At 72.3% G+C, this 55,367-nt stretch carries 50 protein-coding genes and 1 pseudogene (2 of these 51 only partly in view); 12 read left to right on the plus strand and 39 right to left on the minus strand.

Features of this window, described 5'->3' with window-relative positions; all coding sequences use genetic code 11:
* Positions 1 to 291: the beginning of a DUF1648 domain-containing protein gene (locus ACWY4P_RS14430; protein ID WP_456210948.1), read on the minus strand. The gene continues 696 nt to the left of window position 1, outside the view; only the first 291 of its 987 coding nucleotides appear in the window; its start codon is at positions 289 to 291; its stop codon lies beyond the left edge, outside the window.
* A 154-nt stretch (positions 292 to 445) separates the two neighbouring features.
* Between ACWY4P_RS14430 and ACWY4P_RS14435 the strand changes: the two genes are divergently transcribed.
* The 3 genes and pseudogenes from ACWY4P_RS14435 to ACWY4P_RS14445 all read left to right on the plus strand — a co-directional run bounded on the left by ACWY4P_RS14435 (position 446) and on the right by ACWY4P_RS14445 (position 4,121).
* Complete coding sequence (locus ACWY4P_RS14435) at positions 446 to 1,975, plus strand: UDP-N-acetylglucosamine 1-carboxyvinyltransferase (protein ID WP_456210949.1); 1,530 nt, start codon at positions 446 to 448, stop codon at positions 1,973 to 1,975.
* 106 nt (positions 1,976 to 2,081) lie between these two features.
* Positions 2,082 to 2,432 (plus strand): annotated as a pseudogene (locus ACWY4P_RS14440) (transposase); the annotation flags it as partial.
* Between the two features lie 1,023 nt (positions 2,433 to 3,455).
* Complete coding sequence (locus ACWY4P_RS14445; RefSeq protein ID WP_456210950.1) at positions 3,456 to 4,121, plus strand: AfsR/SARP family transcriptional regulator; 666 nt, start codon at positions 3,456 to 3,458, stop codon at positions 4,119 to 4,121.
* Here the strand turns inward: ACWY4P_RS14445 and ACWY4P_RS14450 are convergent.
* The 8 genes from ACWY4P_RS14450 to ACWY4P_RS14485 all read right to left on the minus strand — a co-directional run bounded on the left by ACWY4P_RS14450 (position 4,085) and on the right by ACWY4P_RS14485 (position 11,548).
* The gene (locus ACWY4P_RS14450; RefSeq protein ID WP_456210951.1) at positions 4,085 to 5,329 is read right to left on the minus strand and encodes an MFS transporter; all 1,245 of its coding nucleotides are present in this window, start codon (positions 5,327 to 5,329) and stop codon (positions 4,085 to 4,087) included. The genes ACWY4P_RS14445 and ACWY4P_RS14450 overlap by 37 nt on opposite strands.
* Before the next feature lie 3 nt (positions 5,330 to 5,332).
* On the minus strand, positions 5,333 to 5,908 hold the full coding sequence (locus ACWY4P_RS14455; protein WP_456210952.1) for a nitroreductase family protein: 576 nt from the start codon (positions 5,906 to 5,908) through the stop codon (positions 5,333 to 5,335).
* A 15-nt stretch (positions 5,909 to 5,923) separates the two neighbouring features.
* The gene (locus ACWY4P_RS14460) at positions 5,924 to 6,775 is read right to left on the minus strand and encodes an SAM-dependent methyltransferase (RefSeq protein ID WP_456210953.1); all 852 of its coding nucleotides are present in this window, start codon (positions 6,773 to 6,775) and stop codon (positions 5,924 to 5,926) included.
* Positions 6,765 to 7,751 (minus strand): agmatinase, encoded by a 987-nt coding sequence (gene speB / locus ACWY4P_RS14465; protein WP_456210954.1) that lies wholly within the window; start codon positions 7,749 to 7,751, stop codon positions 6,765 to 6,767. Before speB ends, ACWY4P_RS14460 begins: the two co-directional genes overlap by 11 nt.
* The gene (locus ACWY4P_RS14470; RefSeq protein ID WP_456210955.1) at positions 7,748 to 9,181 is read right to left on the minus strand and encodes a hypothetical protein; all 1,434 of its coding nucleotides are present in this window, start codon (positions 9,179 to 9,181) and stop codon (positions 7,748 to 7,750) included. Before ACWY4P_RS14470 ends, speB begins: the two co-directional genes overlap by 4 nt.
* Positions 9,178 to 9,855: a DUF3865 domain-containing protein gene (locus ACWY4P_RS14475; protein WP_456210956.1), complete on the minus strand. Its 678-nt coding sequence runs from the start codon at positions 9,853 to 9,855 to the stop codon at positions 9,178 to 9,180. Before ACWY4P_RS14475 ends, ACWY4P_RS14470 begins: the two co-directional genes overlap by 4 nt.
* A gap of 149 nt (positions 9,856 to 10,004) precedes the next feature.
* The gene (locus tag ACWY4P_RS14480; protein ID WP_456210957.1) at positions 10,005 to 10,427 is read right to left on the minus strand and encodes a RidA family protein; all 423 of its coding nucleotides are present in this window, start codon (positions 10,425 to 10,427) and stop codon (positions 10,005 to 10,007) included.
* On the minus strand, positions 10,424 to 11,548 hold the full coding sequence (locus tag ACWY4P_RS14485) for an acyl-CoA dehydrogenase family protein (RefSeq protein WP_456210958.1): 1,125 nt from the start codon (positions 11,546 to 11,548) through the stop codon (positions 10,424 to 10,426). The genes ACWY4P_RS14480 and ACWY4P_RS14485 overlap by 4 nt, the downstream gene beginning before the upstream one ends.
* Positions 11,549 to 11,674: 126 nt before the next feature.
* Between ACWY4P_RS14485 and ACWY4P_RS14490 the strand changes: the two genes are divergently transcribed.
* Together ACWY4P_RS14490 and ACWY4P_RS14495 are read left to right on the plus strand one after the other, a co-directional pair.
* A complete protein-coding gene (locus tag ACWY4P_RS14490; RefSeq protein ID WP_456210959.1) occupies positions 11,675 to 13,387 on the plus strand; it encodes an AMP-binding protein in 1,713 nt (570 codons plus the stop codon).
* A gap of 4 nt (positions 13,388 to 13,391) precedes the next feature.
* Positions 13,392 to 14,267, plus strand: coding sequence for a PaaX family transcriptional regulator (locus tag ACWY4P_RS14495; RefSeq protein ID WP_456210960.1), 876 nt, complete (start codon positions 13,392 to 13,394; stop codon positions 14,265 to 14,267).
* A gap of 37 nt (positions 14,268 to 14,304) precedes the next feature.
* On the opposite strand, the gene ACWY4P_RS14500 is transcribed toward ACWY4P_RS14495, so the two are convergent.
* The 3 genes from ACWY4P_RS14500 to ACWY4P_RS14510 are packed head-to-tail and all read right to left on the minus strand — an operon-like array spanning position 14,305 to position 18,058.
* Positions 14,305 to 14,853: a DinB family protein gene (locus tag ACWY4P_RS14500; RefSeq protein WP_456210961.1), complete on the minus strand. Its 549-nt coding sequence runs from the start codon at positions 14,851 to 14,853 to the stop codon at positions 14,305 to 14,307.
* An 8-nt stretch (positions 14,854 to 14,861) separates the two neighbouring features.
* Entirely contained in the window at positions 14,862 to 17,234 is a 2,373-nt protein-coding gene (locus ACWY4P_RS14505; protein WP_456210962.1) for a bifunctional salicylyl-CoA 5-hydroxylase/oxidoreductase, read from the minus strand.
* Positions 17,231 to 18,058 carry an enoyl-CoA hydratase family protein gene (locus tag ACWY4P_RS14510; protein ID WP_456210963.1) on the minus strand — a complete coding sequence of 276 codons (828 nt, stop codon included), beginning with the start codon at positions 18,056 to 18,058 and terminating at the stop codon, positions 17,231 to 17,233. The genes ACWY4P_RS14505 and ACWY4P_RS14510 overlap by 4 nt, the downstream gene beginning before the upstream one ends.
* Before the next feature lie 310 nt (positions 18,059 to 18,368).
* Here ACWY4P_RS14510 and ACWY4P_RS14515 point away from each other — a divergent pair, with 310 nt between their 5' ends.
* Positions 18,369 to 18,881: an ATP-binding protein gene (locus tag ACWY4P_RS14515; RefSeq protein ID WP_456210964.1), complete on the plus strand. Its 513-nt coding sequence runs from the start codon at positions 18,369 to 18,371 to the stop codon at positions 18,879 to 18,881.
* Here the strand turns inward: ACWY4P_RS14515 and argF are convergent.
* The 6 genes from argF to ACWY4P_RS14545 all read right to left on the minus strand — a co-directional run bounded on the left by argF (position 18,856) and on the right by ACWY4P_RS14545 (position 27,098).
* Positions 18,856 to 19,872, minus strand: a complete 1,017-nt coding sequence (gene argF, locus ACWY4P_RS14520) for an ornithine carbamoyltransferase (RefSeq protein WP_456210965.1) — start codon at positions 19,870 to 19,872, stop codon at positions 18,856 to 18,858. The genes ACWY4P_RS14515 and argF overlap by 26 nt on opposite strands.
* A gap of 132 nt (positions 19,873 to 20,004) precedes the next feature.
* Entirely contained in the window at positions 20,005 to 21,228 is a 1,224-nt protein-coding gene (locus ACWY4P_RS14525; RefSeq protein ID WP_456210966.1) for an arginine deiminase, read from the minus strand.
* Between the two features lie 69 nt (positions 21,229 to 21,297).
* Positions 21,298 to 22,176 (minus strand): hypothetical protein, encoded by an 879-nt coding sequence (locus ACWY4P_RS14530; protein ID WP_456210967.1) that lies wholly within the window; start codon positions 22,174 to 22,176, stop codon positions 21,298 to 21,300.
* A 14-nt stretch (positions 22,177 to 22,190) separates the two neighbouring features.
* A complete protein-coding gene (locus ACWY4P_RS14535) occupies positions 22,191 to 24,323 on the minus strand; it encodes a hypothetical protein (protein ID WP_456210968.1) in 2,133 nt (710 codons plus the stop codon).
* 343 nt (positions 24,324 to 24,666) lie between these two features.
* Positions 24,667 to 25,359: a Crp/Fnr family transcriptional regulator gene (locus ACWY4P_RS14540; RefSeq protein ID WP_456210969.1), complete on the minus strand. Its 693-nt coding sequence runs from the start codon at positions 25,357 to 25,359 to the stop codon at positions 24,667 to 24,669.
* Positions 25,360 to 25,553: 194 nt separating this feature from the next.
* Positions 25,554 to 27,098 (minus strand): MFS transporter, encoded by a 1,545-nt coding sequence (locus ACWY4P_RS14545; RefSeq protein ID WP_456210970.1) that lies wholly within the window; start codon positions 27,096 to 27,098, stop codon positions 25,554 to 25,556.
* A gap of 72 nt (positions 27,099 to 27,170) precedes the next feature.
* Between ACWY4P_RS14545 and ACWY4P_RS14550 the strand changes: the two genes are divergently transcribed.
* The gene (locus ACWY4P_RS14550; RefSeq protein WP_456210971.1) at positions 27,171 to 28,148 is read left to right on the plus strand and encodes a GlxA family transcriptional regulator; all 978 of its coding nucleotides are present in this window, start codon (positions 27,171 to 27,173) and stop codon (positions 28,146 to 28,148) included.
* 19 nt (positions 28,149 to 28,167) lie between these two features.
* Here ACWY4P_RS14550 and ACWY4P_RS14555 read toward each other — a convergent pair whose 3' ends face one another.
* The 7 genes from ACWY4P_RS14555 to ACWY4P_RS14585 form a co-directional block, all read right to left on the minus strand.
* A complete protein-coding gene (locus tag ACWY4P_RS14555) occupies positions 28,168 to 30,870 on the minus strand; it encodes a polynucleotide kinase-phosphatase (protein ID WP_456210972.1) in 2,703 nt (900 codons plus the stop codon).
* Positions 30,867 to 32,441 (minus strand): 3' terminal RNA ribose 2'-O-methyltransferase Hen1, encoded by a 1,575-nt coding sequence (locus ACWY4P_RS14560; protein ID WP_456210973.1) that lies wholly within the window; start codon positions 32,439 to 32,441, stop codon positions 30,867 to 30,869. Before ACWY4P_RS14560 ends, ACWY4P_RS14555 begins: the two co-directional genes overlap by 4 nt.
* A 70-nt stretch (positions 32,442 to 32,511) precedes the next feature.
* A complete protein-coding gene (gene mmuM, locus ACWY4P_RS14565; protein ID WP_456210974.1) occupies positions 32,512 to 33,438 on the minus strand; it encodes a homocysteine S-methyltransferase in 927 nt (308 codons plus the stop codon).
* Between the two features lie 26 nt (positions 33,439 to 33,464).
* Positions 33,465 to 34,388, minus strand: a complete 924-nt coding sequence (locus tag ACWY4P_RS14570) for an LLM class F420-dependent oxidoreductase (RefSeq protein WP_456210975.1) — start codon at positions 34,386 to 34,388, stop codon at positions 33,465 to 33,467.
* An 18-nt stretch (positions 34,389 to 34,406) separates the two neighbouring features.
* Entirely contained in the window at positions 34,407 to 34,880 is a 474-nt protein-coding gene (locus ACWY4P_RS14575; protein ID WP_456210976.1) for a DUF6099 family protein, read from the minus strand.
* A gap of 160 nt (positions 34,881 to 35,040) precedes the next feature.
* Entirely contained in the window at positions 35,041 to 35,412 is a 372-nt protein-coding gene (locus ACWY4P_RS14580) for a nucleotide pyrophosphohydrolase (RefSeq protein ID WP_456210977.1), read from the minus strand.
* Entirely contained in the window at positions 35,378 to 36,547 is a 1,170-nt protein-coding gene (locus ACWY4P_RS14585) for an AAA family ATPase (protein WP_456210978.1), read from the minus strand. The genes ACWY4P_RS14580 and ACWY4P_RS14585 overlap by 35 nt, the downstream gene beginning before the upstream one ends.
* 124 nt (positions 36,548 to 36,671) lie before the next feature.
* On the opposite strand from ACWY4P_RS14585, the gene ACWY4P_RS14590 reads away from it, so the two are divergent.
* Positions 36,672 to 37,208: a hypothetical protein gene (locus tag ACWY4P_RS14590; protein ID WP_456210979.1), complete on the plus strand. Its 537-nt coding sequence runs from the start codon at positions 36,672 to 36,674 to the stop codon at positions 37,206 to 37,208.
* Here ACWY4P_RS14590 and ACWY4P_RS14595 read toward each other — a convergent pair.
* Positions 37,199 to 37,660: an ATP-binding protein gene (locus ACWY4P_RS14595; protein ID WP_456210980.1), complete on the minus strand. Its 462-nt coding sequence runs from the start codon at positions 37,658 to 37,660 to the stop codon at positions 37,199 to 37,201. The two genes, ACWY4P_RS14590 and ACWY4P_RS14595, sit on opposite strands and share 10 nt — an antisense overlap.
* 161 nt (positions 37,661 to 37,821) lie before the next feature.
* On the opposite strand from ACWY4P_RS14595, the gene ACWY4P_RS14600 reads away from it, so the two are divergent.
* The 3 genes from ACWY4P_RS14600 to ACWY4P_RS14610 all read left to right on the plus strand — a co-directional run bounded on the left by ACWY4P_RS14600 (position 37,822) and on the right by ACWY4P_RS14610 (position 40,788).
* Positions 37,822 to 38,697 carry a helix-turn-helix domain-containing protein gene (locus ACWY4P_RS14600; RefSeq protein ID WP_456212922.1) on the plus strand — a complete coding sequence of 292 codons (876 nt, stop codon included), beginning with the start codon at positions 37,822 to 37,824 and terminating at the stop codon, positions 38,695 to 38,697.
* Positions 38,694 to 38,879, plus strand: coding sequence for a DUF397 domain-containing protein (locus ACWY4P_RS14605; RefSeq protein ID WP_456210981.1), 186 nt, complete (start codon positions 38,694 to 38,696; stop codon positions 38,877 to 38,879). Before ACWY4P_RS14600 ends, ACWY4P_RS14605 begins: the two co-directional genes overlap by 4 nt.
* A 262-nt stretch (positions 38,880 to 39,141) precedes the next feature.
* Entirely contained in the window at positions 39,142 to 40,788 is a 1,647-nt protein-coding gene (locus ACWY4P_RS14610; RefSeq protein ID WP_456210982.1) for an MFS transporter, read from the plus strand.
* A 33-nt stretch (positions 40,789 to 40,821) separates the two neighbouring features.
* Here ACWY4P_RS14610 and ACWY4P_RS14615 read toward each other — a convergent pair whose 3' ends face one another.
* From ACWY4P_RS14615 to ACWY4P_RS14645, 7 genes are all read right to left on the minus strand, one after another.
* Entirely contained in the window at positions 40,822 to 41,265 is a 444-nt protein-coding gene (locus ACWY4P_RS14615; RefSeq protein WP_456210983.1) for an SsgA family sporulation/cell division regulator, read from the minus strand.
* Between the two features lie 185 nt (positions 41,266 to 41,450).
* Positions 41,451 to 42,287: an alpha/beta fold hydrolase gene (locus ACWY4P_RS14620; protein WP_456210984.1), complete on the minus strand. Its 837-nt coding sequence runs from the start codon at positions 42,285 to 42,287 to the stop codon at positions 41,451 to 41,453.
* Between the two features lie 134 nt (positions 42,288 to 42,421).
* Positions 42,422 to 43,213: an amino acid ABC transporter ATP-binding protein gene (locus ACWY4P_RS14625; RefSeq protein WP_456212923.1), complete on the minus strand. Its 792-nt coding sequence runs from the start codon at positions 43,211 to 43,213 to the stop codon at positions 42,422 to 42,424.
* 5 nt (positions 43,214 to 43,218) lie between these two features.
* The gene (locus tag ACWY4P_RS14630; protein ID WP_456210985.1) at positions 43,219 to 44,232 is read right to left on the minus strand and encodes an amino acid ABC transporter permease; all 1,014 of its coding nucleotides are present in this window, start codon (positions 44,230 to 44,232) and stop codon (positions 43,219 to 43,221) included.
* A 53-nt stretch (positions 44,233 to 44,285) separates the two neighbouring features.
* Positions 44,286 to 45,218, minus strand: a complete 933-nt coding sequence (locus ACWY4P_RS14635; protein ID WP_456210986.1) for an ABC transporter substrate-binding protein — start codon at positions 45,216 to 45,218, stop codon at positions 44,286 to 44,288.
* 1 nt (position 45,219) lies between these two features.
* Positions 45,220 to 46,038, minus strand: coding sequence for a nitrilase-related carbon-nitrogen hydrolase (locus ACWY4P_RS14640; RefSeq protein WP_456210987.1), 819 nt, complete (start codon positions 46,036 to 46,038; stop codon positions 45,220 to 45,222).
* Positions 46,039 to 46,091: 53 nt separating this feature from the next.
* Positions 46,092 to 47,063 carry a hypothetical protein gene (locus ACWY4P_RS14645; RefSeq protein WP_456210988.1) on the minus strand — a complete coding sequence of 324 codons (972 nt, stop codon included), beginning with the start codon at positions 47,061 to 47,063 and terminating at the stop codon, positions 46,092 to 46,094.
* Positions 47,064 to 47,250: 187 nt separating this feature from the next.
* Here ACWY4P_RS14645 and ACWY4P_RS14650 point away from each other — a divergent pair, with 187 nt between their 5' ends.
* Positions 47,251 to 48,660, plus strand: a complete 1,410-nt coding sequence (locus tag ACWY4P_RS14650; protein ID WP_456210989.1) for an aminotransferase class I/II-fold pyridoxal phosphate-dependent enzyme — start codon at positions 47,251 to 47,253, stop codon at positions 48,658 to 48,660.
* A gap of 37 nt (positions 48,661 to 48,697) precedes the next feature.
* Here the strand turns inward: ACWY4P_RS14650 and ACWY4P_RS14655 are convergent, their stop codons facing one another.
* The 6 genes from ACWY4P_RS14655 to ACWY4P_RS14680 all read right to left on the minus strand — a co-directional run.
* Entirely contained in the window at positions 48,698 to 49,981 is a 1,284-nt protein-coding gene (locus ACWY4P_RS14655) for an NAD(P)/FAD-dependent oxidoreductase (protein ID WP_456210990.1), read from the minus strand.
* Between the two features lie 95 nt (positions 49,982 to 50,076).
* Positions 50,077 to 50,742, minus strand: a complete 666-nt coding sequence (locus ACWY4P_RS14660) for a haloacid dehalogenase type II (RefSeq protein ID WP_456210991.1) — start codon at positions 50,740 to 50,742, stop codon at positions 50,077 to 50,079.
* A gap of 55 nt (positions 50,743 to 50,797) precedes the next feature.
* Positions 50,798 to 51,748 carry an aldo/keto reductase gene (locus ACWY4P_RS14665; RefSeq protein ID WP_456210992.1) on the minus strand — a complete coding sequence of 317 codons (951 nt, stop codon included), beginning with the start codon at positions 51,746 to 51,748 and terminating at the stop codon, positions 50,798 to 50,800.
* Positions 51,745 to 53,205, minus strand: coding sequence for an aldehyde dehydrogenase family protein (locus ACWY4P_RS14670; RefSeq protein ID WP_456210993.1), 1,461 nt, complete (start codon positions 53,203 to 53,205; stop codon positions 51,745 to 51,747). Before ACWY4P_RS14670 ends, ACWY4P_RS14665 begins: the two co-directional genes overlap by 4 nt.
* The gene (locus ACWY4P_RS14675; RefSeq protein ID WP_456210994.1) at positions 53,202 to 54,155 is read right to left on the minus strand and encodes a succinylglutamate desuccinylase/aspartoacylase family protein; all 954 of its coding nucleotides are present in this window, start codon (positions 54,153 to 54,155) and stop codon (positions 53,202 to 53,204) included. Before ACWY4P_RS14675 ends, ACWY4P_RS14670 begins: the two co-directional genes overlap by 4 nt.
* Before the next feature lie 39 nt (positions 54,156 to 54,194).
* Positions 54,195 to 55,367, minus strand: partial view of an aminotransferase class III-fold pyridoxal phosphate-dependent enzyme gene (locus ACWY4P_RS14680; RefSeq protein WP_456210995.1) — the 3' portion only. The gene runs 228 nt beyond the window's last position; the window shows 1,173 of its 1,401 coding nt (coding positions 229-1,401); the start codon falls outside the window, past its right edge — the gene reads right to left on this strand; it ends in the stop codon at positions 54,195 to 54,197.

The raw sequence follows: 55,367 nt of genomic DNA on the forward strand, positions 1-55,367 counted from the left end.
CACCGACTCCCCGTACGCGAGCGCGACCATCAGGCGCAGCGAGCCGAGGCCCCGGCCCGAGCGGTGGGCGAGGACGGCGAAGACCGCCCCCTGGACCGCGAGAACGGCGATGGCCACCCAGACGAACGAGGTCGCGCTGGAGAATCCGTCGGCCTTCCCGCTCGCCGGGAAGTGGGTGGCGAGCGGGTCCGGGAGCCGGTCGCGCAGGGCCGCGTAGGTCGTGATGACCGCGGCGCAGGCGAGAACGAAGGGGAGCGCGACCACCAGGGTGCGGCGCGGGGAGTGCTGCACGGCTACCTCCTGTGAGCTGCCGTATGGTCGCGCACATATTAGTTGTTCGCATACTAGTAGAACAATGCCCCGGCCCGAGGTCGGGTGCCTCACCCCTCACCCGATCGCCACTCCCGTCGCGCCCACATCTCATATCTGAGATAACCTCTGCCGTATGACTGACGACTACCTCTCCCGTATCGGTAAGCTCATCCGCGACGCACGTCAGCATCGTGGCTGGACCCAAGCGCAGCTCGCGGAGGCGCTCGGCACCAGCCAGAGCGCGGTCAATCGCATTGAACGAGGCAACCAGAACATCAGTCTTGAGATGATTGCCAGGATCGGCGAGGCCCTCGACAGCGAGATCGTCTCGCTCGGATACGCGGGGCCGATGCATCTGCGGGTCGTCGGCGGCCGTCGCCTCTCGGGCGCCATCGACGTCAAGACGAGCAAGAACGCGTGCGTCGCGCTGCTGTGCGCCACGCTGCTCAACTCGGGCCGTACGACCCTGAGGAGGGTCGCCCGGATCGAGGAGGTCTACCGCATCCTGGAGGTGCTGGGCAGCATCGGCGTCCGCACCCGCTGGATCAACGACGGGGCCGATCTGGAGATCGTGCCGCCCGCCGAACTGGACCTGGACTCCATGGACACCGAGGCCGCCCGCCGGACCCGCAGCGTCATCATGTTCCTCGGCCCGCTGCTGCACCGCATGCGGCAGTTCAAGATCCCCTACGCGGGCGGCTGCGACCTCGGCACCCGCACCGTGCAGCCGCACATGACGGCGCTGCGCCCCTTCGGGCTCGAAGTGACCGCCACGGACGGGATGTACCACGCGCGGGTGGACCGCGAGGTGGCCCCCACCCGCGCGATCGTGCTGACCGAGCGCGGCGACACGGTCACCGAGAACGCGCTGCTGGCCGCGGCCCGGCACGACGGCGTCACCGTGATCCGCAACGCCTCCCCCAACTACATGGTCCAGGATCTGTGCTTCTTCCTGGAGGAGTTGGGGGTCAAGGTCGAAGGAATAGGGACCACCACACTCACCGTGCACGGCCTCGCCCACATCGACCGGGACGTGGACTTCGCCCCGTCCGAGGACCCGGTCGAGGCGATGAGCCTGCTGGCCGCCGCGGTGGTGACGGAGTCGGAGCTGACGATCCGACGGGTGCCGGTGGAGTTCCTGGAGATCGAGCTGGCCGTACTGGAGGAGATGGGCCTGGACCACGAGCGCAGCGCCGAGTACGCGGCGGACAACGGCCGTACGCGGCTGATCGACCTGACCGTGCGGCCCTCCAAGCTCCAGGCCCCCATCGACAAGATCCACCCGATGCCGTTCCCCGGCGTCAACATCGACAACGTGCCCTTCTTCGCGGCCATCGCCGCGTCCGCGCAGGGCTCCACGCTGATCCACGACTGGGTCTACGACAACCGGGCCATCTACCTGACCGAGTTGAACCGGCTCGGCGCCCACGTCAAGCTCCTCGACCCGCACCGGGTGCTGGTCGAGGGCCCGACCCGGTGGCGGGCGGCCGAGATGATGTGCCCGCCGGCGCTGCGCCCCGCGGTGGTGGTGCTGCTGGCGATGATGGCGGCGCCGGGGACGTCGGTGCTGCGCAACGTATACGTGATCAACCGTGGTTACGAGGACCTGGCGGAGCGGCTGAACTCGATCGGCGCACAGATCGAGATCTTCCGCGACATCTGACCGGGGAATGCCGCCGCACCCCGCTGGACCAGCAGTAATGCCGGCCAGGGAGGAGTGCGGCGGCACCCGCGGGACTGTGGTCCGCTCCAGCGGGCATGCTGCCCCTGTGGCGAGCGATCTTGTCGAACGGTTGGTGCCGGACAGGCTGTGGGCACTGTTCCAGCGCGTGGTGCCACCCGCTCCCGTGCGTCCCCAGGGCGGCGGGCGCCGTCGGCACGGTGACCGGGAGGTGCTGGCCGCGATCGTGTTCGTCACCACGTCGGGCTGCACCTGGAACCAACTGCCGCCCGTGTTCGGCCCCTCGGGCGTCACCGCCTTCCGGCGCTTCACCGAGTGGTCCGAAGCCCGCGTGTGGGCCGAACTGCGCCGCCGGCTTCCCGAGGAGCCCAGCTGCGGGGACGAGTTGGACTGGGTGCGGCGGGCGATCGACCGGGTCAGCGTCCGGGCGCTCGGCGGGGGCCACTGACCGTCGCCGGCCAGGGGGATCTCGATGTCCGGCAGATGACCGTTCGGCGAATCGCACGGCACGAGCGGCGCGAGGGACGACCGGGTTCGCGTCATTTCCGGGGCCCGCGCCGGAGTCCGACGGCGCCCCGCGGGCCGGGCCGCGCCGCCATGGCCCGGCCAGGTCCCGATGACCGCATCCTGCCCGGCGGGGCTCCGCCGGGCGCACCGGTTCCGCTGCCCAGGACGGCGGGACCGCGATCCGACACCCTCGCGGCGGTACGCTCCGCTCCGCTTGCCGCCCGTTTCATTTGGTATTCGGTATTCGGGCGGCTTGTCGCGGGAAACGGGCCCGGGCGCGATGCCCGGAACCGCCGGCGCGGGACACCCGGATGGCCAGAATCACCGTGTCCGGATGCCATTCCGGCCACCGCGCGCGGAAAACAGCCGAGCGGGACATGGGTCCTGTGGACTTGCCCGCGTCACCATCTCAAATGAAATGGCCACGCGAGCAGGGCGGGCGAGAGCGGGGCTTCGGGGGAAATCCCGGACCGTGGTGGCCGTTCTCCGGTCGCCCCGCCCTTGAACAGCGGCGATGGCGCCTCGCGCGCCGGTGTTTCACTGGCTCATTAGCTGCGCTGCCCGTGTTACGCCGCCGCACCCTGGGTAGGCCGCGGGAACCGGCGCCTTCTTCGATCCGAGTCGGCACCCCGCGTGCACCCCGTGCCCCCGTGCACCGCCGTCATCGGCGAAAGTGCTGGTACACGCCCATCTCCCGTCTTCGTACGCCGTAACGGCACGACAATACGAACACCAAGGGAATGTGATGAAGAGCGATGACGTATGGACTCGCGCGGCGGGTCGGAATAAGCAGCCACAGGACATCCACCAGCAGAACGACAGCGCCTCCAGCGCTTCGGTGGCCGTTTCCGTATTCGGCAGAATGACCGTGCGGCTCTTGAAGGGCCTTCCGAAGCCTCCCGGGCCGCCGCGTCAGCGGGCCGTCCTGGCGCTCCTGTTGGTCAATCAGGGAAAGGTGATCCCGACCGGGTCCATCATCGAGAACATCTGGCACACCGGTCCGCCGGACCACGCGGTGCCGACTCTCCAGTCCTACATATCGCGCTTACGCAAGCTCCTCTCCGGGCAGCCGCTGCGGGGTGGAGCGACGATCGATGTGACCTACCGGTTTCCCGGATACGTGCTGCGGTCGGACCCCCGGCACGTGGACATCCTCAGGTTCGGGCACGTCGTCAACAGCGGGCTGAGCGCACACCGCGGCGGCGACCACGGCGCGGCGTTCACGCGGCTGACCGACGCGCTGCGGCTGTGGACCGCGCCGCCGTTCGAGGACTTGACCGGCTACGCGTTCGCCGCCCGGGAGGCGGCCTGGCTGGAGCAGCTGCGGCTGACCGCCGTCGAGGGCCGGGCCGCGGCGGCGTTCGCGCTGGGCCGCAGCCAGGAGATCCTTCCGGAGCTGGAGCGGGAGGCGGACTGCCACCCCACGCGCGAGCGGCTGGTGTACGAGCTGATGCGTGCCCAGTACCGTGGCGGCCGCCAGGCCGACGCGCTCCGCCTCTTCCACCGCACCCGTACCCGTATGGCCGAGGAGCTCGGGGCGGACGTCAGCCCCCCACTGCGCCGGATCCACCAGGAGATCCTCCGTCACGAACCCTCGCTGTCGGCGTGCTGGTCCCGCTGACCCCTGCGCGCGGTCAGCGCCAGCAGGGAGGAGACGGCGGCCAGCACGCTGATCGTCAGAAGCGCCACCGGCAGCCCGACCAGCTCGGTGAGGAAGCCGATGGCGGGCGGCCCCGCGAGCAGGCCGAGATAGCCGAGGGTGGAGGCGACCGCGATGCCGGTGGGTCCGGCCAGAGCTCCGGCCCGCGCCATCGCGATGGGGAAGGACGTCGCCAGCCCGCCGCCCGTCACGGTGAACCCCACCAGCGCCAGCCACGGGTTCGGGGCCAGCGCACCGAGCAGCATCCCGGCCGCGGCGGTCAGCCCGCCGCACACGAGAACCCGGGTCACGCCCAGGCGCTCGATCAGCCGGGTACCGCCGAGCCGGACGAGGAACGTCGCGAGGGCGAAGGGCGTGAACGCGACGGCGGCGAGGGCGGGTCCGGTTCCCAGACTCTGGGTGAAGTGCAGTGCTCCCCAGTCGGCGAGGGCCCCCTCCCCGTACGCCACGCACAGGGCGATCAGACCGAACACGAGGAGCCGCCGGTCCATCCGGCGCGGGTGGCGCCCGCGCCGGCGCCGTCCGTCCGGCGCCGGTGCGGGCGGCAGGCCGGGTCCCGCGCGCGGGATCAGATGCCGGCCCGCCCACCCGGCCACGGCCAGTCCGATCAGACCGAGCAGCAGCAGGTGGAGGACGGGAGACAGCCGCGCGGCCAGCAGCCCGCCCAGGCCGGACCCCAGCAGACAGCCGACGCTGTAGGCGGCGTGGAACCGCGGCAGGATCGGCCGGCCCACCAGGGTCGCGACGTCGACGGCCGTGGCGTTCATCCCGACGTCCAGCGCGCCGCAGGCGACCCCGAACAGCAGCAGGGCCAGGCCGAGCGACAGCGGGGTGCGGGCGCAGGCCGGCAGCACCACCGTCCCGGACAGCAGCACCGCACCGCCGAGGGCGACCCGGCGGCTGCCCTCGCGGCGGCACAGCCGCTCGGTGAAGGCCATCGTGCCGACCGCCCCGACGGGCACCGCGAGCAGAGCGAGACCGAGCTGGCCGGGGGTGGCGCCGACCTGTTGTTTGACGGCGGGGATGCGGGTCACCCAGCCGGTGAAGACGAATCCGTTCAGGATGAACATCGCCGCGGTGGCGGCCCTGAGCGAGCGCACCCGCTCGCTCAGGGCCGGCCCCGCCGCGCGACGCTCACCTCGCCGCGGTGACGCGGTGTCCGGTCGCATGACTCATGCGGTGATCGAGTTCCTCTCCCGTTCTGCGACGGCCGACAGCGTGGTCAGCCGTTCCTGGATGTCGGCGAGTCCTCGGCGTTCCTGCTGCTGGACCTGCGGCGTGCCCACGTAGAGCCAGCCCAGCAGCTCCTCCGTCGCGGACAGCCCGAGCATGGTACGGACCGCCGGGTTCTGCACCGCCTGCCCGGTCCGCCAGATGCTGCCGAAGCCACGCGAATGCAGGAGCAGGATCAGGGTCTGCGTCATCGCGCTGGTGGCCGCGAGCTGCTCCCACCGCGGGACGCGGTGCCCGGTTCTGGGACAGAAGACCAGCGTGGCGAGCAGCGGAGCCCGCAGAGCCTTCTGCACCGACCGCTCACGCTGCCGGCCGGGCAACTCGCCCGCGAAGGACTCGCCGAGTCTGCGGCGCGCGGCGCCGCGAATGGTGATCCACCTCCAAGGGCGCAGATGGCCGTGGTCGGGGGAGGTCGCGGCCACGCGCAGGAGGTAAAGGAACTCCTCCTCGCTCGGTGCCGGGACCGTGAGCAGCCGGTGGCTGCGCCGGGTCAGCACTGCGGTGACGACATCCACGGGACGCCCCGGCGGTCAGAGGTCCTGGGCGATGAAGACGCCCCAGGCGATGGACATGTCCCGCTGCGCGGTGATGCGGTCGGCGACGGAGCCGCGCCAGTCCCGCAGCATCCCTTCGGCGACGCCCTCGGCCCGCAGCTCGTCGAACTTGTCGTCGATCTGCCGCAGCATCCGCTCGAAGAACGGGATCAGGTGGTGGCTGAGATCCCAGGAGGCCAGCAGGTTCAGACCGGCGCCGTCCACCAGCCGCCGGTAGTCCCGCGGCGAGGCCAGCTCCCCCACCGCGTTGCGTTCGCTGAAGCTCCTCGCCTGTTCGGCGGTGGCGTGGTCGGCGCGCATCACGTCGGAGAAGGCCAGCACGCCGCCGGGCCGCAGGCACCGGCGTATCTCCTTGAAGAGCGCTTCGCGGTCCAGGACGTGGCAGAAGACGTCCTGGCTCCAGACCACGTCGAACCGGCCGGACCACTCCGCGGGCAGTCCCTTCTCGAAGTTGCCGGCGGTCACCGCCACGCGGTCGGCGATGCCCAGTTCGCCCGCCCGCCGCAGGTTCACCTCGTTCTGCGCCTCGCTGAGGTTGAAGCACTGCGCCTGGCAGCCGTAGCGCTCGACCAGGCGGTGCGTCGCCCCGCCGAAGCCCGCACCCAGATCCATCACCTGAGTGTCCGCGGTCAGCGGGCGCGCCCAGTGCGCCAGGTCGGCAAGCAGGTCGATGCTCTTGCGCGCGGCCTCGGGCAGGGACTCCGTACCGTCCTGGAAGACCCCGTAGTGGATGTCGTACCCGCCGTCGCTGAGCACGGACCGGTAGAAGGCCACCGATGAGGGGACGTCGTACTGTTCCAGGAGCTGGGCTTCCAGGTCATTCTTCACGGGTGCCTCCCGGAGAGTCCGCGAGCAGACAGAGAATCTCGAACAACAGGGTCGCGCCGGCCAGTGCGGTCACCCCGGCGGAATCCCACGGCGGCGCCACCTCGACGACATCGCCGCCGATGACGTCGATTCCGCTCAGGCCGCGCAGCAGCTGCTGGGCCTCCCGGGTGGTCAGCCCGCCGACCTCCGGCGTCCCGGTGCCCGGGGCGTAGACGGGATCCAGGGCGTCGATGTCGAACGTGACGTAGACCGGGCCGTCTCCGACCACGCGACGGGCCTCCGCGACGACGCCGTCCACGCCCAGGCCGGTGAGTTCCTCCATGGTCACCACGCGCATTCCGTGGTCCAGCGAGAAGCCGATGGCCTCCATCGAGTACTGCGATCCGCGGATCCCGATCTGCACACAGCGCCGGGGGTCCAGCAGGCCGTCCTCGACCGCCCGGCGGAACGGGGCGCCGTGGTGGAACCGGCAGCCCATCAGGTCGTCCCAGGTGTCGGCGTGGGCGTCGATGTGCACCATTCCCACGGGTTCGTCGGCGCCGAGCACCCCGAGTATCGGGTAGGTGATCGAATGGTCGCCGCCGACGGTCAGCGGGCGCACGCCGGCCTCGTGGACCGTCCGGTAGTAGCGCCGGATGTCCTCCAGCGCCTCCGGCAGTTCGAAGGCGTGCTCCAGCAGCACGTCCCCGACATCGCCGAGGCGCAGCCGCTCGTGCGGGTTCAGCCGGGTGACGTGGTGGACGGGCTTGATCAGGCTGGACTGGTTCCGGACCTCGCGGGGACCGTGCCGCGCGCCCGGCCGGTTGGTCACGCCGCCGTCGTACGGAACGCCGATGAGCGCCACGTCGAGCCCGTCGAGGCTCTCCACGCGGGGGACCCGCAGGAGGGTGGGAAATCCCGTGTAGCGGGGAATCCCCAGGGCGTCGTACTCGGCGCCGGTGACCGGGTTCCGCTCCTGATATCTGGAATCCGTCATGCCCGCACCGCCCTGTGGTCGGACACTGGATTCTCTGCCATCCTCTTCTCCTGTTCCCGCAGTATGTCCGCCAGACCCCGGGGAATAGCGCGGTAGCTCCAATCCAGACTGTTGTATCTCGACCAGAGATCCGCGAATTCGCCCGGTGTCAGACGGCAGCCACGGACGTAGTCCTCGACCGCTCCATGGGACTCCCCCGCTCTGACGCACAGTTCGAACGCCAGCCGGGTCTCATCGATCTCCCCCACGCATTCGAAGGGCTTGTGCCCTTCAAGGCCCAGCAGTTGCCGGTAGAACCGGCGCAGCTGTGGCCGCGTGAACGGCGACTCGTCGCCGAACACCTCGCGCACTTCCGGGTTCCCGGGAAGATATGCGCGGTAGGAGAGCCATACATAGGCGCACTTGGGGCATGATCTGCACCACGGCGGGTCGATGTTGCACGAGTGCACAGAGGCGATGTCCCCCGGCCCGGCCAACTCGGCCAGGGCCCGGTAGATGAAGACGTCGGAACACGGCTTCAGCAGGCTGTAGGCGGAGAAGTTCGCCACCAGCTCCTCGCGGATGTATTCCGTGAAGAGGCTCTCGCACTCGACGGTCTTGCTCCACGCGTGATTGACGCTCTCCCCGTCGACGACGAGGTTCGCGCTGTCGGCGCTCCGCTCGTTCCCGAACACGAGTTGTGTGTAGCCGCCGTCCAGCATGATGGGCAGGGCGTCGAAGAACCCATGGGCCATGGGCGTGTCCTCGTCATTGCGGATCTGGGAGACGCTGTGGCCCGGGATGCCGTGCAGTCGCGCGCTCGGCGAGTTCAGGAACGTCTCCACCACGTACTGGGGATGATTGACGGCCGGCGGTGCCGCGAGCCGGTGGAGAAAGCGTTCATTGTGCTCGACGCGCCGTACCGGGTCCGCGTCGGTGTGGAAGTTGATGGAGAAGGTGTCGAACGGAACGCCGCCGCGGTCCAGCAGCTTCGCCATGACGAGGCTGTCCTTCCCACCGCCGTTCCCCATCAGCAGATCCGTGGTGCCCGGAACGATCGCGGCGGGCGGAACGGATTGCCGCCCGGCATCGTCCGCCACCACCTGCGCACCCGGATAGTCGAGGTTTCCGCTCTCGAACCGCCACTGCCCCAGCGTGCCCTGGGTGCTGCGGGCCCACAGCCGGGCAACGCGCGGGTTCCAGTGACGTCCGTAGGCGCCCAGGAGCAGGTGCGTCGGCTTCAGACTCTGGATCTTCTGCCCGTGGAACACATAGATGTGGAAAAGGACTTTGTCCAGCAGTTCCTTTCCGTACACCGATTCCAGCCGGTCGAAATCCACGGTGGGATACCACAGAGTGGAGGTGTACACGACCCGGTCGAATCGGTACAGCAGCGTGAGACTGTGCTTCGAGCGGCTCATGCCCTCCAGAGCGAGCTCGATCCTGGTCATCGGAGCGAGGTGGCCAGCCCGCCCCACCAGGTCCGCATCGCCTGGACCGCCCCGTCGAATCCACGCTGGATACCGGCCCGGTCGAGCCCGTATTCGTCCGCCCGGTGGATGAAGGCGGCGATACCGTCCCGGTGTTCCTGCTCGACGCCGTTCAGGTGCAGGTCGAAGAATTCCACTACGGTGGTGTCCACCGGGGTGCCGCGCCGATTTCCGTACTGTTCGACGATGTCCCGTACGAGTTCCAGCTCGGCGATCGCCGCCGCCTCGGTGGCGTAGAACGCCCCGCAGGCCACGCTCTCGTCACCGGAACCGGCCAGCGTCAGCACGTCGTCCACGAAGCGGACGGTGACCTCGGACGGGACGTGCTCGTCGACGCGGAAGTCGAACGACCGGCGCAGCCCCTCGGAGTAGATGTCGAAGTGATTCGGCTGGTCGCTGCCGCCGCTCTCCTCCAGGTAGTTCCGCTTCAGCTCCTCCGACAGCGCCGGCACGGCACTCGCAGATTTCTCCGCCGTGCTCAGGAATTTCGGGTTCTCGCGGGAGAAGACGGAGTGCTCGTGAATCAGGAACCGCAGTTCCTCCGGCGTGCGCTCGTCCAGTTTCAGAGCACTCTTCACCTCCTCCCACAGAGAGGTGATGTCCTGATCCAGTTGGGCGACCGTACGAGTTTCCATGCCACTTCCTCCTCTTTGGAGAAGTCCCTGGACACGGAAGTCTGGCACCGGCCGCTTGCAGAACCCTTGACGTTCTCCTTGAGCCGCTGCTCCCGTCCGGGAAAAACACCAGGGGCGCAAACCCCCAATTCAGCCGCAGGCGGCAAGCGCTACGGCAGCGCCGCGATGCCGTCCAGCTCGACCAGCGCCGCCTCGTCCCACAGCCGGACGACGCCGATGACCGCCATCGCGGGGTAGTCGCGGCCCGCCAGCTCCCGCCAGACGCGCCCGAGTTCGGGGGCGGACGCGCGGTAGGCCGCGACGTCGGTGGTGTGCACGGTGAGCCGGGCCAGGTCCGCGGGGGTGCCGCCGACCGCGGCCAGGGCGGTGAGGAGGTTGGCCAGGGCGCGCCGGAACTGGGCCGGGAGCGTGGCACCGACGACCGCGCCCGCGCCGTCCAGCGCGGTCTGGCCGGCCAGGAAGACCAGGCGTCCGCCGGTGGCCGTGACGGCGTGGCTGAAGCCGGTGGGCGGGGAGAGCTCGGGCGGGTTGGTACGCCGCAGGGGCGGCTGGGGCTCGGGCAGCTCAGTCATCGGTACAGCTCCTTCGCGATGATGCCGCGCTGGACCTCGGTCGCGCCCTCGTAGATCCGGGGCGCGCGGACCTCGCGGTACAGGTGTTCCAGGAGGTGGCCGCGGCGCAGCGCCCGCGCGCCGTGGATCTGTACGGCGGCGTCCACGACGTACTGGGCGGTCTCGGTGGCCAGGAGCTTGGCCATCGCCGAGCTCCCCGCGATGCCCGGCGCGCCCTCGTCGTACGCGGTGGCGGCCGCGTAGACCAGGAGGCGGGCGGCCTCGGTGCGGGTGGCCATCTCGGCGAGCTGGTGGGAGACGGCCTGAAGGTCCTTCAACGGCCCGCCGAAGGCGGTGCGCTCCCCGGCGTGGGCCACGGACGCGTCGAGCGCGGCCTGGGCCATGCCGACGGCGAAGGCGCCGACGCTCGGCCGCAGCAGGTTGAGGGTGCGCATGGCGACGCCGAATCCCTTGTCGGGCACGCCCAGGACGTCCTCGGGGGTGACCGGGACGCCGTCGAAGGCGAGGCTGCCGATGGGGTGCGGGCTGAGCATCTCGAGCCGCTCACCGGTGAGCCCGGGCCGGTCGGCGGGGACGAGGAAGGCGGTGATGCCGCGCGAGCCCGCGCCCTGGGTGGTGCGGGCGAAGACGACGGTGAAGTCGGCCTCCGGAGCGTTGGAGATCCAGCACTTTTCGCCCTCCAGCCGCCAGCCGCCGGCCCCGTCGGGGTCGGCCCGCAGGCCGAGCGCGGCGGCGTCGGAGCCGGCCTGCGGCTCGCTGAGCGCGAAGGCGGCGACCGCGCGGCCCGCCCGGACCTCGGGCATCCAGCGCGCGTACTGCTCGGGGCTGCCGGAGAGCACGATCGGGTAGGCGCCCAGGCCCTGGAGGGCGAGCGCGGTCTCGGCCTCCGTGCACTCCCGGGCGAGCGATTCGCGCAGCAGGCACAGGTCGAGGGCGCTCACCGGCCCGTCGTCGGGGAACAGCCGACGCAGCAGGCCGAGTTCGCCGAGGGCCGCGGTCAGCGGCCGGTTGACCCGGCCGGGCGGGCCGCCCTCGGCGAGCGGGCGCAGCAGGTCGCGGGCGAGGGAACGCACTTCGGCGCACCAGCGCCGCTGCTTCGGATCGAGTGCGAACGACGGCACCGGCCACCCTCCCGTGGGAGCAGTTATCGCGATCTGTTGACTGTCGTCACCATCACGTTACGCTGACAAGGCGACTTCAGGCAGGCACGTGCAGGCACAGGGGCAGGCATAGGGGGCGCGTCCTCGATGGAGCTCAGGCCTTCGGCGCACATCGACACCTTCGCCCGGGACCATCTGCCGTCCTCCGGGCAGTGGCCCGCCTTTCTCCTCGACCTGCCCGGGCCGCCCTACCCCGACCGCCTCAACTGCGGCGCCGAGCTGCTGGATCGCACCGTCGAGCGGTACGGCGCGGACCGGATCGCGGTGCGCGCCGCCACGGGCGAGGTGTGGACGTACGGCGAACTGCGCGCCCACGTCGACCGGATCGCGCACACCCTCACCGGCACGCTCGGCGTGGTGCCCGGCAACCGGGTGCTGCTGCGCGGCGCCACCTCGCCGTGGCTGGCCGCCTGCTGGCTGGCGGTGATGAAGGCGGGGGCGGTCGCCGTGACCGTGCTGGCCGCCCACCGGGCCCGGGAGTTGGCGACGATCTGCGAACTGGCCCGGATCCGGCACGCGCTGTGCGACATCCGGTGCGCGGACGACCTGGCGAAGGCCGGGGTGCCGGGGCTGCGGACGACGTACTACGGCGGGGACGGCCCCGCGGACCTGCTGCGGCTCGCGGCCACCGCACCCGCGTCGTACGAGGCGGTGGCGACCTCCGCCGACGACGTGGCGCTGATCGCCTTCACCTCGGGGACGACCGGGCGGCCCAAGGGCTGTATGCACTTCCACCGCGATGTGCTGGCCATCGCCGACACCTTCTCGGCGCAGGTGCTGCGGCCGCGCCCCGAGGACGTGTTCGCGGGCAGCCCTCCGCTGGGCTTCACCTTCGGCCTCGGCGGCCTGGTCGTCTTCCCGCTGCGCGCGGGCGCCTCCGCGCTGCTGGCGGACTGGGGCGGCCCGGAGCGGCTGCTGGCCGATATCGCGCGCCACCGGATCTCCGTGCTGTTCACCGCGCCGACCGCCTACCGGGCGATGCTGGCGCGGCTGGACGGCGGAGCGCCGGACGGCGGCCCGTACGACATCTCCTCGCTGCGCCGCTGCGTGTCGGCCGGCGAGCACCTGCCCGCCGGCACCTGGCACGCGTGGCACCGGGCGACCGGGCTGCGGATCATCAACGGCATCGGGGCGACCGAACTGCTGCACATCTTCATCTCCGCCGCCGACGACGCGATCCGGCCGGGCACGACCGGGGTCCCGGTGCCGGGGTTCGAGGCGCGGGTGGTGGAGTTCGATACGGACGCCGGGCTGCGGCCGGTCCCGGACGGACGGCCCGGGCTGCTGGCGGTGCGCGGGCCGACGGGCTGCCGCTATCTGGCGGACGAGCGGCAGCGCGAGTACGTACGCGACGGCTGGAACCTCACCGGAGACACCTACATCCGCGACCCGGACGGCTACTTCCGGTATGTGGCGCGCGCCGACGACATGATCATCTCGGCCGGGTACAACATCGCGGGCCCCGAGGTCGAGGACGCGCTGCTGCGCCACCCGGACGTGGTGGAGGCCGCGGTGACCGGGCGGCCGGACGAGCGGCGGGGCACGGTCGTGGTCGCGCATGTGGTGCTGCGGGCGGGCGTCGCGCGTACGGAGGGCTGCGATCGACATGCGGCTGCCGCCGCGTGGGCCACCGCGCTGCGGGAGTTCGTCGCCGCGGAGCTGGCCCCGTACAAGTGCCCGCGCGAGTTCGTCTTCCTGGACGCCCTGCCCCGCACCCCCACCGGCAAGCTCCAGCGCTATCTGTTGCGGGACGGGACAGCGCAGGGCGGTAAGTGGGGTGCGGGCGGCGCCTTAGAGTGAGCGCGTGACCGGCCAGCACACGCCCCGCTCCTTGATCGTCACCTTCTACGGCGCCTACGGCCGCGGCGGCGCCGACCGCCCCGCCGGGCCCGTCCCCATCGCCGCGCTGATCCGGCTGCTGGGCGCGGTGGGCGTGGACGCGCCCTCCGTACGCTCCGCCGTCTCCCGCCTCAAACGGCGCGGGCTGCTGGTCGCCGACCGCACGGACGCCGGGGCCGCCGGATACGCGCTGTCCCAGGACGCGCGCCGACTGCTCGACCACGGCGACCGCCGCATCTACGGCCGCCCCGGCACAGGCGATGGCACAGGCGATGGCACGGGCGAGAGCCCGGGCGGCGGCCCGGGGGGCTGGCTGCTCGCCGTCTTCTCCGTTCCGGAACAGGAGCGCCACAAACGCCACCTGCTGCGCTCGCGGCTGGCCCGGCTCGGGTTCGGCACCGCCGCGCCCGGGGTGTGGATCGCCCCCGACCACCTCTACGACGAGACCCGGCACACCCTGGCCCGCCTCGAACTCTCCCCGTACGTCGACCTCTTCCGCGGCGCCCACGCGGACTTCGAGCCGACGGAGCAGGCGGTGCGCCGCTGGTGGGACCTGGAACAACTGGCGAAGCTGCACCGCGCCTTCCTGGACGCCCAGGAACCGGCGCTGGAGCGCTGGGCGGGCGGTGGCACCCCGGACCAGGACGCCTACCGCGACTACGTCCTCGCCCTGGACTCCTGGCGCGTCCTCCCCTACGCCGACCCCGGGTTGCCGCCCGCGCTGCTGCCGCGGGACTGGCCCGGCGTCCGGGCGGCGGAGGTCTTCGCGGCGCTGCACGACCGGCTGTACGACGCGGGCGCCGCGTACGTACGGGAGGTGCTGTCGGCCACGCGCGCCTGACACCTGGCGCCTGACGTCCGGCGTCCGACGCCGGGCGTCACACGCCGATCGCGCCGTCGATCCGCTCCCGCAGCAGGTCGGCATGGCCGTTGTGCCGGGCGTACTCCTCGATCATGTGGATGAGGACCCAGCGCAGCGAAACCGCCCCGAGCCACCCGTCGTCGCGCGTAATGTCCAGGTCAGGTGCCTCGGCGACGAAGCGCTCGGCGAACGCCACCTCCGCGCGCCAGGCCTGCCACGCCTCGGCGACGACCGCGGGATCGGGCACCGCGCCGTCGAAGTCCCGGTCGGGCTCGGCCTCGGTGGAGAAGAGGAGCGGCACGTCCTGCCCGGCCAGCACCCGCCGGAACCAGCGGCGCTCCACATCGGCGAGATGCCGGACCAGGCCGAGCAGCGAGAGTGTGGAGGGCTCCACCGAGCGCCGGGCCAACTCCTCGTCCACGCCCGCACACTTCAGCTCCAGGGTCGCCCGCTGCTTGGCCAGGCAGTCGACCAGGATGCCCCGCTCGTCACCGGTCGTCCGGGCGTCGAGGCGGCGGTCCTGCTCCTCGGGGACGAACAGCTCGGCCCTTCTGCGTATGGTCATGCCGCTCATCATCGCCCATCGGCCCGGCCCGTCGGGGGCCTGCGGCTGCCCGCGCGGTACGGGAGCGGCCAGGGCGCGCCGGGGCCGGAGTAGCCCTGTTCGGCGGCGGCGTGCAGGGTCCAGTGCGGGTCGTAGAGATGGGGGCGGCCGAGGGCGCACAGGTCGGCGCGGCCCGCCAGCAGAGCTGAGTTCACATCGTCCCAGGAGGAGATGGCCCCGACCGCGATGACGGGGACGCCGAGTTCGTTGCGGATCCGGTCGGCGTACGGGGTCTGGTAGGAGCGGCCGAAGTCGGGGCGCTCGTCGGGGACGACCTGGCCGGTGGAGACGTCCACGGCGTCCGCACCATGGGCGGCGAAGGCGGCCGCGACGGCGACCGCGTCGTCGGCGGTCGTGCCGCCCTCGGCCCAGTCGGTCGCGGAGATGCGGACCGTCATCGGGGAGTCGGCCGGCCACACCTCCCGTACGGCGTCGAAGACTTCGAGCGGATAGCGCAGCCGGGCCGCGAGGGTGCCGCCGTAGGCGTCGGTGCGGTGGTTGGTGAGCGGGGACAGAAAGCTGGAGAGCAGATAGCCGTGCGCGCAGTGGAGTTCGAGGAGGTCGAAGCCGGCCCGGGCGGCGCGCCGCGCGGCGGCCGTGAACCGCTCGCGGACCTCGGCGAGCCCGGCGGTGTCCAGGGCCTGGGGGACCTGGCTGACGCCGGGGCGGTAGGGCAGCGGGGAGGGGGCGGCCAGCGGCCAGTTGCCACCGGGGAGAGGGTCGTCCATGCCCTCCCACATCAGCCGGGTGGAGCCCTTGCGGCCGCTGTGGCCGAGCTGGACACCGAGGGCCGTGCCCGGGGACGCGGAGTGCGCGAAGTCGACGACGCGGCGCCAGGCGGATTCGTGAGCGTCGGTGTACAGGCCCGTACAGCCGGGGGTGATGCGGCCCTCGGGGCTCACGCACACCATCTCGGTCATCACCAGGCCCGCGCCGCCCAGCGCCCGTGCGCCCAGGTGTACGAGGTGGAAGTCGCCGGGCGTGCCGTCCTGGGCCGAGTACATGTCCATGGGCGAGACGACCACGCGGTTGCGCAGCGTCAGACCGCGCAGCCGGAAGGGGGTGAACATCGGCGGGGTGGCCGGGGGCAGCGCGGCCTCGCGCTCGACCGCCGTCACGAAGGCGGCGTCGCGCAGCCGCAGATTGTCGTGGGTGACGCGGCGGCTGCGGGTGAGGAGGTTGAAGGCGAACCGGCGGGGCGGCTGGTCCACGTACAGCGCCAGGTTCTCGAACCACTCCAGGCTGGCCCGGGCCGCGCGCTGGGTCGACTCGACGGCCGGGCGGCGCTCGGCCTCATACGCCGCGAGCGCCTCGGGCACCGAGGAGCGCCCTTGGAGATGGCCTGCGAGGTGGGTCGCGAGATGGTCGGCGAGCGCCGCGGCGTCCTCCATGGCGAGCTTGGTGCCGGAGCCGATCGAGAAGTGCGCGGTGTGCGCGGCGTCGCCGAGCAGCACCGTGTTCCCGTGCCACCAGCGCTCGTTGACGACCGTACGGAAGGCGGTCCACTGGGAGCGGTTGCCGCGCAGCGGGCGGCCCCCGAGGGCGTCGGCGAAGAGCTCGGCGCACCGCCGCGTGGACTCCCGCTCGTCCAGGCGGTCCAGGCCGGCCCGGCGCCAGACCTCCTCGCGGGCCTCGACGATGACGGTGCTGGCGCCCGGTGCGTAGGGGTAGCCGTGCAGTTGCAGCACGCCGTGTTCGGTCTCGGCCACCTCGAAGCGGAACGCGTCGAAGGCGAAGTCGGCGGCGAGCCAGATATAGCGGCAGCGGTGGGTGGTCAGCCGGGTCCCGAAGACGTCGGCGGCGGCCTGGCGGGTCGCGCTGTGCACCCCGTCGGCGGCGATCACCAGGTCGTACGAGCGGGCCAGTTCGGCGGCGGGCGGCGCCTGGGTACCGAACCGGAGCCGGACGCCCAGGGCGCGGCAGCGCTCGTGCAGGATCCGCAGCAGGCGGCGCCGGCCGAGGGCGGCGAAGCCGTGGCCGCCCGAGGTCAGCGTCCGTCCGCGGTGCACGACGTCGATGTCGTCCCAGCGGACGAAGTCCTGTCGCAGAGCGGCGTGGACGGCGGGATCGGCGTGCTCGATGCCGCCGAGGGTCTCGTCGGAGAGGACGACGCCGAAGCCGAAGGTGTCGTCGGGGGCGTTGCGCTCCCAGACGGTGACCTCGGGCCTGGTGGCCTCAAGCCCCGTGACCTCGGGCCCTGGGGTGAGGCGGCGCAGCAGCGCGGCCGCGTACAGGCCGCCGGGGCCGCCGCCGACGACGGCGATCCGCAGGGGGCGGCCCCGCGACAGCCGACCGCGCCGCGGGGCCCCGGTCGGCCGGGGCGGCGGAGTCGGCCGGGTCATCGCCCCTGCCAGCCGGGCGGGCGCCGGGCGGTGAAGGAGGCGTGGAACTCGGCGTAGTCGGCGCTGTTCATCAGCAGCGCCTGCGTGGCCGCGTCCATCTCGATCGACGCGCTCAGCGGCATGTCCAGCTCCGCCGTGAGCAGCGCCTTGGTCTGCGCGAGGGCGAGCGCGGGCCCGTCGGCGAGGCGGCGGGCCAGCGCCGCGGCCTCGGCCGCCGCCCGGCCCTCGTCGACGAGCTTGCTGATCAGGCCGATGCGCTCGGCCTCGGGGGCGCGCACCGGCTCGCCGAGCATCAGCAGCCGGGTGGCGTGCCCGAGGCCCACGACGCGCGGCAGCAGATACGCGGCGCCCATGTCGCCGCCGGACAGCCCGACCTTGGTGAACAGGAACGAGAAGCGCGCCGACGGGTCGGCGACCCGGAAGTCGGCGGCCAGGGCCAGCACCGCGCCGGCGCCCGCCGCGGCCCCGTGCACCGCGGCCACGACGGGGAAGGGGCACTCCCGCAGAGCGCGCACGACCTGCCCGGTCATGCGGTTGAAGTCGAGCAGCTCGCGGGTGTCCATGGCGAGGGTGGCGCCGATGATGTCGTCGACGTCGCCGCCCGAGCAGAAGCCACGGCCCTCCCCGCCCAGCACCAGGGCCCGTACGGAGCCCTCGCGGGCCAGCTCGGCGAGCAGGTCACGCAGGTCGGCGTAGGCGCCGAAGGTGAGCGCGTTGAGCTTCTCGGGGCGGGCGAGGGTGACGGTCGCGACGCCGGCGTCGAGGGCCAGGCGCAGATGCCGCCACTCCTCGGTCCCGGTCGCGGAGCCGGTGAACGGACTCATGGGCCAGGGCCTCCTTCAGCCGGGCGGCTGGTGCCTGCCCATCGAAGTTATCACTTGGCTGTGACTATCGTCACGAGTACGCGACAAATACGGGCGGGAGAACCGCCCGAGGGCCGCGACCTGACAAGCGAGTGGTAATAAGTCACATCAAGAGTGGTCCATAGCCTCTTACGGCGCTATCGTCCGCTTCATACCTCCCCCGGCCACCGCGGGAGGCGCCCCCAGGACCGAAGGACGGAGGACACCCGCCGCTTGCCCCGAGACCGCTGCCCCGAGACCGCAAGGTTCTCGACACCGACTGGACCGAGCCGTGCCCGTGCCCGACCCCGCCTCCGCCATCGCCTCCTGGCGCTTCGCCCTGCCACACACCCCGGTGGCCGTCCCGCTGGCCCGCGCGCTGGTCCGCAACACCCTCGCGGACACCGGCGCGCCCGTGGACTGCCACACCGCGGAGCTGCTGGCGGCCGAGCTGGTCGCCAACGCGGTGCAGCACACGGACGGCGACGAGCCCATAGAGCTGGTGATGGGGCTGGCGTCGACCGGCGAGTGGCAGGTCGAGGTGCACGACCGGGACCCGACCCCGCCGGGCGCCCTCCGCGACCCCGGCCCACAGAGCGGCCCCGGCCCACAGGACGGCCCTGGCACACAGGGCAAGCCCGACGCACCGGGCAGCCCGCACGGCTCCGGCGGCCCCGACCCGCGCGAGGTCTCCGAGCGCGGCCGTGGCCTCCAACTGCTCCGGACCCTCAGCGCGGAATCGGGCTGCCGCCCCACCCCCGAGGGCAAGGCGATGTGGTTCAGACTCCCGGCCGGGGCGCGCTGAGCGTGGCCACCAGCACCGCCTTGATCGTGTGCATCCGGTTCTCGGCCTCGTCGAAGACGACGGAGTGAGCGGACTCGAAGACCTCGTCGGTGACCTCCAGCGAGGTCAGCCCGTGCCGCTCGTGGATCTCGCGGCCGACGGCGGTGCCCAGGTCGTGGAAGGCCGGGAGGCAGTGCAGGAACTTCACGCCGTCGTTGCCGGTGGCGCGCAGCACGTCCATGGTGACCGCGTACGGGCCGAGCAGCGCGATGCGCTCGTCCCAGACCTCCTTCGGCTCCCCCATCGACACCCAGACGTCGGTGGCGACGAAGTCCGCCCCGGCCACGCCCTCGGCGATGTCCTCGGTGAGGGTGACGCGGGCGCCCGACTCCTTCGCGAGCCCGTGGGCCCGCTCCACGACCGCCTCGTCGGGCCACAGCCCCCGGGGGGCGACGATCCGCACGTCCATGCCCAGCAGCGCGCCGGTGATCAGGTAGGAGTTGCCCATGTTGTAGCGGGCGTCGCCGAGGTAGGCGAAGCGGATCTCCTCCAGCGGCTTGTCGCTGTGCTCGGTCATGGTGAGCACGTCGGCGAGCATCTGGGTGGGGTGCCACTCGTCGGTGAGGCCGTTGTAGACGGGCACTCCGGCGTGTGCGGCGAGCTCCTCGACGACGTCCTGCCCGCTGCCGCGGTACTCGATCCCGTCGTACATCCGGCCCAGTACGCGCGCGGTGTCCTTCACCGACTCCTTGTGGCCGATCTGGGAGCCGGACGGGTCCAGGTAGGTGGTGGAGGCGCCCTGGTCGGCGGCGGCGACCTCGAAGGCACAGCGGGTGCGGGTGGAGGTCTTCTCGAAGATCAGCGCGATGTTCCTGCCCGTGAGCCGCCGAACCTCGGCACCCGCGCGCTTGGCCGCCTTCAGCTCGGCGGCCAGCGCGACCAGGTGGCGGAACTCCTCGGCGGTGAAGTCCAGCTCCTTGAGGAAGTGGCGGCCGGTGAGATCTGTCGCCATGTCGGGCTCCTAGGGTGCGATCGCGAGGGGAGAACGATGGAAGTCTATACGAGACACCGCATATATACGGAAGCCCGTTCGGCCCTGCGATCGCAGACGTGACGTAGCCGTGTCCCTGGGCCCTGTGCGGGCCTAGACGGCGTCGCGCTCGACCGGGCAGCTCATGCAGCGCGGGCCGCCCCGCCCCCGCCCCAGCTCGCTGCCCGGGATCGTGATGACCTCGATCCCGCACTTGCGCAGATGGGTGTTGGTGGTCGCGTTCCGCTCGTAGGCGACGACCACCCCCGGCTCCACGGCCAGCACATTGCAGCCGTCGTCCCACTGCTCGCGCTCCGCCGCGTGCACGTCCTGCGTGGCCGTGAGCACCCGGATGGCGTCCAGCCCGAGCGCGGCCGCTATCGCCCGGTGCATATGCTCCGGCGGATGGTCGGTGACCTTGAGCTCCTGGTCGGCGCCGCCCGGCTCGATGGTGTACGAGCGGAGCATCCCCAGGCCCGCGTACTGCGTGAAGGTGTCCCCGTCGACCATGGTCATCACGGTGTCCAGGTGCATGAACGCCCGGGCCTTGGGCATGTCGAGCGCCACGATCGTCCGGGCGGAACCGGCCGCGAACAGCCCGCGCGCGAGCATCTCCACCGCCTGCGGCGTGGTCCGCTCGCTCATTCCGATCAGCACCGCGCCGTTGCCGATCACCAGGACGTCGCCGCCCTCGATCGTCGACGGATAGGCCGCCTGCCCCTCCGACCAGACGTGGAAGCCGCCGTCCGAGAACAGCGGGTGGTGGCGGTAGACGGCCTCGTAGTGGACCGTCTCGTGCCAGCGGGCGGGCCAGCGCATCGCGTTGATGGACACCCCGTCGTACACCCAGGCGGAGGCGTCCCGCGTGAAGAGGTGGTTGGGGAGCGGGTCGACCAGGAAGTCGTCGGGCTCCATGGTGTGGAAGCGGATGGAGACCGGCTCCGGATACCCCTCCAGATACTCCCGCTTGGTCATGCCGCCGATCAGCGCCCCCGCCAGCTCGGCACCGCCCAGTTCATCGAAGGCCGCCCGCAGATGGTCGGTGGCCAGCGGGCCGTACTCCTTCTCGTCGAAGACGCGGTCCAGCACCAGCGCCCGCGCCGCCGGGACGGCCATGCTCTCGGCCAGCAGATCCCCGAAGAGATGCACCTCGACGCCCCGGTCGCGCAGCACGTCGGCGAAGCCGTCGTGCTCCTGACGGGCGCGGCGCACCCACAGGACGTCGTCGAAGAGGAGCGCGTCCTTGTTGGAGGGCGTCAGCCGCTTCAGCTCCAGGTCGGGACGGTGCAGGATGACGCGGCGCAGCCGCCCGGCCTCGGAGTCCACATGGAATCCCATGTCTCCATCTTCGCCGCTGCGGTCCCGAGGTGAAGGCCGTACGGGCGTCCTGAACCGTGTGGGCCCGCGCTACCGGGCGGCCAGGACGACGATCAGGACCAGGGCCACGGAGATCAGCCCCAGCAGGACGGCCACCCACAGCTGGCCGGGCTGCAGATCGATCCGGCCGCCGTCCCCTTCCCGGCGCGGCCTCCCACGGCGCGGCCTGCCACGGCGCGGCCACCAGCGGCGCGCCCCTTGCCGGGCGGCGGCGGCCGACGCGGCCTCGTGCTCGCGGCACTCCTCGGCGGCGCTGGTGAACAGCTCCTTCCAGGCCCGCTCGCCGAAGCCCGTGGGCTGCCGCGAGTCCACGATGCGGCGCACCACCTCGCGGCCCGCGCCGCGCCGCGCGGCCCACAGCGCGGGCACCACGCACGCCAGCAGTTCCGGGATGCCGCCGCGCTGTACGCAGGGGCGGACCAGGCCGTCGTACAGCATCAGTGCGTTGCGCACCCGCAGCCGGTCGTCGGCGCCCGGCCGCTCCCCCGCGTCGAGGTAGAGCCTGGCCAGCAGCACCTTCTCGCAGACCGCGTCCGCGAGCTCCGGACCGCGCTCGGGGGCGCGGCGCACCAGCTCCACGACGACCCGGGTGGCCCGGTCGGCGGGCATCCCGTCGTCGAGCGCGCTCAGCAACAGACCGTCGTCGGCCTCGCGCAGCGCCGCGGGGAACGCCTCGCCGCCCTGCCGCAGCGCCTCGCGCAGTCCCCGCGCGCCCGCCACCGGAACGGCCGGGGCGGCCGGAGCCGCCGGGCGCGCCCGGCCTGCCCGGTCTGCGTGGTCTGCCCGGTCTACCTGGTCCACCTGGTCCACCTGGTCCGCTTTGCCTGCCTTGTCCGCGGCCTGGTCTGCCGCCTGGTCTTCGGCCCGGTCTTCGAGCATTGCCTCTTCCAACATCGCCTCATCCACCATCGCCGTCGTTCTCCTCACAGCGCTTCCAGCACCTCCCGTATCCGCGCGGCGGCCCGCGCGTCGAGCGGTTCATGGCCCTCCTGCGCCAGCAGGGGCAGGAAGTCGCACAACACCGCCAGCTGCCGCTCGTCACCGGCCGCCCGCCGCATCCAGCCCACGAGCGCGTCCTCGGCCGCCTCGGCCGATCTGGCCCAGGTCAGCGCGGCCCGCAGCAGCTCGGCCAGCGGCGCCCGGCACTCGGGCCGGGCCGCCAGCAGCGCCGTGGCCAGCGGCCAGGCGGCGTACGGTGCCGGCTCCGGCACCTCCCGCAGGCCCCACAGGTGCGAGGTGCGGGTCCCGACCGCGCGCAGCGCCGTCAGCAGCGCGAGGTCGCGGCGGGAGCGGCGGGTGTCGCCCAGCCAGTGGGCCAGCCGCGTCAGTACGGCCCCTGGCTCCGCCCCGGCCAGCAGCCGCACCGCGCTGTACGAAGCGGTGGAGCCGCCGTCCGCGTCCGCGATCCGGGCGAGCTCCTCCAGGGACGCGGCGACCGACCCGGCCACCAGGCCGTAGCCGTGAGCGAGCGCGGCGGTCGCGCGCTCCCGTTCGTCGCCACCCGCCGCCCAGCAGGCCAGCAGGCCCGCCACGGCGGGGCGTACGTCGGGGTCGCGCGACGCCTCGGCGAGCGCGGTCGCCGCCGCCATGCGCTGCACCGGGCTGTCGCCACGGGCCAGCGGGAGCAGCAGTTCGGTGAGGCCGTACAGATAGTCGCGGGCGCTGAGCACGCCCGCGGCGACGGCGGCCCGCACCCACACCTGGGGCCGTGGGTCGTCGCACAGCCCGCGCAGCCAGCGCGCCATCGGGCCGCGTGTGTTGTGGTGGTGGTCCCACACCTCGAAGAGCACCGCGGGCGCAAGACCGCGCCCCCGGAACCACACCGTACGGACCGGCACGGCCGCCTCGCCCAAATCCTCCACGCCCTCCCCCGGCACCGCGCGGGCGGCGGTGGGCAGGGCGTCGGCGGGCGCGGTGAACGGCGGGCGCCCGGGCGCGTACTGCGGGTCGAGGGTGACCGCCAGCTCCCAGGCCAGCAGTTCGGCGGCCTCGGCGGTGAGGCTGTGGGCCGAGCCGTTGAAGACGGCGAGGGCGATGCGCTGCGCCGCCCGGCGCAGCGCGGGCAGCGCGGCGGGCAGCGTGCCGGGCCGGCCGGCGTCCGCGAACCACTCGCGCGCCTGGCGCGGGGCGAACGACCGGCAGCGCGCGAGCAGTTCCGCCTCGGACAGCGCGCCCCGGGCGTGCTCGGCAAGGTGGCCGGCTAGCCGGGCCGCCTCGCCGGGCAGCGGCTCCTCCAGGCCCAGGGCCTCGGTCACCTCGGCGCTCACGGCACTCGCGCGGGCCCGGCGGAGGAGGTCCGGCGGCTCGTCGGCCAGCAGGTCGGCCAGGTGTGCGTCGAGCACGTCGGCGGCGGCCGGGGGCTCGTACGGTACGGCGTGCCGACGGCCGCGCAGCAGGCGGTCGGCCGCCTCGCCGCCGGAGACTCCGGAAACAAGGACGACGCAGAACGCCTCGTGCTCGGCGAAGTGGGCGCGCAGCCGCTCCAGCAGGGCCTCCGCGGGGGGCTCGGCGGGCAGTTCGAGCAGATAGCCGTGGCCCCGCGCGGTCTTCTCCGCCACCGGGGCGGGGTGTTCGGCGCCGGAACCGGCACCCGGGCCGGGCGCCGCGCCGAGCCGCCAGACCCCGCCCCCCGTCGTCTCGGCCAGCTCGGCCAGGAGCGCGAGGGCGGTCCAGCCGCGCCCGGAGCCGGGCTCGCCGCACAGCGCGAGGAGGTGGGTGCGGCGCAGGTGTTCCCGCATGGCGGCGTGGCCCGGGCCCCGGCGGTGGATCCGGCGCAGCCGGGCGAGCTCGTCGTGGGCCACGGGCCCCTCGGGGAGCGGGCTCGCGGGGGCGGCCTCGACCGCGTGGCGGGCGGTGTGGGGCTGTGCGTCCGGGTGCAGATTCGCGCATGCCTCGCGGGCCGCCCGGGCGCCGCCCGCCTCGCCCACGGTGCCCAGCGGGCTGTCCATGCCGCCCATGCTGTCCATGGGGTTGTCCAGGCGCGTGCCGGTCCGCTCCTCATACGGAGCGGTCTGCCGCGTCCGGCTGTCCGAGTGGGTGGCTTCCGGTCCGCTCATCGCCCCGCCGTCCTTCATGACTGGTGCCGTTCGTGTCTCGCGGCTCGGGGGCTGCTCCATAGCGTCATACGGGCTGTCATGCCGGTGTCGTACGGCCTGGCCGAAGTGGGCGGCGGGGCTCTGCCCCCGTGCTCCGCTCCGCCGCCCTTCTCCGGTGCCGGGCGCTGGGCCGCGTGCACCCCCGTCGCACACGGTCCCGCTCCCTGTGCCTTCTTCAGAGTCGCGGCCCGGAGCTCGGGCGGCTGTAGCCGTTTACACAGTCGGCGGAGTATCGATATGCGGCTCCGCCGCGTGGCCCGGGGGCGCACGCGCGGGCGCTCACTCGCGCGCCGGCCCCGGCCGGTCACCCCGTCGCGCGCCCCTCGGCCAGCAGGCGCAGCAGTCCGGCGTCCACGACCACGAAGCGGCGCGAGGCGGTCCGTACCACGCCCTGGTCGCGCAGCAGGCGCAGCGCCTTGGCGACCGCTTCCCGGGTCGAGCCCACGGCGGCGGCGATGTCGTGCTGTGGCAGCGGCAGATCCACGGAGATGCCGCCGTCGGCTTCCGGGCGTCCGGTGCGTTCGGCGAGTTCGACGAGGCGGGCGGCCAGGCGCTGCAGCACCTTCTCGGAGGCCAGGGAGCGCCGTTCGCCGTCGGAGCTGCGCAGCCGGGAGCTGAGCTGGCGCATGATCAGGACGGTGGCGGCGGGACGGGCAGCCAGATACGCGCGGAAGCGGTCGCCGGAGACGACGACCGCCTCCAGTTGGCCGAGCGCGGTGACCGTGGCGCTGCGCGAGCCGTAGTCGACGGCGGCCTGGTCGCCGACCACCTCGCCCGCGCCGCGCAGGGCCAGTATCAGGCGGACACCGCGCTCGGTCTCCACCGAGACGGTGGCCCAGCCAGAGGTGATGGCGACGACGAAGGTCGTGCGGTCGTGCTCGCGCAGCACGACCTGGGAGGGCTCGTACGTCCGGTGCCTGCCGAGCGCGAGCAGCGCGCGCCGGTCCTGTGCGGGGAGTGCGGCAAGGAAGGGCCTGCCGCCTTCAAAGAGACTCATCCGCCCTCCCCGCTCGGCGTGTTCGTCGTCCGGTTCGCGGCGAACACCTCGCTGTTCCGGTAATCGGGGCTGTTTCAGTTATAAGCACGGCGGGCGGGTGGTGCGGAACCCCGCGAACGGTCCTGAGACAGTCCGGCGAGAACCCTGCGACCGAGACATGGGCGACAGCACGCTAGGCACATGTCACAGGCACGTCAATGGCGCCTCGCCGCCCGGTCCTTCGCGGTACGGAACGCCGCGCCCGCGAGCACCGCGCCCGCGGCGGTCACCGCCGCGAAGACCCAGCCCGCGCGCAGCGCCCCCAGGTCCGGCTGCCGGGCACCGCCGGTGACCACCACCAGGGCCGCGACGCCCAGCGCGGTGCCGCCCTGCCGCGACATCATCAGCACGCCCGAGCCCAGGGACAGCCGCCGGGCGGGCAGCAGACCGGCCGCCGCGAACATCACCGGCTGGTACAGGCCGGTGCCGATCCCGGCGAGCACCAGCCCGGGCAGAAAGCCGGCCGCGTAGTGCGCCCCGTCCCCCGACGGGCCCGCCGCCACCAGCCACCACACCGGCGCCGCGGTGAAGGCGGCGGCACCCAGCACGGCGCCGCGCCGCTCCCCCAGCGCCCGGACGATGCGCCCCGACAGCATCGAGACGACCAGCACGGTCAGCGGCCACGGGGCGACGGCCAGGCCCGCACGGCGCGTCGAGTAGCCCCAGACGCCGGTGAACAGCCAGGTCGCGGCGAGCAGTATCGCCGAGTAGGCGAGGAAGTAGCTGAGCAGGCCGAGGGTGGCGGTGGTGAACCCGCGCGTGCGGAACAGCGCCGGATCGACCACCGGGTCCGGGTGCCGCCGCACGTGGACCGCACAGAGCGCGGCGGTCACGATGCCCGCGGTCAGGAAGGCGAGGGTGGCGGGCGCGGCGTATCCCCAGTCCGGCGCCTCGACGCACGCGGTGGTCAGGGAGCCGGTGGCCAGGAGCACCAGCAGGGTGCCGAGCGGGTCGAGCCGACGGGCGCGGGAGCCTTTCGCGCGTGGGCCCTGGACCGGCACGCCCTGCGCGGGCGGATCGTCCGCACGTACAGGCTCGGTACGTACAGGCTCGGCGTGTGCGGGCTCGGTACGTACGGGCTCGGTACGCGGCAGGAGCCGTACGCCCGCCGCTACCGCCGCCAGCGCCACCGGGACGTTGATCAGGAAGATCCACCGCCAGTCGGAGGCCGCGAGCAGTCCGCCCACCACCGGCCCCGAACTCGCCGCCACCGCGCTGACCGCGGTCCACACCCCCACGGCCGTGGCCCGCTCGCGCGGCGCGAAGGCGGGCAGCGCCAGCGAGAGGGAGGTGGGCACCACGACCGCCGCCGCCACACCCTGCGCCACCCGTGCCGCGATGAGCCAGCCCAGGTCAGGGGCGGCCCCGCAGCCGAGCGAAGCCACCCCGAACAGAGCCATGCCCACCAGGAAGGAACGGCGCCTGCCCGTCTCGTCGGCGAGCCTGCCCGCCGGGACCAGCAGCGCCGCGAGCACGATGGTGTAGGCGTTCAGGACCCAGGAAAGCTCGGCGGCGGAGGCCGACCGGAAGTCCGCGCCGATCGCGGGGAAGGCGATATTGACCGCGCTCAGGTCGAGTACGGCGAGGAATTGGGCCGCGGACGCCACGGCGAGGATCAGCCAGCGGCGGCGGCCGGGGCCCGGGGAGGTGGCGTCGGTGGGCACACCGCTCCCCTGGGCCTTTGTGGAAGGGGTCGTCATGCCCATCCAGCATCGGCGACGCGGCACGGGCTCACGAGTGGCAAGAGTGACAGTACCCGCTACATTTCTGCCATGCCATCGATAGCCGTCGCCGTCACCGCGGGCATGCCGATCTTCGATCTGGCCGTGCCCTGCCATGTGTTCGGCACCGACCGGCCCGAACTCCCCGACGACTGGTACGACTTGCGGGTCTGCGCGATCGGTCCGGACAGCGGCCCGGTCGCCACCCGCTCCTGGTTCGCGGCGCACACACCGTACGGGGCCGAGGAACTGGTCGCCGCGGACACGGTGATCGTCCCGGCCTCCGCCGATGTGCACGGCGACCCGCCCGGCGAACTCATCGACGCCCTGCGCGAGGCCCACCGGCGCGGCGCCCGCGTCGTGTCGCTGTGCTCGGGCGCGTTCACGCTCGCCGCGACCGGCCTCCTCGACGGCCGTACGGCGGCCACCCACTGGATGTACGCGGCGCTGTTCGCCGAGCGCTTTCCGGCCGTGCGGCTCGACCCGAGCGTGCTGTACGTGGACCACGGCGATGTCCTCACCGGGGCGGGGTCGACCGCGTGCATCGACGTGTGTCTGCACATCGTGCGCGAGGACTTCGGCAGCGCGGCCGCCAACACCCTGGCCCGGCAGCTGGTCGCGCCCGCCCACCGGCCGGGCGGCCAGGCCCAGTACATCGAGGCGCCGCTGCCGGAGCGCGCCGACGACTCGCTCGCCCCGCTGCTGCACTGGGCCGCCGAGCGCCTGCACACCCCGCTGACCGTCGCCGACCTGGCCCGGCGCGCCCACACCAGCCCGCGCACCCTGGCCCGCCGCTTCCACGCCGCCACCGGCACGACGCCGCTGCGCTGGCTACAGGCCCAGCGGATCGCGCGCGCCCGCGAGCTGCTGGAGGGCGGGGACCTGCCGGTGGACCGGGTGGCGGAGCTGTGCGGGCTCGGCACGGCGGCGAACCTGCGGCGCCACTTCACCCGGGCGGTGGGCGTGCCGCCGCACGACTACCGCCGCGCCTTCCGCGCCCGCCGCCCGGCCGTGGCCCCGCGGGCCTGACCCGACACCCCGATGCTCGCTACAACCGGGGGTCCACCGGCTCCGACTCCAGGGCCAGCACGCCGAACACCGCCTCGTGGACCCGCCACAGCGGCTCCCCGTCCGCCAGCCGGTCCAGCGCCTCGAGACCGAGCGCGTACTCGCGCAGCGCGAGCGAGCGCTTGTGGCCCAGGTGGCGCTCCCGCAGCCGGTCCAGGTTCTCCGGGCGGGTGTACTCCGGGCCGTAGATGATCCGGAGGTACTCACGGCCACGGCACTTGACGCCCGGCTGGACGAGCCGGCCGTCCCCCTTGCGCACCAGCCCCTCCAGCGGCTTGACCACCATGCCCTCGCCGCCCGCCTCCGTCAGCTCCAGCCACCACCGCACGCCCTCGGCGACCGACGCCTCGTCCTCGGTGTCGACGACCAGCCGGCGGGTGGGTGCGAGCAGCCGGTTCACATACTTCGGGGTGAAGGCGCAGAGGGAGTTGTTCGCGTACGTGTCCAGCTCCTCCCGCTCGATGAGCCGGTCGATCAGCGCGAGCTGCTGGTCGTGCGGGAGGGCGGCGAGGCTGCGGCCGCGCACCGCCAGGATCTGGAACGGCGCCAGCCGGATGCCGTCCAGGCCGTCCGTGCCGCGCGCCCCCACCGTGCGGCGCCTGCCGGTCTCCTGCCGCTCGCCCGGCCAGCCCTGCTTGGGATCCCCGACCGGCCAGCAGTAGCGCCGATACGCCTCGGTGAAGGCGGCCGCGTCCACGGCACGTTCCCGCTGCTTGCCGAGCAGGGCGGTCACCTCCACACCGCGCGCGGCGGCCGACTCAAGGGCCGCGAGCGCCCCGGGGAACACGGCGCCCGAGGCCGCGCCCACGGCCGCGTACTGGTTGCGCAGCAGCCCCTCCGCCTTCAGCGACCATGGCATCAGCTCGGCGTCGAGCAGCAGCCAGTCGGTGTCCAGCTCCTCCCACAGGCCCTCGCCGGCGATGGTGCCGCGCAGCCGGTGCAGGATGCGCTCGGTCATCCGCGGGTCGTCGAAGAACGGCCTGCCCGTGCGCGTGTACAGCGCGCCGGACACGCCCTCCGGAGCGCCGAAGCGCTCGCTCGTGGCCTCCTCGTCGCGGCAGACCAGCACCACCGCGCGCGAGCCCATGTGCTTCTCCTCGCACACGACCTGACGCACCCCGTCCGCCCGGTAGGCGGCGAACGCCTCCGCCGGGTGTTCCAGGTAGCCCTCTTCTTTGGACGTCGCGCAGGGGGCCATGGTCGGCGGGAGGTAGGCGAGCAGCTTCGGGTCGATGGCGAAGCGGCTCATGACCTCCAGCGCGGCCGCCGCGTTCTCCTCCTTCACCGCGATACGGCCCATGTGCCGGGTCTCGACGACGCGGCGGCCGTGCACGTCCTTCAGGTCCAGCGGGCGGCCGTCGGCGCCGCCCGGGCCCTCGGTCGTCAGGGGCTTGGCAGGCTCGTACCAGACCTGCTCGGCGGGGACGTCCACCAGCTCGCGCTCGGGCCAGCGCAGGGCGGTCATCCGGCCGCCGAAGACACAACCGGTGTCCAGGCAGATGGTGTTGTTCAGCCAGGACGCCCGAGGGGTGGGGGTGTGGCCGTAGACCACCGCGGCCCGACCTCGGTAGTCCTCGGCCCACGGGTAGCGCACGGGCAGCCCGAACTCGTCGGTCTCGCCGGTCGTGTCGCCGTACAGCGCGTGCGAGCGGACCCGGCCGGAGGTGCGGCCGTGGTACTTCTCGGGCAGCCCGGCGTGGCAGACCACCAGCGCGCCGCCGTCCAGCACGTAGTGGCTGACGAGCGAGGCGATGAAGTCCCGCACCCGGTCGCGGAAGGCCGGGTCGGTGGCGTCTTCCTTCTCCAGCTGCTCGATGGTCTCGGCCAGGCCGTGGGTGTGCTGGACGCCGCGGCCCTTGAGGTAGCGGCCGAGCTTGTTCTCGTGGTTGCCGGGCACGCACAGCGCCGCGCCCGAGGCGACCATGCCCATGACCAGGCGCAGGACACCGGGGCTGTCGGGCCCGCGGTCGACGAGGTCGCCGACGAAGACGGCCGTGCGGCCCTCGGGGTGTGTGGCGTCGACGGGGCGGCCGAGGGGGTCGCGACGCAGCGCGTAGCCGAGCCCGCCGAGGAGGGTCTCCAGCTCCGAGCGGCAGCCGTGGACATCGCCGATGATGTCGAACGGGCCGGTCAGATGACGCAGGTCGTTGTAGCGGCGCTCGGTGACGATCCCGGCGGCCTCGACCTCCTCCTCGCCGCGCAGGATGTGCACCTTGCGGAAGCCCTCGCGCTCCAGGGACTTCAGCGACCGGCGCAGCTCGCGGCGCTGGCGCGGGATGACATGGGCGGGCAGGTCCGCCCGGTCGGGGCGCTCGGCGTTGCGCCGCGCGCAGACGCTCTCCGGCACGTCGAGGACGATGGCGACCGGCAGCACGTCGTGCTCGCGGGCGAGCTCGATCAGGCTGCGGCGGGCCTGGGGCTGGACGTTGGTCGCGTCGACGACGGTGAGCCGCCCGGCGGCGAGCCGCTTGCCCGCGATGTAGTGGAGCAGGTCGAAGGCGTCGGGGGTGGCGCTCTGGTCGTTCTCGTCGTCGGCGACCAGCCCGCGGCAGACGTCGGAGGAGATGATCTGGGTGGGCAGGAAGTGGCGCCGGGCGAAGGTGGACTTGCCGGAGCCGGTGGTGCCGACGAGGACCACGAGGGACAGGTCGGGCACGGCGAGGCCGCGCGTGGCGGAAGTCATGCGGCCGTCTCCTTCGCGATCGTGGTGCCGGTCTCAGTAGCGCTGGTCTCAGTAGCGCCGGTCTCGGTAGCGCTGGTCTCAGTAGCGCTGGTCTCAGTAGCGCTGGTCTCAGTGGTGCCTTCCGTGTCGGTTTCGGTGCCGAGGCGGAACAGCGCGAGCTGCGTCGGCGGGCCGACCTCGGGGTCGTCGGGGCCTACGGGCCGGAACTCCACCGCGTACCCATGGCGTTCCGCGACCGCCCGCGCCCAGCCCTGGAACTCCTCCCGGGTCCACTCGAAGCGGTGGTCGGGGTGGCGTACCTGCCCGGCGGGCAGGGTCTCCCAGCGCACGTTGTACTCCACGTTCGGCGTGGTCACCACGACCGTACGGGGCCGGGCGGCGCCGAACACCGCGTACTCCAGGGCGGGCAGCCGCGGCGGGTCCAGATGCTCGACCACCTCGCTGAGCACCGCCGCGTCATACCCGCGCAGGCGGCTGTCGGTGTACGCCAGCGACCCCTGCATCAGCTTCACGCGCGCCGAACGGCGCTCGCTCATCCGGTCCAGGCGCAGCCGCCGGGCCGCCTCGTTCAGCGCGCGCATCGACACATCGACACCGACGATCTCGGTGAACCGCGCGTCCTTGAGCAGCGCGCCCACCAACTGCCCCTGCCCACAGCCCAGGTCGAGCACCCGGGCGGCGTCGGCCGAGCGCAGCGCGTCGAGGATCGCCTCGCGCCGCCGCACGGCCAGCGGCACCGGTTTCTCCTCGGTGTCGGACCGCTCGTCAACCGCGTTGTCGATCTCCTCCACCTCCGTGTCGTCCACCTCCGCGAGCCGCACCAGCTCCAGCCGCTCCAGGGCGCTACGCGTGAGCGACCAGCGGCGGGCCAGATAGCGGCTGGTGATGAGCCGCTGCTCGGGGTGGTGCTCGAGCCAGCCCTCGCCGGAGTCGATCAGCTTGTCCACCTCGTCCGGGGCCACCCAGTAGTGCTTGGCGTCGTCGAGCACCGGCAGCAGCACATACAGATGGCGCAACGCGTCGGCCAGCCGCAGCTCGCCCTCCAGCACCAGCCGTACGTAACGCGAGTCGCCCCACTGCGGGAACCGCTCGTCCAGCGGGACCGGCTCGGCGGTCACCGCCCAGCCCAGCGGCTCGAAGAGCCGCACCACCAGCTCGGCGCCGCCGCGCGCGGGGAGGGCGGGCACCTCGATCCGCAGCGGCATCGCCCGCTCCGGCAGCTCGGGCCGCGCCTTGCAGCGGCCCTTGAGGGCGCTGGAGAACACGCTGCTGAGGGCGACGGAGAGCAGTGAGGAGGCGGCGTACGGGCGGTCGTTGACGTAATTCCCGAGGGCCGCGTCCGGGGCGCCGCCCCGGCCCTTGCCCCGGCCCCGGCGCACCAGCGCCACCGGATCCACCTCCAGCAGCAGCGCCGCCGTGCAGCGCTCGACGTCCGCCTCGGGGTAGAAGACGTGCGCCGTGCCGTGGGAGGTCGAGAACCGCTGCGCCTTGTCGGGATGCTTGTGCAGCAGGAACCCGAGGTCGGTCGCGGGGCGCTCGGCGGTGCCGGTGGTGGTTATCGTCAAGAACACCCGTCCGAGTATCGCCGCACCACCGCCGCGCTTCTAATCATTTAGGACCGCATCTCCACCCCTCCTCGTCTCACTTCCGCTCGTCGGTCATCACGGCCGCCAGCTCCGCGATCCGCTCCGGCCCCACCCGGCAGCAGCCGCCGATGAGCCGCGCGCCCCCGTCGCGCCACGCCTTCACCCGCGCCGGGTCGAACGTCGCCCGTCCGCGCCAGCCACGGGCCTCGGCGTCCCACTCCTCGCCGCTGTTCGGATAGACGACCACCGGCTTGCCCGTGGTCCCGGCGGCGATCTCCACCGCCCGGTCGGCGTCGCCGGGCTCACAGCAGTTGACGCCCACGGCCAGCACCTGGTCGTTCCCCGCCGCCAGGGCGAACGCCTCGCGCAGCGGCTGCCCGGCCCGGGTGTGCTCTCCCGCGATGCTGTACGACAGCCACACCGGCACCCCACAGCCCTCGACCGCCCGCAGCAGCGCCTCGGCCTCGTCGGCGTCCGGCACCGTCTCCAGCGCGAGCACATCGGGCCCGGCCGCGGCCAGCGCCTCGATCCGCGGGCGGTGGAACCGCTCCAGCTCGCCGATGCTCAGCCCATAGCGCCCGCGGTACTCGCTGCCGTCCGCCAGCATCGCCCCGTACGGACCGACGGAAGCGGCCACCCACACCGGCCGGTCCGCGGTGCCGCCCGCGCCCTCGGCCGCCCGGCGCGCCAGCTCCACGCTGCGCTCCAGCAGCGCCGTGGCCTCCTTCTCCGCCACGCCCCGGCGGGCGAAGCCCTCGTACGTCGCCTGATAGCTGCTGGTGATCAGCACCCGTGCGCCAGCCCGCGCATACGCCGCGTGGGCCTCCTCGATCTGCCGCGGGTCATCGGCCAGCAGCCGGGCCGACCACAGCTCGTCGGAGAGATCGCAGCCCTGCGCCTCCAGCTGATTGGACAGCCCGCCGTCGAGGACGAGCGGCCCCCGCTCCAGGGCAGCGGCCAGTGGCGTACGGCGGGCAGACATCACGGGTGCTCCTTGCGGCGGGCGGTTCAGCCCAGCTGGGCCTGGACCTGGGAGGAAATCAGCTCCAGGTGGTCGAGGTCGTCGAGGTCCAGGATCTGGAGATACATCCGGGACGAGCCGGCCTGGGCATACTGGCCGATCTTGTCGACGACCTCGGCCGGCGAGCCCGCCAGACCGTTCTCCTTCAGCTCGTCCACCTTGCGTCCGATGGCGTCGGCCCGCCGGGCGACCTCGGCGTCGTCCCTGCCCACGCAGACCACCAGCGCGTTGGAGTACACCAGGTCGTCGCCCTTGCGGCCCGCGGCCTCGGCCGCCGCCCGCACCCGCTCGAACTGCCGCTCACTGTCCTCCGCCGAGGCGAACGGCATGTTGAACTCGTCCGCGTACTGCGCGGCGAGGCGGGGGGTGCGGGCCTTGCCGTGGCCGCCGATCAGCACGGGCACCCGGTCCTGCGCGGGCTTGGGCAGCGCGGGCGAGTCGGCGAGCTGGTAGTGCGTCCCCTCGTATCCGAAGGTCTCGCCGACGGGTGTGCGCCACAGACCGGTGACGATGGCCAGCTGCTCCTCCAGCCTGGCGAACTTCTCCGCCGGGAAGGGGATGCCGTACGCCCGGTGCTCCTCCTCGTACCAGCCCGCGCCCAGGCCCAGCTCCACGCGGCCACCGGACATCTGGTCCACCTGCGCGACCTGGATCGCGAGCACGCCCGGCAGCCGGAAGGTCGCGGCCGTCATCAGGGTGCCGAGCCGGATCCGCCGGGTCTCGCGGGCGATCCCGGCCAGGGTGATCCACGCGTCGGTGGGGCCGGGCAGCCCGTCGACGTCCCCCATCTTCATGTAATGGTCGGAGCGGAAAAAGGCATCGAAGCCGAGATCCTCGGTGGCCTTGGCGACGGAGAGCAGGGTGTCGTAGCTCGCCCCCTGCTGGGGCTCGGTGAAGATTCGCAGATCCATGGATCCCATCCTGCACTGTCATGCCGCGCCACCCCACTCCAGCACCGTGAGGTGCCTGAGCATCCCGTGCACCCGGTCCCTCGCCTCGTCCGCCGCGTCGATCGCCTCGACGCACTGCCAGTACAGCGCCTCCTCATCCGTGTTGGAGGCGACGCCGACCAGCGCGAAGCCCGCCTCGGCGAGCAGATCGCCGAGGGCCGGCAGCACCTCCCTCGGATCCCGCACCTCGGACAGCTGGGCGGCCCGTAAGCCCCCGCTGTGCAAGGCGGGGTGGTGCAGCGCGGGGCGGAACAGGGCGCCGCGCGCCCTGCTTCCCGCCTCGCACAGGCCGCGCGCCTCCGCACGCGCCGCCGCCGGGCCGCTCACCACGAAGTGGCCACCGATCGCCTCCGCGAGCGCCTGTATCTGCCAGGCCTCGGCCACGATGTCATGCACGGTCCCGGCCTGCGCCAGGGCGTGCCGCGTGACATCGATCAGCCGCATCGCTTCCATGCCCCGATCCCCTCTCAAACGGACTTCCCACACCCGTCACTCCTCCACTACCCAGAGTGATGACTAACAGGCCGAAAAGCTAGGGGAATTCAGGAATCTGTTGACAACAGTTACGTTGTGGATAACTTCATCACTACAGAGAGTGACGAAACGAAGATCCCTAACGCCTGGTGGCCGGGAAACGGACCTCATTGCGGTCGATCTTGGCCGCGAGAGCCGCCAGCGCGTCGATCCCCAACACCTCGCAGAACTGGAGCAGATACGCCAACACATCGGCGACCTCGTCCTCGACCCGGGCCGCGCTCCCCGCCTCCTCCATCACCCGCGCCGACTCCTCAGGCGTCAGCCACTGGAAGATCTCCACCAGCTCCGACGCCTCGACGCTCAGCGCCGTGGCCAGGTTCTTGGGCGTGTGGTACGGTTGCCAGTCGCGCGCCGCGGCGAACGCGGCCAGCCGGCGCTGCAGCGCCCGCACGTCCCGGTCCCCGGACCGCGATTCATCGGGCTGTCGGTACTCTCGTGCCTCGCTCACACCCCAGGTGTACCACTGTCGCCCCAGCGGCCTCCTCCGCACCCGGCAACTCCGCAACCGGCAGTTCCGCCACCGTCCCCACCAGCCGGATGTGCCCCCGTGCGCACATCCGCGCCGCGACCCGCAGCAGCGCCCGCGCCTGCCGCCGGTCCAGGCACCGGTCGAACCCGTCGGCCAGCACCGTCAGCGCCTGCCGCGCCGAGATCACATCCGCCGCCGGGTCCATCTCCAGCACCCCCGGCCCGGTGAGCAGCACCAGCGCGAGCGCGATATAGCGCAGCTCGCCGTCCCCCAGCCGCTCGACGGGCATCGCCCCCAGCTCCCCCTGCCCCAGCAGGGCCCGCACCACCCCGCCCGCCGGCCCCTCCGTGAACAGGTCCTCCACCGGTCCGGCGCACCCCGCCCGCACCGCCGCGACCAGCGCCGCATGCCGGGTGCCGCACTCCCGGCTGGTGCGCCGCAGCACCGCGGCCAGGTTCTCGCAGCCGCCGCGCAGCCGCCCGTCCCGCGGTGGCGTCGGCGCCCGCATCCGCTCCGGCCGCGGGTCGCAGACGAAGACGGACCGCAGCGCGACGACGACCTGCTCGGCGGCGGCCAGCGCGAGCCGCTGCCCCTCGGTCTTGCCCGCCACCCGCAGCGGCAGCAGCGCGGTCGCCAGCCGGTCGTCGGGCAGCGGGGCCCGGGTGACCGCGACCGCCCCCGCCGTGTGCCAGGCGGCCTGCACCCGGCGCCGCCCCGGGTCGCGCAGCGCCGTCTCCAGCAGGGTCTCCCCCGCGCCCGTCATCCGCTCGCCCACGATCCGCAGCTCGGGCTCCGCCTGCACGGCCACATCCAGCCGCACCGGCCCGACCGGGCCGTCCACCGTGCAGCCGATCCGGAAGCCGCGCCGGCCCTGCCCGTCCGGCCGGGCGCGCCGCGGGATGTACCCGGCGGGATCGTGGAAGACCTGCTCCAACCGCTGGCCGCCCGCCAGGCGCGCGAGCGCCGCGTACGCCTCCAACACGCCGGACTTGCCGCTTCCGCTGGGCCCGGCGATCAAGGTCAGCGGCCCCAGGGGAAAGGCCGCGCGGCAGTGCGTCTTGAAGGCCGACAGCCTCAACTCCGTGACGACCGGCCGCAGTCCGGATGCGCTCATGCCCCGGAACGTATCTCCCGCGCCGCACCGCCGAACCGTTCCGTCTTCCGTATCTTCCTAATCTTCCTACGATCGGGCGATAGTGACCGCCCGCCTGACATGACGAACCGGGGAGCTTCGCACCGTGGCCGACAGCACGTTCTGGATCGCCGCCCTCACCGGCGGCACCGCCGTAGTGGCCAGCTGGGTCACCAGCCGGGGCAACACCCGGGCCGCCCGGATCCAGGCGGACACCGCGGCACGGGCCCAGCAGTCGGAGCGGCGGCGCGAGAGCAGGCGCACGGCGTATCTCGATCTGATCGAACACGCCCACCAGACGGTCGAGGTGTACTGGGAGATATCGGCCGCCCAGCGGACCGCCCACGCCGAGCACCGGCCCGCCGCCCTCGATGCGCTGGTCGAGCGGGAGCTCGAGGCGTACGGGAAGCTGCGCCGGCGCGTGCGCGTCGTCGAGCTGGAAGGACCGCCCGCCGCGGCCACGGCGGCGAACGCCCTGCAGAACGCGACCGGCCCGTTCCACCGTGCCCTGCGGGACATCCGCTCCGACGACCACCCCGACCACCCCGAGGCAGTACGCCGCTTCGAGGCCTCCTACCGCCCGTTCTGGGCCGCCCTCACGGACTTCGTCGACGCGGCGCGGGACGCCTTGCATCAGGAATGAGACGCGACGCGAGGCAGGTCCAGTTCGGCCCGGACCGTTTTCCCGACCGGTACGCGGTCCAGCACCTGCCACCGGTCGGCGAGCGCCTCCACGAGGAGCAGCCCCCGCCCGGTCTCGACCACGGACGGCGGCACGGTCAGCTCCCCGGGGCGCGGCGGCTGCCGCTCGCCCCGCGTGTCCGACACCTCGATGCGGAGTACGCCACCGGTCAGCGTGAGCCGCAACTCGAAGTCCCTACCCGGCACGCGCCCGTGCGTGGCGGCGTTCGCGGCGAGCTCGGCCACGATGAGAGCGGCCGCGTCCGACAGCCGCGTGCCGTGCGAGATCCCCCAGCCGTCGAGCTGATGGAGCGTGAGCTGCCGGGCGAGGCGCGCGCCGAGCGGGGTGGAGCTGAAGCGCTGCGTGAACACACGTACGGTGATGGACCCTTGGCGAGTGGGGGGTGGCGTCATGCACCCACGGTGGCCTGCGGATTCGCCTGTGCGCCAGGGCGACACGGCGTACGCTGAGTCAGCGTACGCACACGGATTGTGGACGGTACTCGTGACTGGCCGTGAGTATGTGAGCGGCCAAGAGCGTCACATGGGGCGGGGTGCACAGGAGGTGGCCGATGATGGCCGAGCACAGTGTCAGTACGGATGGTGAGACGGACGCGGGCGAAGCACAGACGCCGCCGTGCGGCGGGGAACCGGAGCCCTCGGACAGTCTGCGGACGTTCGGGGCCGTAGTCCAGGCCCTGCGGGAACACGCGGGGCTGAGCAGAGAGGAGTTCGCTGGTCAGGTCCAGTTCTCCAAACACACGGTCGCGTCGATCGAGCAGGGTCGGCGCATGCCGGACGCGTCTTTCGTAGAGCGGGCGGAGGTGGCGTCGGGCAACACGGGTGCGCTGCGGAGGGCGGCCCAGCACCTGTCCCGGCAGCCGGGGCTGGCGGCGTGGTTCCGGCAGTGGGCACGGCTGGAGGCGGTGGCGATCGCCTTGTACACGTACGAGTGCCGGGTGGTGCCGGGCCTGTTGCAGACGGAGGCGTACGCGCGGACGCTGTACGACAACCAGCTGCCGCCCATGAACGAGGCCCAGATCGAGGCCCAGTGGGCGGTACGCGCAGAGCGCCAACGACTGTTGTCAAAGCGGGACAACACGGCGTTCAGCTTCATCGTCGAGGAGCATCTGTTCCTACGGCGGCCGGGCGGAGCGGAGGTCACGCGGGGACTGATCGACCATGTGTTGGCCGTCGCCGAGCTGCGGAACGTCGAGATCCAGGTCATGCCGTTGGCAAGAGAACACGCGGGCATGGCTGGCCCCGTGCAGCTCCTGGAGACGCCTGAGAACCGCTGGCTCGCTTACTGCGAAGGACAGGAGAGCGGCCAGTTCATCACGGCTTCGAAAGTGGTCAGCGTGCTCCAGATGCGGTATGCCAGGATGCGCTCACAGGCTCTGGCTCTCGAAGACTCTCTGAGCCTGTTGCAGCGGATGCGAGGGGAGCTATGAACACGTCCGAACTGGCCTGGTTCAAAAGCAGCTATAGCAGCAGCGCTTCAAATGACTGCGTCGAAGTAGCCACTTGCCCCGACGCAGTCCACGTGCGCGACTCCAAGGACAAGGAGGGCCCTCAGCTCGCCTTCTCCCCCAGCGTGTGGACCAACTTCGTCGCGTACGCCACCAAGCCCTGACAGTTCACGCCTCGCCCCGTGCCGGGAATCCCGGCACGAGGCGGGCTCTTATTTCGCCGGCCGGCCCCTCCCCGCGGACCGGTCCTTCCACGAGCTGTCCGACAGAGGACACGTGGCGCTCACGGCGCTCGACGTCCTGCGCGTCCGCTGACAACTGCGGCTGACGCACCGCGGTCGACGAACCGCGAGACTGTGCGCTCAGGGAGCACAGCCGGTGCGCTGACGCTCAAGAGCGCCCGATGGGCCGGTCCTAATTTGCAGCATGAGCACAGCATCGTCACCGACACAGTCCCCAAGGACGGATTCGGCATGGGCGCCGCTCGCGGCGCGCGTCTTCCGGGCGCTGTGGATCGCCCAGTTGGTCTCCAACGTCGGCAGCTGGATGCAGACGGTGGGTGCCCAGTGGCTCCTGATCGGGAACGACGCGGCACTGGTGACGCTCGTCCAGACAGCCTCGAGCCTGCCCATCGTGCTCCTGGCCCTGCCCTCGGGCGTGCTCGCCGACCGTTACGACCGGCGCCGGGTGCTGCTGGTCGCGCAGTTGGCCATGCTCGCGGTGTCCGGCGCGCTGGCCGCGCTTGCGTTCGCGGGTGCGCTCACTCCGGTGCTATTGCTCATCCTCACCTTCCTGCTGGGATGCGGCACCGCGTTGATGGGTCCGGCCTGGCAGGCGATCCAGCCGGAGCTGGTGGAGCGCCCCCAGCTCCGACAGGCCGCCGCGCTCGGCGCCGTGAACATGAATCTCGCGCGCGCCGTCGGGCCGGCTCTGGGCGGGGTGGTGGTCGCGGCGGCGGGCGCGGGGTGGGTCTTCGCCTTCAACGCCGCCTCCTACCTCGGCATCGCCGCCGTCCTGGTGTTGTGGCGGCGACCCGCGACGGCCGCCCCCGTCGCCGACCGCGAGAAGCTGCTGTCCGCCCTCGACGCCGGCCGCCGCTATGTGTGGTACGCGCCGGGCGTCCGCCGGGTCCTCCTGCGCACGGTCCTGTTCATCCCCGGCGGCGCCGCCTTGTGGTCGCTGCTGCCGCTCGTCGCGAGCCGCTCCCTGCACCTGGGTTCAGGCGGCTACGGGCTGCTGCTGGCCGCCGTCGGCCTCGGAGCGGTGGCGGGTGCCTTCGTCCTGCCCCGCACCAACCGGGCCCTCGGCGCCAACGGCACGCTGGGCGTCGGCGCCCTGGTCTTCGCGGGTGTCCTGGCGATCATGGCGACCGTACGGATCCCGTGGCTGGTGACAGTGGCGCTGCTGTTCGCCGGTCTGGCGTGGATCGCGGTCCTGTCCACCCTCAACGCGGCCGTGCAGATGCGGCTCCCGGGCTGGGTCAGGGCCCGTGGTCTCGGCGTCTATCTGCTGGTCTTCCAGGGTGGCCAGGCGCTGACCGCGCCGCTGTGGGGCGCTCTCGCCGAGCGGCTGGGGCTCGCCGTCCCGCTCCTGGCCGGGAGCGCCTGGCTGCTGGCCGGTGCGGTCAGCCTGCGTCGCTGGCCGCTGCACGGGACGGAGGGCGTCGACCCGACCCCGGCCGACCGGCCGGTGCCCTCCCTGGCGTTCGAGCCCGGGCCGTCCGACGGCCCGGTGCTGGTCTCCGTCTCCTACCACGTCGCCCCGGGGAACGGCACCGCCTTCTGTGAATGCATGGGCCACGTCGCCCGTTCCCGGCGGCGCACCGGGGCCCTTACCTGGGGGCTGTACCAGGACGGAAAGGATCCGGGGCACTTCATCGAGAACTACCTCGTCGCCTCCTGGTCGGAGCATCTCGCTCAGCACCGCGACCGCCGCACGCTCACCGACCACCGCTACGAGGAGCGGGCCCGCTCTCTCCTCGTCCCGGGCAGCCGGCCGGAGGTCACCCATGCCTTCGAGTCGTCTTCGGGCCCCGTCGTCCCGGAAGGCGGCGAAGCCGTATCGCCCGAGTAGCAGCGGGTATACGTCATTCGGCAGCCGTGTCCGTCACTCGCTCCCCGCCATGAGCTGCGCGACGATGCTGTCCAGGTCGATGTGGAGTGCCTCGGTACCCGGTGGCACGAGCAGGTCGGTCCGGTCCAAGAACGCGGTGACCGCCGAAGCCGCGATGTCCAGCACGGCGGCCCCCACGGTGGACCTGAGGACGATGCGCACCGAGTGCCGAGGGCCGCTGCTGCGGGGAATCACCAGGACATCTCCGATACCCGCCGGTCGGCGCAGCCCCTCCGACAGGAGGCCGCGAGCGAACACCCAGTCGACCGTGTCCGTCGACGTCGCCCCGAGGGCGAGGCACACGGCAAAGGGCTCTGTCCTGTCGTAACGCAGCTCAGCGGACAGTGATACGGGCGGTTCGCCGTCGACGACGACGTGCGCCACCACTTCATGGATGATCGAGGTCTCGTCGGTGGCACCGAAAAACGGCTGACTCATTTCGTACCCCAATCAGTTGATTTCCGCGGAGGCTTCCTTGCAAGGAACCCTAAAGCCGTCGGCGGAAGCGCCTTGCCGTGGAACGTATGAGGTGTTGCCTGAGAAAGAACTGTCACCGTCCGCCGAAGGCGTCCGGCTCGGCCGGGCGGCCGAGCCGGGATCGCCGAACCGCCCCAGGGCGGGGGTCACTTCTCCAGGAAGGCGAGGAGCGCCTTGTTGACCTCCTCGGCGTGGGTCCACAGCAGGCCGTGCGGGGCGCCCTCAACCTCCACGTAGTCGGCGGACGGGAGCGCCCGGTGGAACGGGCGCGCCGTGCCCTCCGCGGGGAGGATCCGGTCGGCCGTACCGTGCAGGATCAGGGCCGGCACGTCGATGGCGGGAATGTCGGCCCGGAAGTCGGTGTACCAGGTCGAGGGCGCGGCCGCGGCGGCGAAGAAACCACCGCCCGCCGCGACGTTCCAGCTGTTGCGCACCGCTTCCGGGCTGATTCTGGTGCCGAGGTTCTCGTCGAGGTTGTAGAAGTCCTTGAAGAAGTCGGTGTAGTACGCGTAGCGGTCCGCCTTGACAGCCGCGACGACGCCGTCGAAGAACTCCTTCGTCGCGACCCCGTCCGGGTTGTCGTCGGACTTGAGCAGGCAGGGCTCCAGCGAGGCCAGGAAGGCGACCTTGGCGACCCGGGCGGAGCCGTAGGCGGACACGTACCGGGCGACCTCACCGGTGCCCATGGAGAAGCCGACCAGGACGGCGTCCCGCAGGTCGAGGGTCTCCATCACGGTGTTCAGATCGGCCGCGAACGTGTCGTAGTCGTAGCCGGTCGTCGGCTGGCTGGACTGCCCGAAACCACGGCGGTCGTAGGTGATCACCCGGTAGCCGGCGTCCAGCAGCACGGCCGTCTGCCGCTCCCAGGAGTGGCCGTCGAGCGGGAAGCCGTGGATGAGGACGACCGGCTGCCCGGCGCCGTGGTCCTCGTAATAGAGGTCGACGGCGGTGGAGTTCTCCTGGCCCACGGTGATGTACGGCATGCGTTGCTCCCTGGTGACGGATGAGTGGTGCGCGAAACGCCGTCACGCTAGGGCCTACGCGGCGGCACCCGTTGCCGCCCAGCGCACCACTCCTTGCCTCCAGGTGCAGGGATCGCCGACCGTGGGTCACCCGCTCACAGGAAGCGGCTGAGGAACGCCCGGGTGCGCGGGTTGGCCGGGTTGTCCAGCACTTCCTCGGGGGTGCCGCTCTCGACGATGCGGCCGCCGTCCATGAAGACCACCCGGTCGGCGACCTCCCGGGCGAAGCCGATCTCGTGGGTGACCACCAGCATGGTGAGACCGGCGCGCGCCAGGTCCCGCATGGTGGCGAGGACTTCGCCGACCAGTTCGGGGTCGAGGGCGCTGGTCGGCTCGTCGAAGAGCATCAGCTTCGGCCGCATGGCCAGGGCGCGGGCGATGGCCACCCGCTGCTGCTGGCCGCCGGACAGCTGGCGTGGGTAGGCGTCCGCCTTCTCGGCGAGATCCACCTGCTCCAGCAGCCGCAGCGCCGTCTCCCGCGCCTTGGCCTTGGGCACGCCCAGGACGCCCACCGGGGCCTCCATGACGTTGCCGAGGACCGTCTGGTGCGGGAACAGGTTGAAGTGCTGGAACACCATGCCGATGTCGCGCCGCTGCCGGGTCGCCTCGCGGGGCCGCAGGTGGTGGACGCGGGAGCCGGCCCGGCGGAACCCGATCAGCTCGCCCTCGACGTGGACGGAGCCGGAGTCGATCCGTTCCAGGTTGTTGACGCAGCGCAGGAAGGTCGACTTGCCCGAACCGGACGGGCCGAGCAGCACCACCACCTCGCCCGAGTGGACCTCCAGGTCGATGCCCTTGAGGACCTCCACGTGACCGAACCGCTTGTGCACCTGGTGCGCCCGCACCATCGGCCAGGTGGTGGCCGGGTCCGTCGCCTTGGTCGTCATCGTCGTCATGAGGGGGTCTCCGATACGGGTTCCGGCCCTGCCTTGCGCGTCGTACGGCGGCGGAAGAGCGCGAAGTCCCAGAAGCTCTGCGGGGAGTTACGGCTGCTGCCGCGGGCGTAGTAGCGCTCGATGAACGACTGCCCGACGTAGAGCACGGAGGTCATGACCAGGTACCACAGGCAGGCCACGACGAGCAGCGGGATGGTTTCGAAGGTGCGGTTGTAGATCGACTGCGCCGTGTACAGCAGGTCGGCGAGGGCGATCACGCTGACCAGCGAGGTCGCCTTGAGCATGTTGATGACCTGGCTGCCGGTGGGCGGCACGATGAAGCGCATCGCCTGCGGCAGCACGATCCGGCGCAGGATGCGGGCCCGGCCCATGCCGAGCGCGGAGGCGGCCTCGGTCTGGCCGTGGTCGACGCCGAGCAGACCGCCGCGCACGATTTCGGCCATGTACGCGGCCTCGTTGAGGCCGAGGCCGAGGATGGCGGCGAGCCAGGGGCTGATCAGGGTGTTGGTCTCGGCGCTGATGAACTCGGGGCCGAACGGGATGCCGAAGGAGATCCGGGGCAGCAGCGCCGAGAGGTTGTACCAGAAGATCAGCTGCACCAGGACCGGGATGCCGCGGAAGAACCAGACGTAGGCGCCGCAGACCGTGCTGAGCACCCGGTTCTCCGACATGCGGCCCACCGCGACGAAGACGCCGCCGACGGTGCCGATCGCCATGGCCACCACGGTGAGTTCGATGGTGGTGGCGATGCCCTGGCCGAAGACCTGCGCGCCGAAGTAGGCGCCCACCGTGCCCCATTCGAAATTGGGGTTGGTGATCAGGAAGTGCCCGAGCTGGGCGGCGAGCACGGCCAGGACCACCACGGAAAGCCAGCGCAGCGGATGCCGTACGGGAACGGCGTGGGCCACGTCCACGGGGTGGTCGGGGGCGTGCGGGTGCTCCGTCCGTTCCTTGACGGCGACGACCGCCGGGGGGTGGTCCCGGGAATCCGGGGAGGGGGCGGTGGCCATGGCGGCTCACCTCCTTTCGTGAGTCATCCTTCGTGAGTCATCCGGCGCCGGGGCTAGGACTTGGCGAGGTTGACGCCCGCCTGCTTCAGCTCGTTGTCCTTGAGCCCCCACTTCTGCATGATCTGGTCGTAGCTGCCGTTGTCGATGAGCTTCTGGATGGCCTTGAGCAGGACGTCGCGCAGCGGTCCGTCCTTGGGGACGACGGCGCCCTGGTAGAGGTCGTCGAACCCGTTGGACTGCCCGGTGCCCGCCAGCTCCAGCTCTCCCTTGGACTGCTGCACGAAGTACGTCAGCGGGGCCTGCGAGGAGAAGAACGCGTCGGCTCGGCCGGACTTCACGGCGAGGATGGAGGACGGCTGGTCCTTGTACGACTGGACCTGGACGGCGGCCTTGCCCTTCTTCGTGCACGCCTCGGACTGCTTCTTGATGACGCCCTCGGCGGAGCCGCCGGCCATGACCGCGACCTTCCGGCCACAGGCGGTGTCGAGGGAGGTGATGCCCTTCGGGTTGCCCTTGGGCACGGCGAAGACGACGAACTCCCGGACCCAGTCCACGAAGTCGTTGGCGCCCTGCCGCTCCTTGAAGTCGCCGATCGGGCCGATGGCGAAGTCGTAGCGGCCGGCCTTGATGCCCGTCAGCTCGCTGGGCAGCCCGTCCGCCGTCACATGCTCGATGGTGACGCCGAGGACCTTCCCGAGCGCGGCCGAGACGTCCGCGGAGGCCCCGGTGAGGCTGTGGCCGTCGGAGCCGGCGATCTCGTACGGCGGGAAGGACCCGTTGTTGACCGACACCAGCTTTCCGGACTTGCGCGCCTTCGCGGGCAGCTGGTCGTGCAGTTCCTTGTCCTCGGTGAGCTGGGACCCCGCCGCGGCGGCCGTCTTCTTGCTCACCGCGCCGTCGGCCTGGGGCGGGTTGGCGCCGCAGGCCGCGAGCAGGGCGGTACAGGACAGGGCGCCGGCGGCGAGGCCGAGTCGGCTGGGGGACATATCAGGCTCCGAGGGGAAGGGTGCCGAGGGGACGGACGGTCGGGTCGACGACGAACCGCCGGTTGGCGAGGACGGGCAGGGTGCTGCGGGCGGCGGCGGTGACGCCCGGGTCGGCTTCGGCCCAGGCCAGGCCCTGGCCGGTGGCGAGCCGGGCGCGCACGGTGCCGAGCGGGTCGACGATCAGGCTGTTGCCGATGTTGCGCGGGCCGGACTCGCCGCTGGCGGCGACCCAGCAGGTGTTCTCCAGGGCCCGCGCGGCGATCATGACCTCCCAGTGGCGTTCCTTGGCCGGGCCGCGCACCCAGGCGGCCGGGAGCGCCAGCACCTCGGCGCCCGCGTCGGTCAGCAGCCGGGCCAGTTCCGGGAAGCGGACGTCGTAGCAGGTCATCAGGCCCACCTTGGTGCCGGCCACCTCGACGACGACGGGCGGTTCGTCGGCGGGGCGGACGTTGGCGGACTCCTGGTCGCCGAAGGCGTCATAGAGGTGGATCTTGCGGTAGCGGGCGATCAGCTCGCCCGCGCGGAGCACCACCAGGGTGTTGAAGACCCGGCCGTCGTCGGAGGGCTCGTGGATGCCCACCACGATGGTGGTGGAACTGTGCGCGGTGGCGGCGGCCAGTTCGGTGACGAACGGGCCGTCCAGCGGCTGGGCGACCTCGCGGATGCGGTGGCGGTCCTCGGTGAAGCGGGCCAGGACGCCCTCGGGGAGGACGAGCAGATCCGCGCCGCCCCGGTCCGCCTCGGCGGCGAGGTCGAGGCAGGCGCCCAGGTTCTCCTTCCAGTCGGGGCTGGCGGCGAACTGGCCTACGGCGATGCGCATGGGGTGGTGCTCCATAAAGTCTCGGTCAGTGAGGTCGGTGCGGGTCGGCGGCGTCACGCGGCGGCGACGGCGGCCAGGGGGATCGGGAAGACGACGGTGGGGTCGATGGGCTCGGGCGCGATGCCCTGCGCGTACAGCTCCTCGCAGAAGGCCCGGGTCATCGCGGTGTTGTTCTCGGTGCCGTACGGCATCCAGTCCTCGCCGAAGACCTCGGCCGACTCGGTGAGGGAGTGCAGCAGCCAGGGCGTGGTGTCGGCGAGCAGCCGCCGCCTGTCCAGCCAGTGGCGCTTGGACGCCTCCAGGCCCGCGAGAAGGGCGGCGGGCAGCTCCGGGTGGGCCTCGACGACCTCTTTCTTCAGCGTCACCAGGTGGATCCCGGGCACGAACCCGGTGGCCGCCCAGTAGGCGCGCTCCGCGGCCGGGTGGTCGTCGAGCAGATGCCTGAAGCGGCTGTCCGGGGTGAAGAACTCCGGCGGCATGAACGGGGTGAGGATCGCGTCCAGCCGCCCCGCGGCCAGCTCCCCGACCAGCGACTCGCCCTCGGTCATGGCCGAGACGTGTCGAGGCAGGGGGCGATCCCCGAGCCGTTCCTTGCCGACCTCCCCGGCGGCCAGCGGCCCCACCCGCCACTCGATACCGGACAGGTCCACGCCCGCGGCCCGGATCAGCGCCCGGGTCCAGGTGTTGCCGGAGTCGGGCCAGCCGGTGAGGCCGATCCGGGCGCCGGCGAGCTGGTCGAACGAGCGCAGCGGGCTGTCGGCGCGCACCAGGACACAGCGGTGACGGAAGCCGCGCATCACGAACGCGGGCAGACCGACCAGCCGGTCGTCGCCCGCCGCGCGGGCCCGTACATAGCGGCTGAAGGAGGTCTCCCCGCCGTCGAGGCCGGTCTCGGCGAGCACGTCGGGGGTGACGTCCCGCGCGTCGATCTCGACCCGGAAGCCCGGCACCTGCACCCGTCCGGACATCAGCGGCACCAGGTGGTCCCAGTCGCGGAGTCCCAGACGGATCGTGGGCGATGACACAGCACGCACTCCTAGCGGTTGGTACATGACACGCAAAGCTCGTTCATGACGCACATGGCTTGTTTTCATCCATGCGATGACCGGCAGGCTATTGTTCAGAACAGCGGCCAAACAAGATCTGATTTGTTACTGAACATAGTTTTTCCGTGTCGTAACCTGTGGGCACACAAGCGGCGATGGAGCGCAGATGTGGGGGAACGAGCTGGTGAGCGGCGGAGACGGCAGGGTCGGGGGACCGGGCGGCACCTGGTCGACCAGCAGGCTGGCGGAGCACATCAAGGACGCGAGCGCCCGCGGCATCGCGGTCGCCATGACCGATCTGATCCGGTCAGGAGAGCTGGCCCCCGGCAGCTCGCTGCCCACCGTGCGGGCCCTGGCCGGTGAACTGGCCGTCAGCCCCAGCACCGTGGCCGAGGCGTGGGCGGTGCTGCGCCGGCACCGGATGATCACCACGCTCGGCCGGCGCGGAAGCGTGGTCAGCGGCCCCCCGTCGGTCCCGCACCCGGTGCGCTACGAGCGCGTCGGCGACTTCGGCGCCCACCTCACCCTCGACCTCGCCGTGGCCGCACCGGACCCCGCCCTGCTGCCCCCGCCGGCCGACGCCCTGCTCGCCGGGGCGCGCACCCCCCGGCTCAACGACTACTCCCGCACCGCCATCACGGACGGGCTCCTCGACGCCGTGCGCGACACCTGGCCGTTCGCGCCCGAGGCGTGGATGGCCGTCGACGGCGGCTACGCGGGCGTGCAACTGCTGTGCCAGGCGCTGATCGTCCCCGGCGACCGGGTCATGGTGGAGGACCCCACGGCGGCCCGCCTGCTGGACATCCTCGAAGCCCTCGACGCCCAGGTCGTGCCGGTCGCCTGCGATGCCGAGGGCCCGCGCCCCGACGCGCTGGCGCGCGCCCTGGACCAGCGCCCCGCCCTGTTCCTGCACCAGTCCCGGGCCCAGGCCCCCTGCGGCTGGACGCTCAGCGGGCAACGGGCCGCGGCCCTCGCCGCCGTCCTGGAGGACACCCCGAACGTCACGGTCATCGAGGACGACGGCATCGGCCCGCTCGCCACGCTCCCGGGCGCCAGCATCGGGACGCACCTCCCGCAGCGCACCGCCCTGGTCCGCTCCTACTCCAAGGCGTACGGGCCCGATCTGCGCCTGGCCGTGGTCGGCGGCCCGGGGGAACTGGTCGAACGCGCCCGCGTCCTGCGGACTTTCGGCTCCGGATGGACCAGCCGCATCCTCCAGGACGCGCTCGCCCACCTGCTCACCGACGCGGCCACCACCCGCCGCGTCCAGGAGGCCGCCGAGCGGTACGGGCTGCGCCGCGGCGCGCTCGCCGAACGGCTCGCCGGGCTCGGCGTGCCCACCCTCAACCGGGACGGCCTCATGCTCTGGGTGCCCGTGGCCGACGAGACCTCCGCGCTGGTCACCCTGGCCGCCCGGGGCGTCACCGTCTCACCGGGCGGCCGTTTCTGCGTCTCCTACTCCCAGCCCCATGTGCGGGTCGCCACCAGCAGGCTCTCCGAGGACCCGGCCACCCTGGACGACACGGCCGCCCTGCTCGCCCTGGCGGCGGCGGCCACGGCGGACCACCTGCGCTGAGCCGGGTCGCCCGGCCCGTCGCCGGCCGCCCGCCGGGTCAGCGCAGCCGGTCCTTGGCCTTGTAGTACGCCCCGCCGAACGGCAGGAACCAGGCGGTGCCGTTGTAGAAGGGCACGGGGACCTTCGGGAAGCCCAGGCCGCGGAGGGGGTTGGCCTCCGGGTGGCCGTCCATGACCTCGGCCATCGCGCGGCCCAGGTAGGTGGCCATCTGGACGCCGTGGCCGCAGTAGCCCATGGCGTAGTACAGCCCGCTCACCTCTCCCGCGTGCGGGATGCGGTCCCAGGAGAAGCCGACGCTGCCGCCCCACACGTAGTCGATCCGGACGTCGGCCAGCTGCGGGAAGATCTCGGCCAGCTCCCGCTTCAGGACGTCTCCGCTCTTGAGGTCGGAGGCGGGGTTGGAGGGGGCGAAGCGGGCGCGGCCGCCGAAGGCGAGGCGGTGGTCGGGGGTGAGGCGGATGTAGTGGCCGATGTTCTTGGAGTCGACCACGAGGCGGGCGTTCGGGATGAGTTCGCGGGCGCGTTCCTCCCCCAGCGGCTCGGTCACCGTGATGAAGCTGCCGACGTTGATCAGCCGCTTGCGGAACCAGGGCATGGCCCGGTCGGTGTAGGCGTCCGTGGCGGCCATGACCTGCTTGGCGCGGATGGTGCCGTGCAGGGTCTCGACCAGGAAGCCGCCGTCGGGGGTGCGGGTCAGGGCGGTGGCCGCGTTGCGTTCGTGGATCCGGGCGCCGGCGCGTTCGGCGGCCTCGGCCAGGCCGTGGAGGTACTTGCCCACGTGCAGACCGGCGCTCAGCGGGTCGAGCAGGGCGCCGTGGTAGTAGTCCGAGCCGAGTTCCGACCTCAGCTCGCTCGGGGAGAGCAGCGTGGTGTGGTGGTCGAAGTTCTCGGCGAGGTCGCGCTGGGTGGCCCGCATGCCCTCGAAGTGCTGCGGCTTGTATGCCACGCCGAGGCGGCCCGAGCGGTTGAAGTCGCAGTCGATCTGCTCCTTCTGCGTCAGCTCCTCGACGACGTCGACCGCCTCGCGGAAGGAGTCGTACAGCTCGCGGGCGCGCTGCTGCCCGTAGCGCCTGCGGGCCTCGGCGACGCCGATGGTGATGCCCTGGGTGCACATGCTGCCGTTGCGCCCGGAGGCGCCCGAGCCGACCTTGTCCTTCTCGACGAGGACGACCCGGGCCCCCTTGCGGGCCGTGTGGTAGGCGGTGGACAGGCCGGTGAGGCCGCCGCCGACGACCACGATGTCGGCCTCGTCGGGCAGTTCCTTTCCGGACCGGTCGGGCAGGGGCGGGGCGGTGTCGAGCCAGTAGGGGATCTGCTTCATGGCGTGCGTTCTCCGTGTCCTGTCTCTGGTTCCTGTGTCCCCGTCGGGGCAGCTGTCGGTGCAGCTGGCGGTGCAGCTTTCGGTGTACGTGTCGGTCAGCAGCCGAGCAGCTCCGGCAGGCCCGACAGGTCGCGCAGCTCGTCGTACGGCTGGTAGGCGGTGCTGCCGCGGCGGCCGTAGCGGTTGATCCACACCCGGCGCCGCAGGCCCAGGTCGCGGGTGGGGATGAGGTCGTACTCCCAGCCCTGGGCGGTGTGGATGACCTGGGAGGGTTCGACGCCCATCGTCTTGTACGCGTGCTCGAAGGTCTGGCGGTCCGGCTTGTACGCCCCCGCCTGCTGGGCGGTGATGACGTGGTCGAACTCGACGCCGATGTGGGCGATGTTCTGGGCGATGAGGTCGTCGTCGGTGTTGGAGATGATGGCGATCTCGTAGCGGGACTTCAGGGCGCGCAGGGCGTCCGGAACCTCGGGGAAGGGGCCGAAGGTGGGGACGGCCTCGACCAGGGCGTCGCCGTCGGAGGTCCGGTACTCCAGGCCGTGCAGGCGCATGGCCATCTCCAGACTGGAGTGCAGGACCTCGTGGTACGGGCGGTAGGCCTCCAGGACGGCCTGGAAGCGCATGACGCGGAAGTCGTCGAGGAACTCGTCGACGTCCAGGCCGTCCAGGTCGAGCCGGTCGGCGAGGACCTTCAGGGTGGTGGGGCCGAGCTGGAAGTCCACCAGGGTGCCGTACGCGTCGAAGGTGACGATCTCTCGCATGGTGTGCTGCCTCGTTTCCGGCTTGGTTCAGCTGGTCAAAAGGGAATTCAGGGCTTCAGACGACCCGCTCGCCAGGGGCCACGATGGCGTCGAGCGCGGCCAGATCGGCCGCGTCGGGGGTCCAGTCGGCCGCCGCCGCGTTGGCGGCGACCTGGGCAGGGGTCATGGCGCCGCAGATGACGGAGCCGACTGCGGGCAGGGCGGCGAGTCCGCCCACGGCGACCCGCAGCAGGGTGAGCCCCCGTGCGGCGCCGTACGCGGTGAGCGCCTCGACGCGGTCGAGGGCCGCGTCGGTGAGCCAGCCCTGCCGCCAGGACAGCCGGCTGCCGGGCGGGGGCGGGTCACCGCGCCGGTACTTGCCGCTGAGCAGGCCGTTGGCCAGCGGGTAGTACGGCAGCAGGCCGACGCCGGCCCGCAGACAGGCGGGGATCAGTTCGGTCTCCGCACCGCGGTCGAGCAGGTGGTAGCGGGCCTGGGTGGAGACGAACGCGTCGGTGAGCTGACCGGCCGGGAGGTTGGAGCAGCCGATGTACCGGACCTTGCCCTCGTCCACCAGCTCGCGCAGGGCGGCGACGGTCTCCTCCAGCGGGGTGACGCCGTCCGGCTCGTGGTACTGGTACAGGTCGATCCGGTCGGTGCCCAGCCTGCGCAGGGAGGCCTCGACGGCGTACCGGAGGTAGCGGCGGGAGCCGCGCGGCCCGTGCCGTTCGGCCTGCTCGTCCATCTGCATGCCGAACTTGGTGGCCAGTACGACCTGGTCGCGGTGTCCCTTGAGGGCGGCGCCGAGCAGCCGTTCGCCATCGCCGCGCGAGCCCTCTCCGCGCGATGCGCCGGTGCCGAACCCTCCGTACATGTCGGCGGTGTCGAAGAGGGTGATGCCCGCGTCGAGCGCGGCGTGCACGACGGCCTTCGTCCCGTCCTCGTCCAGGCGGGATCCGAAGTTGTTGCCGCCGAGGCCGACCACCGAGACGGCCGGCCCGCGCTCGCCGAGCGTGCGATACCTCATGGCCGGTCCCCGAACCCGATGCAGACGTTCTTGGTCTGCGTGTAGCCGGCCAGCCCCTCCAGGCCCTTCTCCCGGCCCCAGCCGCTGTGCTTGTAGCCGCCGAAGGGGAGCTCGACGCCGGTGCCGACGCCGGTGGCGTTGACGTAGACCTGGCCGGTCCTGAGGCCCTCGGCCATGCGCATCGCCCGGTCGAGGTCGCGGGTCCAGACGTACGAGGCCAGGCCGTACGGGCTGTCCTCGGCCAGCGCCAGGGCCTCGTCGGCGTCGTCGAAGCCGATGACGGTGACGACGGGGCCGAAGATCTCCTCGCGGGCGCAGCGGGCCTGGTTCGTCAGGCCGGTGAGGACGGTCGGCTCGATGTAGTAGCCGTCGGCCAGTTCGGGGTCGGCCGGGGCGCCGCCGCCGACCCGCGCCACGGCGCCCTCCTGCCGGGCCAGGTCCAGATAGCCCAGGACCTTGTCGCGCTGCCGGGCGGAGATCATCGGTCCGATGTCGGGGTCCGTGAGGCCCGGGCCGATGCGCAGGGCGGCGATCCGCTCGACGAGCCGGTCCAGGAACTCCTCGGCGCCGCGCTGGAGGAGCAGCCGGGTGCCCGCCGAGCACATCTGTCCCGCGTTGCTGAACGAGGAGCCCAGGACCGCGCCGAGCGCCAGGTCGAAGTCGGCGTCGGCGAAGACGGTGAACGGCGACTTGCCGCCCAGTTCCACGACCGAGGGCACCACGTTGGCGGCGGCCGCCTGGGCGACCTTGATTCCCGTGGGCACCGAGCCGGTGAAGGTGATCTGGTCGATGCCCCGGTGTCCGGCGAGGGCCGCGCCTGTCTCCCCGTCTCCGGGGACGACGTTCAGGGCGCCCGGCGGAAGCCCGCACTCCAGGGCGATGCGGCCGATCTCCAGCGGGGTGAGCGGGGCCTCCGGGGAGGGTTTGAGCACGACGGTGCAGCCCGCGGCCAGGGCCGGGGCGGAGCCCCTGGCGGTGTTCTGGAGGGGGTAGTTGAACGGGATGATCTGGCCGGAGACGCCGATCGGTTCGCGGACGGTGTAGTCGATCAGGCCGGGGCCGAGGGGGATGGTGGTGCCCCCGAGCTTGTCGGCCGCGCCCGCGTAGAACTCGAAGTAGCGGGCCGCCGCTTCGACATCGGCCTTCGCCTGGCGCAACGGCTTGCCGACGTCCTGTGCTTCCAGCCGGGCCAGCCGCTCGCCCTGGTCACGGATCGCGCCGGCGATGCGGTGGAGCAGCCTGCCTCGGTCGGCGGGGCGCATCCGGGCCCACTCGGGCGCCGTGAACGCCGCCCTGGCCGCGGCCACCGCCCGGTCCACGTCCGTCGGGCCGGCCAGGGCCACCTCGGCGATGGCCGCCCCGTCGGACGGGTCGAGGACGGTGAAGGCGCGGCCGTCGGCCGCCGGGACCTGTTTGCCGTCGATCAGCAGCTCGGTGAGCGGGAGTTGGCTGGTCATGGCCGCATCTCCCCCTGTACCTCGCCGAAGATGACCACCTCGTCGCCGGGGCGGACGGTGCGGATCCGGCGCACCCAGAGCACGATGCCGTCCTGCGGGGCGCGCACCTCCTCCAGGGTGTTGCCGTAGTGGTCGGTGATGTGGGCGATCAGGTCGCCTTCCTTGCAGCTCTCCCCCGGCTCGGCGTGCCCGACGAAGAAGCCGCCGGCGGCGGAGCGGGCGAAGGTGCCGGAGACGGCGGTGTAGGTGTCGCGCAGCTCCGCGGCGCCGTCGACCATGCCGAGTTGCCGCATGATGTTGCGCACCGAGTTCATGTGCAGTTCGACGTTGGCCTCGCGGTAGGTGCCGCCGCCCGCCTCGATGGTGATGGCGGGCTTGCCCGCGGCGAGGGTGGGGTGGCGGACGGTGCCGCCCCACTTGCCGCCCTTCCAGATCAGCCGGTGTCCGGCGGCCAGGCCGATGGCCGTGGCCAGTTCCTCGTAGCCGCCCTGGACGATGGTCAGCGGGGCGATCTCGCCGAAGGTGCCGCCGGTGTGCAGGTCCACCAGGGCGTCGATGGCGGGGACGACCTGCTCGACGAAGGTGGCGGCCAGGCGCAGCGAGTACGAGCCATCGGCGTCGCCGGGGAAGATGCGGTTGAGGTTGAGCTGGTCGAGGCCGCTGCTGCGGGCGGCCGCCTCGAAGGCCGGGGTGTTCACACAGGGGATGCCGACCAGGGTGCCGCGCAGGGTGGCGGGGTCGGTCTCGGCGAGGACGCGGCGGATGGCCTCCTGGCCGTCGTACTCGTCGCCGTGGATGCCCGCGTCCACGCACAGCACCGGGCCGGGCTCGGTGCCGTTGACGACGATCAGCGGGATGCCGAGGTCCACGCCGTAGGTGCTGGTGCCGACCGGGATCAGGCCTTGGGCGCGCTCGCCGGGGGCGACGGTCAGCGGACCGATGGAGTACATGCTGGGGTTCCTTCCGAAGTCAGGGATCAGTGGCGTGGGTCAGAGACGGGCGGACGCCTCGTCGAGGGTGTCGGCGATGATGTCGGCGATGCGGTCCAGCAGCTGCCGGTCGCTGATCAGCGGGGGCGCGATCTGGACCAGCGGGGCAGCGCGGTTGTAGACCCGGGCGAGGAGGCCGGCCTCGCGCAGCCGGCGGGGGATCAGATCGGCGACGAGCGCGGCGCGGGCGGTGTCGCTGAACCCGCCGTCGTCGAGGTCGCCGACGAGTTCGCAGGCGTAGAAGAACCCGGCGCCGCGGACGTCGCCGACGATGCCCAGCTCGCCGAGGGAGGCCATCCGCCCCGCGAGGTGGTCCTGAAGGTCGCGGACGTTCTCCAGGATCCGGTCGCGTTCCATGATCTGGAGGCTGCGCAGGGCGATGGCGGCGCTCAGCGGGTGTCCGGCGAAGGTGTAGCCGTGGTTGAGCACCGCGCCGGGCCGGTTGATGACCTCGGTGACCCGATTGCCGACGAGGGTGGCGCCCATGGGGGCGTACCCGGCGGTGATGCCCTTGGCGATGGTGACGATGTCCGGCCGGGCGCCGTAGCGGTCGCCGCCGAACCACTCGCCGAGGCGGCCGAAGGCGGTGATCACCTCGTCGGCGACGAGGAGGAAGCCGTAACGGTCGGCCAGGGCCCGCAGGCCCGGCCAGTAGCCCGCGGGCGGGGTGATGCAGCCGCCGCGGTTCTGCACCGGCTCGGCGATGAGCATGGCGATCGTCTCCGGGCCCTCGGCCAGGATCGCGGCCTCCAGCTCGGCGAGGAGGCGGGCCGTGAAGGCGGTGTCATCAGCCTCATCAACGTATTCGGGGGCGAGGCCGTAGCGGTTGGTGTTGGACACGAAGCGGGTCTCGATCGCCCCGGGGCCGTACGGCTCCCGCAGCCCGGGGTCGTCGGTGAACGACAGGGCGCCCAGGGTGAGCCCGTGGTAGGCGCCGCGCCGGGAGATGGCCTTGGTGCGGCCGGGTTCGCCGCGCAGGACGTGGTAGCGGCGGGCGATCTTCCAGGCGGTCTCCACGGCTTCGGCGCCGCCGCCGGAGAAGAAGGTGTGCTCGATGTCCGCGGGGGCGATCCGGGACAGCCGCTCGGCGAGTTCGATGGCGGTGGGGTGCGCGGAGGCGGACCACAGCGGGCTGAAGCACAGGTCGCGCAGCTGCTGGTCGGCGGCCTCGGC

The organism is Streptomyces sp. LZ34, from assembly GCF_053890475.1.

What these genes read in the sequence shown, in the direction of transcription:
- ACWY4P_RS14435 (WP_456210949.1), top strand. Translation starts at nt 446, where the DNA reads ATGACTGACGACTACCTCTCCCGTATCGGTAAGCTCATCCGCGACGCA.
- ACWY4P_RS14450 (WP_456210951.1), bottom strand. Translation starts at nt 5,329, where the DNA reads ATGCGACCGGACACCGCGTCACCGCGGCGAGGTGAGCGTCGCGCGGCG.
- speB (WP_456210954.1), bottom strand. Translation starts at nt 7,751, where the DNA reads ATGACGGATTCCAGATATCAGGAGCGGAACCCGGTCACCGGCGCCGAG.
- ACWY4P_RS14470 (WP_456210955.1), bottom strand. Translation starts at nt 9,181, where the DNA reads ATGACCAGGATCGAGCTCGCTCTGGAGGGCATGAGCCGCTCGAAGCAC.
- ACWY4P_RS14475 (WP_456210956.1), bottom strand. Translation starts at nt 9,855, where the DNA reads ATGGAAACTCGTACGGTCGCCCAACTGGATCAGGACATCACCTCTCTG.
- ACWY4P_RS14480 (WP_456210957.1), bottom strand. Translation starts at nt 10,427, where the DNA reads ATGACTGAGCTGCCCGAGCCCCAGCCGCCCCTGCGGCGTACCAACCCG.
- ACWY4P_RS14490 (WP_456210959.1), top strand. Translation starts at nt 11,675, where the DNA reads ATGGAGCTCAGGCCTTCGGCGCACATCGACACCTTCGCCCGGGACCAT.
- ACWY4P_RS14500 (WP_456210961.1), bottom strand. Translation starts at nt 14,853, where the DNA reads ATGACCATACGCAGAAGGGCCGAGCTGTTCGTCCCCGAGGAGCAGGAC.
- ACWY4P_RS14505 (WP_456210962.1), bottom strand. Translation starts at nt 17,234, where the DNA reads ATGACCCGGCCGACTCCGCCGCCCCGGCCGACCGGGGCCCCGCGGCGC.
- ACWY4P_RS14510 (WP_456210963.1), bottom strand. Translation starts at nt 18,058, where the DNA reads ATGAGTCCGTTCACCGGCTCCGCGACCGGGACCGAGGAGTGGCGGCAT.
- argF (WP_456210965.1), bottom strand. Translation starts at nt 19,872, where the DNA reads ATGGCGACAGATCTCACCGGCCGCCACTTCCTCAAGGAGCTGGACTTC.
- ACWY4P_RS14525 (WP_456210966.1), bottom strand. Translation starts at nt 21,228, where the DNA reads ATGGGATTCCATGTGGACTCCGAGGCCGGGCGGCTGCGCCGCGTCATC.
- ACWY4P_RS14530 (WP_456210967.1), bottom strand. Translation starts at nt 22,176, where the DNA reads ATGGTGGATGAGGCGATGTTGGAAGAGGCAATGCTCGAAGACCGGGCC.
- ACWY4P_RS14535 (WP_456210968.1), bottom strand. Translation starts at nt 24,323, where the DNA reads ATGAGCGGACCGGAAGCCACCCACTCGGACAGCCGGACGCGGCAGACC.
- ACWY4P_RS14540 (WP_456210969.1), bottom strand. Translation starts at nt 25,359, where the DNA reads ATGAGTCTCTTTGAAGGCGGCAGGCCCTTCCTTGCCGCACTCCCCGCA.
- ACWY4P_RS14545 (WP_456210970.1), bottom strand. Translation starts at nt 27,098, where the DNA reads ATGACGACCCCTTCCACAAAGGCCCAGGGGAGCGGTGTGCCCACCGAC.
- ACWY4P_RS14550 (WP_456210971.1), top strand. Translation starts at nt 27,171, where the DNA reads ATGCCATCGATAGCCGTCGCCGTCACCGCGGGCATGCCGATCTTCGAT.
- ACWY4P_RS14555 (WP_456210972.1), bottom strand. Translation starts at nt 30,870, where the DNA reads ATGACTTCCGCCACGCGCGGCCTCGCCGTGCCCGACCTGTCCCTCGTG.
- mmuM (WP_456210974.1), bottom strand. Translation starts at nt 33,438, where the DNA reads ATGTCTGCCCGCCGTACGCCACTGGCCGCTGCCCTGGAGCGGGGGCCG.
- ACWY4P_RS14570 (WP_456210975.1), bottom strand. Translation starts at nt 34,388, where the DNA reads ATGGATCTGCGAATCTTCACCGAGCCCCAGCAGGGGGCGAGCTACGAC.
- ACWY4P_RS14575 (WP_456210976.1), bottom strand. Translation starts at nt 34,880, where the DNA reads ATGGAAGCGATGCGGCTGATCGATGTCACGCGGCACGCCCTGGCGCAG.
- ACWY4P_RS14585 (WP_456210978.1), bottom strand. Translation starts at nt 36,547, where the DNA reads ATGAGCGCATCCGGACTGCGGCCGGTCGTCACGGAGTTGAGGCTGTCG.
- ACWY4P_RS14595 (WP_456210980.1), bottom strand. Translation starts at nt 37,660, where the DNA reads ATGACGCCACCCCCCACTCGCCAAGGGTCCATCACCGTACGTGTGTTC.
- ACWY4P_RS14600 (WP_456212922.1), top strand. Translation starts at nt 37,822, where the DNA reads ATGGCCGAGCACAGTGTCAGTACGGATGGTGAGACGGACGCGGGCGAA.
- ACWY4P_RS14605 (WP_456210981.1), top strand. Translation starts at nt 38,694, where the DNA reads ATGAACACGTCCGAACTGGCCTGGTTCAAAAGCAGCTATAGCAGCAGC.
- ACWY4P_RS14610 (WP_456210982.1), top strand. Translation starts at nt 39,142, where the DNA reads ATGAGCACAGCATCGTCACCGACACAGTCCCCAAGGACGGATTCGGCA.
- ACWY4P_RS14615 (WP_456210983.1), bottom strand. Translation starts at nt 41,265, where the DNA reads ATGAGTCAGCCGTTTTTCGGTGCCACCGACGAGACCTCGATCATCCAT.
- ACWY4P_RS14620 (WP_456210984.1), bottom strand. Translation starts at nt 42,287, where the DNA reads ATGCCGTACATCACCGTGGGCCAGGAGAACTCCACCGCCGTCGACCTC.
- ACWY4P_RS14625 (WP_456212923.1), bottom strand. Translation starts at nt 43,213, where the DNA reads ATGACGACCAAGGCGACGGACCCGGCCACCACCTGGCCGATGGTGCGG.
- ACWY4P_RS14630 (WP_456210985.1), bottom strand. Translation starts at nt 44,232, where the DNA reads ATGGCCACCGCCCCCTCCCCGGATTCCCGGGACCACCCCCCGGCGGTC.
- ACWY4P_RS14635 (WP_456210986.1), bottom strand. Translation starts at nt 45,218, where the DNA reads ATGTCCCCCAGCCGACTCGGCCTCGCCGCCGGCGCCCTGTCCTGTACC.
- ACWY4P_RS14640 (WP_456210987.1), bottom strand. Translation starts at nt 46,038, where the DNA reads ATGCGCATCGCCGTAGGCCAGTTCGCCGCCAGCCCCGACTGGAAGGAG.
- ACWY4P_RS14650 (WP_456210989.1), top strand. Translation starts at nt 47,251, where the DNA reads ATGTGGGGGAACGAGCTGGTGAGCGGCGGAGACGGCAGGGTCGGGGGA.
- ACWY4P_RS14655 (WP_456210990.1), bottom strand. Translation starts at nt 49,981, where the DNA reads ATGAAGCAGATCCCCTACTGGCTCGACACCGCCCCGCCCCTGCCCGAC.
- ACWY4P_RS14660 (WP_456210991.1), bottom strand. Translation starts at nt 50,742, where the DNA reads ATGCGAGAGATCGTCACCTTCGACGCGTACGGCACCCTGGTGGACTTC.
- ACWY4P_RS14665 (WP_456210992.1), bottom strand. Translation starts at nt 51,748, where the DNA reads ATGAGGTATCGCACGCTCGGCGAGCGCGGGCCGGCCGTCTCGGTGGTC.
- ACWY4P_RS14670 (WP_456210993.1), bottom strand. Translation starts at nt 53,205, where the DNA reads ATGACCAGCCAACTCCCGCTCACCGAGCTGCTGATCGACGGCAAACAG.
- ACWY4P_RS14675 (WP_456210994.1), bottom strand. Translation starts at nt 54,155, where the DNA reads ATGTACTCCATCGGTCCGCTGACCGTCGCCCCCGGCGAGCGCGCCCAA.